Genomic DNA, 57,671 nt, shown 5'->3' with positions numbered 1-57,671 from the left:
GCCGAGGCGGCGACCGCCTACAAGCGGCTCCTGGCCCTCGCGACGCCCGACGACGAGGCCCGCGCCAGGGCGCTCTGGCGGCTCGCCCGCGCCTCCGAGGCGCAGGGGTTCCTCGTCTCGGCCCGCGACGCCCACCTGCGGCTCCAGTCCCGATTCCCCGGGGTGCGGATCGCCGAGGGCACGGGTGCGGCGGCCGTGGAAGGGGACGCGGCCGAGCTGGCCTCGGCCGAGCTGGCGCGCGAGCCCCTGGCCGCGATCGCGGCCGACCGGGCCCGGCCGTCGTCCCCCTCGCCGCTGGCCCGCCGCTGGCGATGGGCGGCGGGCGAGGCCGCGGAGGACGCGCGGCCGCTGACGGCCGCGGGCGTCCCCCCCGCGGTCGAATCGGGCAGGACGTTCCTCGCCGGAGCGAACGCGTTGACGGCCGTCGACCCGGCCGGCGGCGAGGCCCGTTGGACGGCCGAGCTGGGCGCCCGGGCCGTGTGGGTCGGCTACCTGGCGGACAAGCTGGTCGCCGCCACTCCCCGGCGCGTGGTGGGGCTCGACGCGAAGACCGGCGCCGTGCGCTGGCGGTTCGGCCCCGACGCCGAGCCCGCGGCCGCGCCGAGGCTCGACCCGTTCGCCCGCGAGCCGGCCCCCCGGGCCGAGGCGCCCGAGGCCGCGAAGGCCCCCGACGCCCCGCTGCACGGGTTCCAGGCCGTCGGCGGCCGCCTGCTGGTGCTCCGGGGCGACGACGAACTGCTCGCGCTCGACGGCGACTCCGGCCTGATCGACTGGGCCTTCTCGGGCCGCGGCGGCGGCATCAATCCGCTGGTCGGCGTCGGCCCCGACCGGCTCGTGCTCCAGACCGGCAAGCCGCTGGAGATCGTCGTCCTGGAGACGGAGACCGGCCGGGGCGTCTCGCGCCGGCCGCTGGCCGAGGGGGAGTCGCTCCAGCGCGTCCCCGCGGCGCTGGACGAGGACCACGCGATCGTCGTGACCGACCGCCGGACGGTCAAGAACCTGGAGCTGGCGAGCGGCCGGTTCGTCTGGGACTACCGCGAGAGCGCCGAGCTGCCCATCAACGGCGCCCCCCGGGCGCTGGTCGACGCCGAGCGCCTGCTGGTCATCCACGACGGCCGGACCCTGATCCGGCTCGACCCGGCGACCGGCGCGCGGCGATGGTCGGCCCTGCTGGGGGTGGACGACCTGGGCGAGCGGCCGGAGGCCTCCGCCATGGACGAGCGGCGGTTCTACTGGAGCAGCGGCCGGCAACTCCGGGCGCTCTCGCTGGAGGACGGTTCGGCGCTCTGGGCGCGGCCGCTGGCGGGGCCGTCGTCGGCGCGGTGGGCGCTGGCCCTGAGCGACCGGGCGGTGGTGGCCTATCCGGAGGCCTCGACCCCGGTCGACGAGCCCGAGGGCCCGCTCCCGGTGGTGGTCCGCCGCCAGTCCGACGGCGCGCTGGTGCAGCGGTTCATGCTGCCGACGCCGATCGACGCCGTGGCCCTCCGCCTCGACCCCCGGGGCGCGGTGGTCGCTACGTCGCACGGGCTCTGGGCCCTGGGCGACCGCCGGCCGGCCGGGGCCGCCCCCTGACATCCCGCCGCCGACCGCGATAGACTACCCGATCCGGCGACCGACCGGATCGGCCGCCGAAGTCGACCAACCAAGGGAGGACCCCGCGTGAGCGACGCCGACCCGAGAGAGCCCGACGGCCCGACGACCCAGGAGCCGGTCCCGGCCGCTCACGAAGACATCGCGGCCGTGGAGCGGCTCAAGGCCGCCTACGACACCCTCCGCGCCGAGATGGCCAAGGTCATCGTCGGCCAGAACAAGGTGGTCGAGGAGCTGCTGGTCTCGATCTTCGCCCGCGGCCACTGCCTGCTGATCGGCGTCCCCGGCCTGGCCAAGACCCTGATGATCCACACGCTGTCCGACGCCCTGAACCTGAGCTACAACCGGATCCAGTTCACCCCCGACCTGATGCCCTCGGACATCACGGGGACCGAGGTGATCCAGGAGGACAAGGCCACCGGGGTCCGCCAGTTCAAGTTCCTGCGGGGGCCGGTCTTCGCCAACATCGTCCTGGCCGACGAGATCAACCGGACGCCCCCCAAGACCCAGGCCGCGCTGCTGGAGGCCATGCAGGAGCGGCAGGTGACCGTGGGGGGCGAGCGGCACCGGCTCCCCGACCCGTTCTTCGTGCTGGCGACCCAGAACCCGATCGAGCAGGAGGGGACGTACCCGCTCCCCGAGGCCCAGCTCGACCGCTTCATGTTCAACGTGCTGGTCGACTACCCGGACGAGGAGGAGGAGGTCGACATCGTCCGCAAGACGACGAGCATCGCCCGCCCCGGCGTCTCGAAGGTCCTCTCCGCGAACGAGATCCTGGCCCTGCAGGAGATCGTCCGGCGGGTGCCGGCGGCCGACCACGTGGTCAAGTACGCCGTGCGGCTGACCCGGGCGACCCGCCGCGACCGCGACGAGGCGCCGACGTTCGTCCGCGACTACGTGAGCTGGGGCGCCGGCCCCCGGGCCAGCCAGTACCTGGTCTTGGCGGCCAAGGCGCGGGCCGTGCTCCACGGCCGGTTCCACGTCTCGATCGAGGACGTCCGCTCGGTCGCCCAGCCGGTCCTCCGCCACCGGATCATCACCAACTTCAACGCCGAGGCCGAGGGGCTCAAGCCCGACGACGTGGTGGATCGCCTGATCAAGTCCGTCCCGGTCGACGAACGCGAGGCCGAGCAGAGTGGAAAACTACCAAAGCTATTTAGATCCGCAGACGTTGGCTAGCGTCGAGGGCCTGGACCTCCAGGCCCGGCTGCTCGTCGAGGGCTACGTCGCCGGCATGCACCCCAGCCCGTACCACGGCTTCTCGGTGGAGTTCGCCGAGCACCGCGAGTACGTCCCCGGCGACGACGTCCGCCACGTCGACTGGAAGGTCTGGTCCAAGACCGACAAGCTCTATCTGAAGCAGTACGAGGAGGAGACCAACCTCCTCCTCTACCTGCTCCTGGACACGAGCGAGTCGATGTCTTACGCCTCCGAGGGGCGGGTCTCGAAGTTCAAGTACGCGCAGTTCGTCGTCGCGGCGCTCGCGTACCTGATCCTCCAGCAGCAGGACTCGGTGGGCCTGGCCCTGTTCGACGACGCCGTGCGCCGCTACCTCAAGCCGGCGGGCCAGCCGTCGCACCTGAAAGAGGTGATCCACCTCCTGGACGTCACCCCGGCGCGCGACAAATCCGACCTGGGGGCCGTGCTCCACGACCTCTCCGAGCGGTTCAAGAAGCGCGGGGTGGTCGCCATCTTCTCCGACCTGCTGGACGACCCGACGAAGGTGCTGGCCGGGCTCAAGCACTTCCGCCACCGCCGCCACGAGGTCGTCGTCTTCCACGTGCTCGACCCCGACGAGGTCGACTTCCCGTTCCGCGACCCGACCCTGTTCCTGGGCATGGAAGGGCTCCCCGACGTGGCCGCCGACCCGGCCGCCCTGGGCGCCGCCTACCGCAAGGAGGTCGGCGCGTACCTGGACGCCCTGAAAAAGGGCTGCCGGATGATCGACATCGACTACGTGCCGCTCCGCACCGACCAGCCGCTCGACGTCGCCCTGTCCGCCTACCTCGCCTCGCGGGCCGCGCGGAAGCGCTGAGGACGGCCCCGCGGCGCCCGACGGACGACCCGAAGGACCCAACGGAAGCTCGATGGAATCCATGCCGACCTTCGCACCGATCCTGGCCGTCGGGTTCGCCAACGCGGGGCTCCTCTACGGGCTCGCCGCGGCGTCGATCCCGATCCTGATCCACCTGCTCAACCGCCGGAAGCGCCGGGAGGTGCGGTGGGCGGCCATGAGGTTCCTCGCCGCCGCCCTGGCCAAGAACCAGCGCCGGATCCGCATCGAGCAGTGGCTGCTGCTGGCCCTCCGCTGCCTGCTGGTCGCCCTGGTGGTCGGCGCGATGGCGAAGCCGTTCCTGGAGTCGTTCGGCAACGTCATCCCGGGGCGGCGGACCCACCGGGTGGTCGTGCTGGACGCCTCGATGAGCATGGCGGCGAAGGTCGGCGGGACGACCCGGTTCGACCAGGCCAAGGCGGTCGCCTCGCAGTTCGTCAAGGACTCCCGGCGCGGCGACGCGGTGAGCCTCGTGCTGATGGGGGACCCGCCGCGCGTCGTCGTCGGCGACCCGTCGCCCAACCTGGAGGAGGTCCGCAAGGAGGTCGACGAGCTTACGCAAGGGCAGGGGGGCGTGGACCTGGAGGCGACCTTCGAGGCGGTGGACCGCGTGATGGAGGCTTCGTCGATCCCGCAGAAGGAGCTGGTGTTCCTCTCGGACCTGCAGGCCGCCAGCTGGCGGCCCCGGGGGGGCGACGGGGCCTCGGGCGACGAGGGCCTGAAGCGGTCGATCGCCAGGATCGAGGCCCGCCAGCCCCGCTCGGTCGTCGTCGACCTGGGGAAGGCCGGCGCGGGCAATCGGGCCGTCGTGGGCCTGGAGGCCGACGCCCCGGTGATCACCCCGGGGGCGACCGTGGCCGTCACCGCCCTGGTGCGGAACTTCGGCCCCTCGGCCGCCGAGGGGGTCCGCGTCCGGCTCACGACCGACGGCCGCCTCGGCCCCGAGCAGGTGGTCGACCTGCCCGTCGGCGAAGTGGTGCCGGTCGTCTTCAACCAGCAGTTCCCCGCGCCGGGGGACCACGTGGTGGAGGCCTCGATCGACGAGGACGCGCTGCCGCCGGACGACCGCCGCCTGCTGGTGGCCTCCGTCCGCGAGGCCGTCCGCGTCCTGCTGGTCGACGGCGACTTCAAGTCGGAGGCGTTCCTGGCCGAGACCGACTTCCTCTCGCAGGCGCTCGCCCCCGGCGAGTCGGCCGAGGGGGAGCCCGACCCGATCCGGGTGGAGGTCGTCCCGGAGAGCCAGCTCGCCCGCCGCGACCTGGGCTCCTACGACGTGGTGGCGCTCTGCAACGTGGCCCAGTTCAGCCCGGTCGAGGTCAAGGCGCTGGAGGACTTCCTGGAGCAGGGGGGGGGCGTCGTCGTCTTCGGCGGCGACCAGGTCTCGGCCGAGAACTACAACCGGCTCCTGTTCGCCGACGGCCGGGGGATCCTGCCGGCCTCGCTCGGCGAGGTCGTGGGGGACGCCGCCAAGAAGGAGTCCGCCTTCCGGTTCGACCCCCTAGGCTTCCGCCACCCGATCCTGGCCGACTTCCGCAACCAGGCCGACCCCGTGGTCGCCGGGCTCACCCAGACGCAGGTCTGGAGCTACCACAAGCTGACCCTGCCGAAGGACTCGACGGCGCGGGTCGCGCTCGCATTTGACGACGGCGACCCGGCCGTGATCGAGTCGGCGAGGCGGCCGGGCCGGGCCTTCCTGGCCGCGCTCCCGGCCGACGCCGACTGGTCGAACTGGCCCGCGCACCGCAGCTACCCGCCGGTCATGACCGCCCTGATCATGGAGGCCGCCTCGGGCCGCCAGGCCGACCGCACGATCCAGGTGGGCCGGCCGTTCGACCAGACCTTCCCAGGCTCCGCGGCCGGCGCGGCGGCGACCGTCGTAACCCCGAAGGGGGGGGCGGCGACGGCCGTGAAGCTCAAGGCCGAAGGGGGGCTCGCCCGGCTTCACTTCGAACAGACCGACGCCGCCGGGGCGTACCAGGTGAGGCTGGGCCCGCCGGCCCCGACCGAGCTGACCTTCACCGCCAACCCCGACCCGGCCGAGAGCGACCCCGCCAAGCTCGAACGCGCGGGCCTGGCCGAGCGGCTCCCGGGCTGGAAGTTCACGCTCCTGGACAACGGCCGCGAGCTGGCCCGCAGCGCCGCCTCGGTGGGGCGTCGGGGCGAGCTGCACCGGCCGCTCCTGTACGGCGTGCTGGCCCTCCTGATGATCGAGTCGTTCGCCGCCTGGCGGTTCGGCCGGGCCGGCTCGCGGTGACGCCCAGGCCCCCGCACTCTGACCCGAACCGCGAACGCCCGACCGAGGACCGCCTGCGTTGATCGAATCGCTGCTCCAGTACCTGGCCGACCGATTGGGCGTCGCCCCCCCCCGCGCCGGGGAGGCCGTGTCGCCGCACATCCGGTTCGAACAGCCGTGGCCGCAATGGGCGCTCCTGTCCGTCGTGATCGGCGGCTCGGCGTTCGTGATCTGGCTCTATCGCCGGGAGACCCGCGCGCCGGCCGGGATGAAGGCCCTGCTCGCGGGGTTGCGCATCGGCCTCGTCCTGCTGACCGTCTTCCTGCTTTCCGAGGCCGCCCTCTCGGTCGACCGGACCGGGCTGCCGTACCTCGCCGTGCTGGTCGACGACTCGGCGTCCGAGCAGATCGCCGACCAGTACGAGAAGCCCGAGGTGCAGTCCCAGGCCGCCGCGCTCGCCGCCGACGCGGCGAAGGCCTCGCCCGGCGCGCCGGCGGCGGCGAAGCCCGAGGAGGCCCCCCGCGCCCGCGAGGACGAGACGACCCGGCTGGCCGTCGCCAAGGGGCTGCTCCTGCAGAACGACGCCGCGATGCTCCGGACGCTCCAGACGCAGCACCGGGTCCGGCTCTACCTGGTCTCGAACGCCACCCGGCTGCTCGCCGAGATCGACCGCCCCGAGGACGTCGACGCGGCCGTCGCCAAGCTCCGGGCCGTCGAGCCGGTCGGCGCGCAGACCCGGCTGGGCGACGGCCTCCGCCAGGTCCTGACCGAACTGCGAGGCGCGCCGCCGTCGGCCCTGATCCTCGTCAGCGACGGCCAGACCACCGAGGGGGAGCCGCTGACCAAGGCCGCCGAGCTGGCCGCGCGCAAGGGCGTGCCGCTGTTCACCGTCGGCGTCGGCAGCGCCGAGCCGGCGCGGGACCTGGAGCTGACCGACCTGCTGGTCGACGACGTGGTGTTCGTCGACGACGCGGTCCGGTTCCAGGCCAAGCTCGCCGCGCGGGGCTTCGAGGGCCGCAAGCTCACGCTCCGCCTCCGCGAGCGCCCCCCCGGCGCGACGGCCGACGGGCCGGGCGTCGAGATCAAGTCCGTCGAGGTCGACGCGCCCCCCGACGGCAAGCCCGCGCGGGTGGAGATCGTCCACAACCCGAAGGAGACCGGCGAGAAGTCGTTCGTGCTGGAGGTCGACCCCCGCCCCCGCGAGCTGCAGGTCGACAACAACCGCATCGAGCGCACCGTCTCGGTCCGCAAGGAGAAGCTCAAGGTCCTGCTCGTCGAGAGCGAGCCCCGGTACGAGTTCCGCTACCTGAAGAACTACCTGGAGCGCGAGGAGACCATCGACCTGTCGGTCGTCCTGCTCTCGTCCGACCCGGAGTACAGCGAGCAGGACCGCTCGGCGGTGCCGGTCTTCCCGGCGTCGCAGGAGGAGCTGTTCGCGTACGACGTGGTCCTCTTCGGCGACGTCGACCCGGGCTATCTCAGCCAGGCGCAGATGCGGAACCTCTCGGAGTTCGCGACCGAGAAGGGGGGCGGGGTCCTGTTCATCGCCGGCGAGCTGTTCAACCCGCTCTCGTACCGGGGGACGCCGCTGGAGGCCCTGCTGCCGATCGAGCTGGCCGACGCCCGCAACCCCTCGGCCGTGGGGGGGCCCGTCGCGCCGTTCCACCCCGAGCTGACGCTCGAAGGCCGCACCAGTCCGATCTTCCGGTTCGGTGCCGACGAGGCCGAGAGCGGCCGCATCTGGCAGGACCTCCCCGAGTCCTACTGGTACTTCGAGGCGCCCCGCAAGAAGCCCGGCGCGCTGGTGCTCGTCGACCACGCCTCGGCCACCGGCAGCGACGGCAAGATCCCCCTGATCCTCTACCAGTTCGCCGGCTCCGGCCGGACCATGTTCCACGCCTTCGACGACACCTGGCGCTGGCGGTTCCGCGCCGGCGACAAGTACTTCGGCCGGTTCTGGGTCCAGACGATCCGCTTCCTGGCCCGGTCGCGGCTGGCGGGCAAGCGCCAGGCCGAGATCCAGACCGACCGCCGCTCCTACGAGCGCGGCCAGCCGATCCAGATCCGCGCGCGCTTCCCCAACCCGGGCCTGGCGCCGATCGACGACTCGGCCTCGGTCCAGGTCGAACGCCAGGGGGGCGCGTCCCGGACGCTGAAGCTCCAGCGTACGGCGGGCGCTCGCAACGTCTTCGAGGGGGTCCTGGCCCAGGCGGCCGAGGGAGAGTACACCGCCAGGCTGCTCCCGCCCCCGGTCCTGGACGGCCCGATCCCCGCCGCGACCTTCCGGGTCGAGGCCCCCGCGGGCGAGTTCGAGAAGGTGCAGATGAACGAATCCGAGCTGCGCCGGGCGTCGGCCGCCACCGCCGGCGCCTACTACCCCGCCGTCGCCGCCGAGGGCCTCCTGGACGGCCTCCCCAAGCCTTCCAAGGTCCCCCTCGACACCGACCCGCCGATCCCGCTTTGGAATTCCTGGCCGATCCTGGCGCTCTTCCTGCTGCTGCTGGCCTCGGAATGGATTCTCCGGAAACGGGCCCGAATGGTATGATGAAGAGCATGCCACGTCGACTGATTACGGACCCCGATCTTAGCCGTCGCCCTCGCGTCGGCTCGCCCTCGGGAGGGTCTCGATGAGCCGGTCTCGCACGCGACTGGAAACACGCCTGGCCTCGCTCCGCAACCGCGTCCGCCGGCTCCTGCTGGCGTTCGGGGCGAGCCGGGTGCTGGCGGTGGCGGTGCCCTTGATCCTGGCGGCCTGCCTGGCCGACTGGGCGTTCCATCTCGACCCGACGGTCCGGCTGGCCGCCCTCGTCGCGATCGCCGGGGCCGTCGGCTGGACCGCCTGGCTGCGCGTCGTCCGGCCGGCCCTGGTCCCGTTCCAGGACCTCGACGTCGCCATGCGGATCGAGGAGCGCTGGCCGGGCCTGGAAGACCGCCTGGCGAGCACCGTGCAGTTCCTGAGGCTGCCGGCCGACGACCCGGCGTTCGGCTCCCCGGCCTTACGCGAGGCGACGATCCAGAAGGCCATGAAGGAGGTCGAGACGCTCGACTTCCGCGAGGCCGTCGACACCCGGCCGATGGTCCGCGCGGCGACCCTGGCCGCCGCCGCGATCCTGGTGGCGGCGTCGGCCGTCGTGCTCGACCCCGGCTCCGCCCGGATCGCGGCGCGCCGGCTGTTCGCCCCGTTCGGCGGCGACCGCTGGCCCCAGCGCACGCACCTGGCCCTGGACCCGGCGGGGACCACGCTCAAGCTCGCGCGGGGCGACGCCTTCAGCCTGGTCGTCCGCGTCCGGGAGGGGGACCGCGTCCCCGACGTCGTCCAGGCCGTCTACCGCTACCCCGACGGCGAGACCGTCGCCGAGCCCCTGGCCGCCGTCGAGGGGGGCGAGTTCCGGGGCCGGATCGAGACGGTGGACCGGCCGTTCACGTTCTCCGTCGCCGGCGGCGACGACTCCTCGTCGATCCGCGACGTGGCCGTGCGCGTGGTGCCGCCGCCGGCCCTCACCCGGACCACCGTCCGGCTGACCCCGCCGGCGTACACCGGCCAGCCGGCGCAGGCGCTGGCCTCCGGGCTGACCTCGTTCAAGGTGCTGGAGGGGACCCGGGTCGACGTCGAGGCGGCGGCCGACAAGCCGCTCTCCTCGGCGATGGTCCACCGGAGCGACGGACGCGAGCCCGCCCCGGCGACGCTCGACGGCCTCGCCACCGGGATCTCGACCTCGTTCACCCCGGAAGGGGACCTGACCTTCTGGTTCTCCCTCTCGGACGAGGAAGGCTTCACCAGCCGCGAGGCCGTCCGCTACGACGTCCGCCTGGTGAAGGACGAGGCCCCCCGGGTGGCGATCGTCGAGCCCAAGACCGACCGCGACGTCCCGCCCGACGCCCGCGTGCCGGTCTCGATCGACGTGGACGACGACTACGGGATTCACTCGGCCCGGATGCTCTTCCAGGTCGCCAGCGGCGACTCCGAGCCCCACGACGCGGTGGCCCTGCCGCTCTGGTCCGCCCCCTCGCCCGAGGCCGACGCGGCCAGCGTCGGCGCCGGCTCGGCCGGGACCGCCGCGGCCTCGGCCGCAGCCATGGTCAAGCACCAGTCGATCCGCCACGACTGGGACCTCGCCCCGCTGGCCCTGCCGCCGGGCGCGATCGTCACCTACCACGCCGACGCCCGCGACTTCGACGCCATCGGCGGCCCCAACCTGGGCAAGAGCCGCGAGCTTCGCCTGCGGATCGTCGCCAAGGAGGAGGCCTCGCGGCAGTTCGACGAGGCCCGCCGCGCCCTCCGCGAGGAGATCGCCCGAACCCTCGCCATGCAGAAGCAGGCCGCCGCCCCCGTCGCCGACGCCGAACGCGCGCTCGACCAGGCCGGCTCCCTGACGAAGCCCCAGCGCGAGAACCTGGACAACGCCGGCCTCGTCCAGCGCCAGGTCGCCGGCCGCCTCAACAACCGCGAGGACGGCCTGGAACGCAACCTCCGCCGGCTGCTCGACGACCTCCAGAACTTCAAGCTCGATAACGAGCCCGCCAAAGAGCAGATGGAACGCATGCTCGCGCAGCTCGACCAGCTGCGCGAGAAGAACCTCGGCGCCGCCGAGCAGGCCCTCACCCGCGCCCGCAAGCACCTCGACGCCGCCAAGGACCAGGGCCAGGGCGACCCCAAGGGCCAGCCCCAGCCGGCCGACGACGACGCCGCGCAGGCCAAGGCCGGAGACGCCGCCAAGGCGGAGGCCGGCGAGGCCGCCAAGGCCCAAGCCGGTCAAGACGCGCAGGCCAAGGCTGGAGAAGCCGCCAAGGCGCAGGCGGGTCAAGACGCCCAAGCCAAGGCCGGTCAAGACGCCCAGGCCAAGGCCGGAGACGCGGCGAAGGCCCAGGCCGGTCAAGACGCGCAAGCCAAGGCCGGAGACGCGGCGAAGGCCCAGGCCGGTCAAGACGCGCAAGCCAAAGCCGGAGACGCAGCGAAGGCCCAGGCCGGTCAAGACGCGCAAGCCAAGGCCGGCGAGGACGCCGAGCCCAAGGCCGCCGGGGATCAGCCCGCGCGGCAGGCCGCCCGGGAGTCGCTCGCGCAGGCCGGGGAGAACCAGAAGGCCGTCGCCGACGAGCTGCAGAAGATGCTCGACGACCTCGGCGAGTTCGAGACCTACCGCGGGGTCGTCAAGGACGCGCAGGACATCCTGAAGAAGCAGGAGGAGGCGATCAAGCAGGCGGCCGACGCCGCGGCCAAGCCCGACCTGGCCGGCAAGGACCAGGCCGACCTCTCGCCCGAGCAGAAGGCCGACCTGGCGAACCAGGCCTCGCGCCAGCAGGAGCTGGCCAAGGGCCTGCAGGACCTCCAGGAGAAGATGGACCAGATGGCCGCGAGGCTGGACCAGTCCGACCCGCTGGCCGCCTCGGCCTTGCGCGAGGCCGCCCAGGCCAGCCGGGACGCCCAGACGGCCGCCAAGATGGAGGAGGCCGCCAGGGGGGTCGAGAAGAACCAGATGGGCCAGGCGAGGGCCGGCCAGGAGGCCGCCAAGCAGGACCTCAAAGAGCTGGTCGACCTGGTGCAGAACCGCCGCGAGCGTGAGCTGGCCCGCCTGGTGAAGGAACTGAAGAAGGCCGAGTCCGACCTCCGCGACCTCCGCGCCCGCCAGGCCCAGAACCTCAAGGCCACCCGCGACGCCAAGAACATCGCCGACGCGCAGAAGCGCAAGGAGGAGCTGCAGAAGCTGGGCAAGGAGCAGGCGCAGATCCAGGAAGAGCTGAAGAAGCAGCTCCAGAAGCTCGCCAAGCTCAACGCCGACGCCGCCTCGAAGGCCGGCGGCCGCGCCTCCTCGCGCATGAGCAAGGCCCAGGAGCAGATGGACGCCGACGACGCCGAGCAGGCCGGAGGCGAGGAGGAGGAAGCCCTGGCCGACCTCAACGACGCCCAGGACGAGCTGGAACAGACCCGTCGCGACGCCGAGGAGAAGCTCGCCAACGAGCAACTCGCCCGGATGGGCGATCAGCTCAAGTCGCTGGGCGAGCGCCAGGCGAAGCTCGTCGGCGACGCCGAGGGGTTCGACAAGATCCGCCGCGACGCCGGCGACCTGACCCGCGGCCAGCGGGTGGGGGTTCGCAACCTCGGCCAGGTCCAGTCGGGCCTGAAGGACGAGACCGGCGACCTCGTCAAGCGTCTCGACGGGGCCCCCGTCTTCGCCCTGACCCTCCGCCGGGCCTCCGACGACATGGACTCCGCCGCCGCGGGCCTCGGAGCCCTCAAGACCGACCAGGACACCCTCGACGCCGCCCGCGCCGCCGCGAAGCGGTTCGAGCAGCTCATGGACGCCCTCAAGAAGGACGACGGCAAGAACGGCGGTCAGGGGGGCGGCGGCGGTGGAGGGGGCGGTGGCGGAGGCGGCGGGGGCGGAGACGGCATCCCGCCCACGGCCCAGGTCAAGATGATCAAGGCCCTCCAAGAAGAGATCAACGACCGCACCGAGTCCCTCGACGAGCTGAAACGCCGGCGCAAGGAACTCACGCCCGACCAGGCCGCCGAGGCCGACCGACTCGCCGCCGACCAGGGTGCCCTGGCCGACATCGTCCGCGACATGTCCCGACCCCGCCGCGACGACGGAGAGGAATGAACGAATGCGAATCCCACACGCCACCCGAGCCTCTTCGAGCCTCGCCGCGCTGGTCGCGTCGCTCGCCCTGATCGCCGCGGCCCCGACCCCCTCGCGCGCCCAGGACGCCTCCGACGACGCCGCGCTCGACGCCCTCATCAAGGAGGTGGACGACGCCAAGAAGGGGGAGGAGAAGCCCGCCCCGGCGAAGCCCGACGACGCCGAGAAGCCCGCCGACGACGCGGCGTCGAAGCCCCAGGAGCCCTCGGGCGCGAAGAAGCCAGGCGAGGGAGCCAAAGATGACGCGAAGCCCGCCGAGCTGGACTCCAAGGACAAGGACCTCGACGCGCTGCTCGAATCCCTCGGCGAGACCACCGACGAGCCCGCCGCCAAGGACGAGCGCAAGCCCCCCGGCGGCCCCGGCGGCGACGAGAAGGATCAAGACCAGGGGCCCGGCGGCGACGACAAGGACCAGCAAAAAGACCAGGGCCCCGGCGAGGGCCGCGATCGCCAGCCGCGCCTGACCGACAAGGAAAAGGCCCTGGACGAGGAGCTTGAGGAGCTGTCCGGCCGCCGCCGCAAGCGCAATAGCCGCGACCAGGAGCAGGGCGAAGGCTCGGGCCCGATGGGCGAGCTGATCAAGGAGATGCGCGACGTCGAGAAGCGGCTCGGCGAGCCCGACACCGGCGAGGAGACCCGCGGCAAGCAGCAGCAGCTCGTCAAGCGGATGGAGACGCTCATCGAGAAGATCCGCCAGGAGAGCCAGCAGCAGTCGCGGATGATGCAGCGTCAGACCCAGCAGCCGGGGGGCAAGCCGGGCGAGCAGCCGGGCGAGCAGCCGGGGAACAACCCCGACGGGGCCCCCAACCAGCGGCCACGCACGCCCACCGACCGGCGCTCGCTGGCCGGCGGCAAGGACGCCTGGGGCCACCTCCCGCCCGAGCTTCGGCAGGAGATGGAGAACGTCGCCAAGGAAGACTCGCTCCCCATGAGGGAGGAGCTGATCCGACGCTACTACCTGTCGGTCTCGCGCGGCAAGCTCAACCGGGGGGAATGAACCGATGATCCGACGCCTCCGCATCCCGGCCCTCGTCGCCGCCTCGGCCTTCGCCCTCGTCGCCGCCGCGGTCGCGGCCCAGGAGGCCCCGAAGGCCGAGGCGCCCAAGGGCGAAGCCCCGAAAGCCGAGCAGGCCGCCCCGCCCAAGGCCGAGCCGGCGGCCGACGCGCCGAAGCCGGAGAAGGCCAAGTCGGTCGGCGTGTTCGGCGACGCCGTACGCGGCGACGTGCCCGAGGGGACGGGCGAGATGCTGACGCCCGAGGCCGACCGCGCGATCCAGAACGGCCTGGCCTGGCTGGCGCGCTCGCAGCAGCCGGACGGCTCGTTCGGCAGCGGGACCTATCGCGGCAACATCGCCGTCACCAGCCTCGCCGGCCTGGCGTTCATGGCCGGCGGCTCCAGCCCCGGCCGCGGCCCCTACGGCGCGCAGGTGGACAAGGCGCTGGCGTACGTCATGGCGAACACGTCGCCGGCCGGCTTCATCGCCGTGGCCGCGGCGTCGACCCACGGGCCGATGTACTCGCACGGCTTCGGGGCCCTCTTCCTGGCCGAAGCCTACGGCATGACCCGCCGGGCCGAGATCCGCGAGAAGCTCCAGAAGGCCATCCGCCTGATCATCGACACCCAGAACAACGAGGGGGGCTGGCGCTACCAGCCGGTCCGGAACGACGCCGACGTCTCCGTCACCATCTGCGAGATCAACGCCCTCCGCGCCGCGCGGAACGCCGGGCTGTACATCCCCAAGGAGACGGTCGACGCCTGCATCAAGTACGTGAAGCAGGCCCAGAACCCCGACGGCGGCTTCCGCTACATGCTCCAGGGGGGCGCCAGCGCCTTCCCCCGGTCGGCCGCCGGCGTCGTCGCCCTGCAGAGCGCCGGGGTCTACGACGACAAGGAGGTCGCCGAGGGGATCGCTTACCTGAAGCAGTTCATGCGCGAGATCAAGCTGGGGAGCCGCTACAGCCACTACTTCTACGGCCACTACTACGCCGCCCAGGCCATGTGGATCCGCGGCGGCGCCGACTGGAACGAGTGGTTCCCCGCCATCCGCAACGAGCTGGTGCATCGCCAGTCGGCCGCCGGATACTGGAACGACAGCATCTGCAACGAATACGGCACCGCCATGGCGCTCATCATCCTCCAGATGCCCAACAACTTCCTGCCGATCTTCCAGCGCTGAAGGCGCGAGGCCGACCGACCGGGACCGGACCCCATCATGCACCAGCACGAGATCCGCAAATTTCGCCTCGCCGCGGCCCTCGTCGCCGTGGCGGCCCTCGCCGGGGCGGGGGCCGACGTCGCCGAGCCGACGTTCGAGTTTCTGACCACGACCGGCCCCGGCCCCTCCGGCCGGATCACGGCCCTGGCCGTCGACCGCATCGCCGTCGCGCCTGCCGACGGCCCCGCGAAGGAGATGGCGACGACCGAGCTGGTCCGCCTCTCGCGCGAGGCGTCGACGGAGATCGGCGAAGGGGCCTACGTCGTCCTCCCGGACGGCGATCGGATCGCCCGGGCCTTGCTCGGCGCGGCCACCGACGCGACGTTCGAGGTCCAGGCGGCCGCGATCGGCAAGGCGACGCCCCCGCTGGACGCCGCGCTCGGGCTGATCCTGTCGCCGCCGAGCGACCCGGACGCCTTCGACCGCCTCGTCCGGGCGATCCGGACCGAGCCCCGGACCAGCGAGGTCGTCTGGCTCGCCAACGGCGACCGGCTGACCGGCTCGTTCCTCGGCATGGACGATCGCGCGGTGCGGGTTCAGGTCCAGGGGACCCCCCGCGAGCTGCCGCGCGACGGCGTCGCGGCCGTCGGCTTCGACCCGGCCCTGGTCGTCTACCCGAAGCCCGAGGGCCCCTACCTGGAGATCGGCTTGATCGACGGTTCACGCCTCGGGCTGACCGGGGTGAAGCTGGAGCGCGGGCGGGTCTCGGGGACCTCGCGGTTCGGCGCGAGCTTCGACGCCCCGCTGGCGGACGTGGTCTCGATCGCGCCCCGCACGCCGGCCGTCGCCTACCTGTCGGAGCGCCCGGTCGACGGCAAGAGCTACGTCCCGTACTTCGACCTGGTGCGGCCGTTCCAGGCCGACGCCAGCGTCGAGGGCCGGCCCCTCCGCCTGGGAGGCCGCACCTATGAACGGGGCCTCGGGACCCAGAGCCGCACGCTGCTCGCCTACAAGGTGCAGCCCGGCGACCTGCGGTTCCAGGCGTCCGTGGGCGTGGACGAACGCGCCGGCCCGCTGGGGAGCGTGGTCTTCCGGGTCCTGACCGACGGCAAGCCCCGATTCGCGAGCGATCCGCTGACGTTCCGCGACCCCCCCGTCGCGGTCGACGTCGACCTGGAAGGAACGAAACTCTTGATCCTGGCCACCGAGTTCGGCGACCGCGGCGACGTCCGCGACCTCGCCGACTGGGTGGAGGCCCGGATCATCCGCCGTCCCTGACCGAACCGCCCCGCTCCGCCAGGCGGCCCCCGCGACGAACCCTCCCCCAGCCGCGAGCGTCCCGAACCATGCCGGACACGACCTCGAACGCCTCGCGAATCCCGATCGCCCGCGACGCCCCGACCAACATCCTGGGGCACGTGGCGTCGTCGGTGGTCCACAGCGTGATCAACCACTTCAGCGCGATCGTCAGCCAGGCGGAGATGCTGAAGTATCGCAAGCTGCCGCAAGACCAGGTGGCGACCCGCGCCGACGCGATCATCAACGCGGCGCTCGGGGGTTCCGCCCTGGCTCGTCGGCTCGCCGAGTACAGCCGACGGCTGTCGGCGTCCGAGCCCGAGATGGTGGACCTCGACTCCCTGATCGCCGAGCGTCTCGAGGCCCGTCGCGGCGACGCCCCCCGGCGCGTGGCGCTCGTCGGCGACCTCACGGCGCGGGCCGTCTTCTCCGGCGACGCCCCGAGGCTGCTGGTCATGCTCGACTGCCTGATCGACAACGCCTTCGAAGCCCTGGCGGCGGCCGGGCGGGGGGGGGTCGTCACGGTCTCGACCCGGCTCGACAACCGGGGTTGGCTGGAGCTGGACGTCGCCGACGACGGGCCGGGGATGACGGCCGACGTGCTGGAACAGGCGCTGGAGCCCTTCTTCGGCAGCAAGCCCGACCATCCCGGCCTGGGCCTCCCGCTGGCGCGGAGCATCTGGCGGCGGCACCGCGGGGCCTTCTCGATCGACGCCCCCCTCGGCCGGGGGACGCTGGTCCGGCTCACCCGGCCCCCTTCGGAGCCGACCGGGCCGTCCTGACGCGAAGCCTCCGCCGCCGCCGAGGGAGGTCGACGGCGAAGGGCTCCGACTCGCGAGGGGCCGACTCAGCGGGCGCCGAGCAGCTCGACCTCGAACAGCAGGGTGGCGTTGGGAGGGATCACGCCGCCGGCGCCGCGGGCACCGTAGCCGAGCGAGGCCGGGATCAGCAGCTCGCGCTTGGTCCCCACCTTCATCGTCGAGACCCCCTCGTCCCAACCCTTGATGACCTGGCCGACGCCCAGGGTGAACTCGAACGGCTCGCCCCGGTCGACCGAGCTGTCGAACTTCTTCCCCTTCTTGCCGTCCTCCCAGAGCCAACCGGTGTAGTGCATCTGGCAGGACTGGCCCTTCTTGGGCGTCGGGCCGTCGCCTTCCTTGGTGTCGCGATACTCCAGCCCGCTCTCGGTCTTGGTCATCTTCTTCTCCTTGGTCCCGTCCTGAGCCGTCGCCGGGGCCGAAAGGCCCAGCGTCACGAACCCGGCCAGCGCCGCGGAAAGCAACACCCGGGCCAGCATGTCGGCGGTCTTCAAGCGAATCGCTCCTTCCAGGCGGCATCCGATCGCGCGTCCCGCGACGTGCGGAAACGCTTCGAAGGCTGAGGCTACCATATCCCCGGACCCCCGGAAACCACCTCACCCAAGAAGTGTACAAAACGTCATGGACAATGCCGGGGCCGCCGATATACTGCACACCTGAGCCGAGAACCAAGCCGCCGGTCGCACGACGAGACGGGAGGGCGCGAGCCGAATTCCGCCCCGACGGGACGGTTTTCGGCAAGCATCGGGGTCGATCGGCGAATATCCGGGCGAACATTCCGCGTCCCGGGAGCGTCTTGTCGGCATGACCGAATCGCCCCCCATTGGACGGGCCGGGGTTCGCGGCCTAGATGGTAGTAGGGATGATCGCCAGCGACTCCCGGATCGCGGAACGTGAGAAAGGGAAACCGGCGTCGCCCGGGACGACTTCTCGACAACTGCAACCTGCGACGACGACCCTGAAAGCCGCGCACGCGATCACGATCTCTCAACTCAAGGACGTCTCCATGTTGACCCCTGTCCCGACCAGACGCCCCAGGCGGATCGCCGCCGACGGGCCGCACATCCAACCGCAATCGATCCGGCCCACCTTCGTCGACGCCCCCACCGAAGAGTTCGAGCCCGTGGCGTCCCCCTCGGCCGGCGACATCGCGGACTCTCTGCGTCGGTCCACCCTCCGCGCCCACCACGTCCTGAAGCACGCGGGCACGGCTCCGGAGACGCTCCGATCCCTCCGCGCCGAGGTCGCCGATCTCGAGAACGAGATCGACCGCCTGGGACTTCGCAAACTCCGCCCCTTCGTGGGCGCGCTCCGACGCCGGATCGAGGCCTCGCTCTGAGCCGAAATCCTCCCGGCGACTTCTCAAACAAATTTCCAAGAATCGCGCGAACCGACGCTTGATCTCGATCGGGATCGGGGTTATCCTGACCGAAGATTTCACAATACACAGCTTCAGCAGGATGCGCCGCCTGGATGATTCTGGCGCATCTGCAAAGACGACGAGGCGGGCGGCGGCGTCCGCCGGGTGTATCGGGAGGAAGGGGGCCGGACGCGAAGGCGACCGGCCGTCGATCCCTACGGACTGGACCGCGGAAGCCGCGGCAGGGAACCGACACCTCTGGCGGCGCCGCCCTCGCTTCATCTCTCCTCGCCGAGGCGTCGCCCGCCTCGCCCGGTAAGTCAGGGCGAGGGGCGATCGCGTCGGCGTGACGAGGCCGCGGGCTCAGACGCCCCGACGCCCGCCCCCTTGCTGGCGGCCCGCCTGCTGGTTGCCGCGGCCGATCTCGACCATGTGGCCGCGGAAAGACGCCTCGGCGTTCTTGGCCTGGGCGGCTTCGAGGGCCTCGCGCGCCTGCTCGGCGGCGGTGGCCTTGGTCTGGTCCTTCGCCCGGGAACCGGGCTTCACGGACTTCGAGGTCGAGCCCTCGGGCTTGCCGAGGGCGTCGCTGAGCTTGAACTTGCCGATGCCGGCCATGGTCGATCTCCTTGCTTACTGCTTGGGGTTTCAGACGAAGAGGCGTTTGAGGTAGTCGCGGAAGGCCATCGGGTCCAGCGGCCGGGCGCGGAAGCCGATGAAGCCGTCGGGACGCACGAGGTAAAGGCAGGCGCCCTCGGCGCCGAAGCGGCGGTGCAGGGTGTTGGCGGGGTCCGGCAGGCGTTCCCCGATCCAGGCGGGGGAGTCCTCGATGGGGACCCGGGGCTCGACGAGGATCGGCCGGATGCGGCCGGCGAGATGCGGCGTGATGTAGTCCTCGGCCAGGAAGTCCACGCGGAAGGCCCCCGACTCGGGCTTGGTCCCCTGGAAGACCAGCAGGACGTGACGGCCGGCCGCCGCGTCCCGGCCCTCGTCCTGGCGGAAGACGACGTCGGAGAGCCGCATCGGCAGGCCGGTCGTCGGGTCGGACTGGGCGAGCAGGACGTCGGGCATCCGGTCGCCGGCCCTCGGCCCGCGCAGGAACGACTGGCTGGCGTTGTAGCCGGTCGCCCCTTCCTGGGCCGTCGCGATGAACCGGCCGGGGCGGCCTTCGACGACGATCGGGCTGTCCCGATAGGCGACGTTCAACTCGGCCAGCTCGCGGGTGAGCCGCCGGCGGACCGCCTCGACGCGCCCCAGCGAGGCGAGGGCGGCGTCGCGGGCCAGGCGGGCCAGGGGGTTCCTGGCGGCGATCAGCCGCATGAGCCAGTCGGTCCCCCGGAGGACCCGCTCGCCGACCGGGCGGCGTTCGGCGTCAAACGATTCCAGGAGTGATTCCGGCCCTTCCCCGCGGATCGTCATCGCCAGCTTCCAGGCCAGGTTCTCCGCGTCCTGCACCCCGGTGTTCATCCCCTGGCCCCCCGCCGGGCTGTGCAGGTGGGCCGCGTCGCCCACCACGAAGCATCGCCCGGCGCGGTAGCGGTCCACCACGCGGCGGTGGATGACGAACGACGACGTCCACGACGACTCACCCAACTTCCCGCCCAGGCCGGAGACCGGGCCGGCGAGCTCCCCCAGACGTTCGACGATCACCTCGGGCGAATCGGCCTCGGCCCGGCCGGTCGCGTCGATGAGCCGCCAACGTCCCTCCTCGGGGAGCGGGACGGCGACCATCGCTCCCTCGGACGTCAGCACGATCGCCAGCTCGTCGTCCGAGAGCGGCCAATCCAGGGCGACGTCGGCCAGTAGGAAGCGTTCGGGATACTCGCCCCCCCCGAACGTGAGCCCCAGCCCGTGGCGGACCGCGCTGCGGGCGCCGTCGCAGCCGATCAGCCAGCGGGCCCGGACGTGCGTCTCGCGATTCGAGCCGTCCTTCAGGATCGCGGTCGCGCCGTCGAGGTCGGCCTTGAACGACGAGAGCCGCGTCCGCCGCTCCACGCCGCCGCCCAGTTCCTCCAGCCGCTCCAGCAGGATCCGCTCGGTGCGGGATTGGGGCAGGACCAGGACGTACGGGAACCGCGTATCGTCGGGCGAGAACGACAGCCGCAGGTCCACGATCCGCGAGGCCCCCCGGTAGACGGCCATCCCGTGGACCGCCCGCCCCTCGGCGCGAAGGCGATCGGCCAGGCCCATGCGGTGAAAGGTCTCCAGCGTCGCCGCGTAGATCGCCAGCGCGCGCGACTCGCGGAGGGGCGACGGGCCTTCGCCCTCGTCGATCACCAGGCAGGGGACGCCGCGACGCCGCAGCTCGCAGGCCAGCGTCAGGCCCGACGGCCCCGCGCCTGCCACGAGCACCTCAACCTCGCGATCGATCCACCCGGCCATGCTCAACGCCCTCGCCCGTCCATCAGGCTCCCGCGACGGGGCCTCCTTACACTTTGTCATACTCCACGCCCGCACGCCACGGGGCAGACCCCCCTCGTGGAATTCCCGCAAACGCACGCGGCTTAAGAAGACATCCCCCGCATTGGGGACACCCGCGCCCGCCGCCCCCAGTCGAGGCGGCGGGCTGAAAACGGACTCCTTAGGAGAACGCGTTCTAGGCTGCTGGAGGGGGGAGGGGTCTCGGGCTCCCGGCAGGGACGACCGACCCACTCCTCATTCGATCCCGCATCGCGAGAGGGTCCGACGGTCATGGGCGAGCGAGGCAGGCGGAGGGCGTTGAGGCCTCGGGTCGGCGTGCTGGAGCCGAGATGGCTGCCGTCGCTCTCGGCCTTCTGGCTCGGCCAGGACGGCCGCGACTTCGTCGGCACCGAGGGGACCCTAGTCCAGCAGGCTCCCAACGACTACCAGGACATCCACTTCCGACTGGCCGGCCTCACCGGCGCGGCGGTCGCCCGCGTGGACGTCGAACGCTACGGCGGCGGGGCCTGGGGCTGGAGCCCCGCCGGGGCCAAGAACGCCGTCTTCCGGGCCGACCCCGCCGACCCGTCTGCCGGCGACCTGTTCCTGGAGCCCTACTTCGCCGACGCGGCCGGGACCCTGTATCAGGCCGTCCGCGTCACCTACGCCGACGGCTCCGTCGCTCAGACCCAGGTCGTCTCCACCTCCGCCGTCGATCCGAACCTGCGGACGCCGGGCCGGGAGATCGCCGCCGCGTTCCTGGGGCAGGACGGCCGCGACTGGACCGGCGCGACGATCGCCGTGGGGCCGGACGGATTCCAGGACGTCCACATCGCAATCGCCAGCCTCTCGGCCGGGGCCTCCGGCTACGTCCGCGTCACCGCCGCGACCAACCCGCCACGCTCCTGGGAATCGGGGGTGAACGCCGACGGCCGCTGGAACGTCGAGTTGCTCGATCGGACCGGGACGAGTTCGACGCTGGGGACGACGGCCGACCTGTACTTCTCGTCGGACGTGAACCTCGCGAACGTGCCGCTGACGATCCAGGTCTTCTACGACCACTGGAACCCCGACTACCGCTCGTACACCAACCGCAGCGGCAAGAGCGACACGGTGGTGATCCTGGCCGGCGCCGTCAATCCGGCGCTCCGCGCTCCGGCCGTGGCCGAGTCGAACTTGCCGACATTCGGCGCCGCGAGCCGGCCGCAGGACGCCCAGCATCCCGGGCTCTCGCACGTCGCGATCGACGCCGCGAGCCTCGCCGCGCTGGGGGCCCCGCAGGCGTTCGGCTCGATCCGGTCGGCCGTGCTGACCAACCGCCACGGCGCGGCGTGGCTGTTCCTCAAGCCGGGCGCGTCGGCCCCGTACACCGGCCTCTCGAACCCGGCGGCGATGCGGTTCGACGCGATCGCCGGCGTCTTCGACTTCCCCCCGGTCCGCGACGAGTCGGGGTCGACGCTCACGCTGGTCCTGACGTTCGACGACGGCTCCCAGGCCGTCTCGCGGCTCGCGGCGGCCCCATCGGACCTCGGCCGCCTGGCCGTCGACCCTCGCGTCGGGGCGACGGCCCGGGCGGTCGTCGACGCCGCCGGACTGCTCGCGGCGATCGACTCCGGGGCCCCGCTGATCCATCTCCGCGCCGGCGTCTACTCGCTGAACCGCCCACTGAACATCAACAGCCCCGTGCGGATCACGGCCGATCCCGGCGCGGTGCTGGAGTTCGTCCCGTCGGCCGCCGCGGGCTCCCCCTGGGGTTCGGCGACGGGGGCGATCCAGGTCCGGTCGGGCCATGTCGCGCTCGACGGCTTCGCGATCCGATTCGCCGGTACGACGGCCGACTGGAAGTCGTCGTCGCGGAACGTGATCCAGGCGGGGCTGGGGACGGCCGACGTCGACCTGGCGTTCACGAACCTCAGCATCACCGCTCCGGCGGCGGCCGTCGCGGGCGTCTACGAGCTGGCCGTCCCGCTCATGAACTTCGAAGACGGCGACACGGGCCTGATCGCGAACAACGTCCTGCGCGGGGGCTGGATCCACCTCGGCGCCGCCCCCTGGCGGGTCCTCGGCAACGACTACCGCGGCGCGCTCGCGGGAACCATCTCCCCCACCTTCCTGAACGCGCATCGGAGCTTCGACCTGGAGATCCGCGGGAACCACGCCTGGGTGGAAGCCCCGGGGGGGATCACCCAGCGCTTCCTCGTCCTCGGCAACTCGGATTCGGGGCAGGGGATCGGCAACACGATCGAGGGGAACCGGATCGACGGCGGGATCGGCACGCCGACCTCGGGCGTGCCGGACGGGTACGGCAACAACCCGGAGATCATCCTCACCGAGACGTACCAGCCGCGATTCGAGGGCGCGCCGTCGGCGGTCTCGCCCGACCGATGGATCGTGCAGGTCCCCCACCTGCGCGGGCCCGCCCCGCGCGCGGGCGACGTGGTCTCGATCCTGACCGGGCCCTACGCCGGCCAGTGGCGGATGATCGCCCAGGCGCTCGGCACCACGCGATACCTGCTGGACGCGCCGCTCCCGGCGGGTGATTTCGCCATCGCCGTCGGCCGGGGGTTCGTCGACCAGACCTATCGCGGCAACACGATCGACCTCCGCGGCATGAGCGCGGGGAACGTGGCCGTGGTGATCAGCGGCAACCACTGGGGCCAGCGGATCGAGGGGAACACGTTCCTCGGCGGCTCCGCGCTGCGGATCGAGGCCGGCTCCAGCGAGGCGGCCTTCGAGGGCCGCCATCCCGCGCCCTGGGGCTGGTCGCGGCTCCCGGTCTTCGGGCTCATGGTCGTCGGCAACACATTCGTCGATTCGGCCGCGACGCTCTTCGTCGCGCACAACCGATGGGCCGCCAAGGCGAGCGCGGGGCGGACCTACCTGACGGGTGACTTCTCGGACAACGAAATCCTCTGGTCGCACGCCTCCCGCCCCGCCGTGACGATCGGCGCGGCGGGCGACCCCGGCCGCAACGAGCCCGCCTACACGCTCGCAAATTACCCGTGGCTCACGCCGGGCGAGATCGTCCTGAGCGCGCGAAACAACCGGGGCCGGAATCCGGCCGACGGCGCGGCGACCGCCTCGATGCGGGTCCTCGCCGCCGTCCTCAACGGCGCGGCGGCCGACGACCTGCTCCTGAGCCTGCCGACGAACGCGGCCCTCACGGCCGCGTCGAAGGGGCAGGACGGCCGCGACTTCATCGGCTCGGGCCCGAACTCGTCCGGCCCCGATGGCTTCCAGGACGTCCACATCACGCTGGCCGGCCTTCCCGCCGGCAAGACGATCGCCAGGGTCGTCGTCACCGGCGAGGGGGGCGGCGAATGGCGATACCAGGGGGCCCCCGGCACGGATCGCGCCGTGCTCGTGAGGAACGGGGCGAAGGCCGATCTCTACATCCAGCCGTATCAGGACGAGTCGGGCCGCTCGCTCGTCATCGACGTCTACTACACGGACGGGACGTCGTCGCGGGCGGTGATGAGCGGGCTCTACGCCTCGGCCCGACTGGCCGTCCGCGTGGACGTCGCGACGCTGTCGGCGCCGGCCGCGGTCTCGGCGCGGGGCGACAACGCCGGGGCGGGCGAGAGTCGGCTGCACGCGTTCGACGACGACCCCCGGACGAAGTGGCTCGACTTCTCCGGCCAGAGCTGGATCCAGCACGAGTTCGCCGGCGGCGCCGCGCAGGTCGTCGTGCAATACACGATCACCAGCGCCAGCGACACGGCGAGCTTCCCCGGCCGCGCCCCCAGGTCCTGGATCCTCAAGGGCTCCAACGACGGCGTGACGTGGGCCGTCCTCGACGTGCGCACCAATGAGGCCGTGGTCGCGAACCTCGCCAGCCGGACCTACGCGATCGCCGACCCGGCGGCGTTCCGCATCTACCGGCTCGACGCCATCGTCAGCAACGGCGACCCGATCATCCAGATCGCCGAGATCCGCCTCGTGACTTCCCAACTGGAGGACGCCCTGGACCTGGCGAGCGGCCGGCCCGCGACCTCGTCGAGCGACGAGGGGCCGGCCCACGCCCCGGCCGCGGCGGTCGATGGCGATCCGACAACGCGATGGTCGAGCGGCCAGTGGACGCGGCCGGACCAGGTCGCCTGGCTGAGCATCGACCTGGGCTCGGCCCGCGTGATCGACCGCGTCCGGCTGACCTGGGAGGCCGCGTTCGCCGTCGATTACGCCATTCAAACGAGCGACGACGGCGAGACCTGGACGACCGTCCGGTCGGTCCTCGGCGCGACGTCCGGGGGGGCGGCCGATCTGGGGAACCTCCGGGCGCGGGGACGGTTCTTGCGAATCTTCATGACCCGGACCAACGCCACGAAGAATTATTCCCTGTACAGCGTGAACATCTACGGATCTTGAATCCGGGGGGCCGCGCCAGGGCTCGCGACGCGACTTGTCGGATCGGCCGGTTTCGGTTAGTTTGAGAGGAGATCGACGGGTGCCGCCCCCGGCTTCGCGCCGCGGGGGGGAGAATAGGGAAGCCGGTGCGAATCCGGCGCGGGGCCGCCGCTGTGATCGGCCAGGCTTCGGACGCTGCGACCACTGCCACCAGGCGGGAAGGTCGTCCGAGGGCCGCTACGAGCCGAGAGCCAGAAGACCTGCCCGTCGAAGCGACGTCGAGACGCCCCGGCCGCGAGCGTCCGCGCGTGCCCCGACGTCAGGTCCCCGCCTGCATCGAGCCCGCCGGAACGCGGCCCCCGCGCCGACCCACCCAGCCCGAACCGGCTCGCTCCAAAGGTCTCTCCGATGTCTCCCCTCCGATTCCCGCGCCCCTCGCGCCGGGGGTTCACGCTGATCGAACTCCTCGTCGTGATCGCTGTCATCGCCGTCCTGATCGCGCTTCTGCTGCCGGCCGTGCAATCGGCCCGCGAGGCCGCGAGGCGCGTCCAGTGCCGCAACAATCTGAAGCAGTTGGGCCTGGCGATGCACAACTACATCGGCGTCTCCAACGTCTTGCCGAAGGGGGGGCCCGGCGGCCTCGTCTCGGCGGCCGTGATCAACTTTCCCGCCGGCCATGAGCAGCGGATCCTGAGCTGGGGGGCGGCGATCCTCCCCTACATGGAGCAGGCGCCGCTCTTCAACGCGATCAATCAGACGAAGTGGTACGTGCAGGACGAGAACCTGACCGCCAGCCAGGTGCGGCTGGCGACGTTCCTCTGCCCGTCGAATCCCGCCGGCGACGTGGGGAAGCCCAACGGCGACAACGTCAACTCGCCGCTCATGGGGCGCAACGATTACGGCGGCAACTGGGGCGAACGCGCCCTGCGTTGCTATCCCGCGTCCAATTGTCAGAATAATTACGGGTCGTCGACCGGCGAGGGTCGGGGCGTGATCATGCATCGCACCGAGCCGAACGTCACCCTGGTCGACATCCCCGACGGTACGACGTACACCGCCGTACTCGGCGAGGCGCCCAACGCCTTGCACGGCCTCTGGATGGGCCACAAGAACTTCTTCGACCAGAGCGCCCCGCTCAACGCCCGCTACAGCTCGTCGCCCTCCGGGACGTTCGCCTCTTGCCTGGTCCTGGGCAACAGCGACCGCCGGGGCCAGCTCGGCTGCGACTACGGCCAGGAGTTCCACTCCTACCATGCCGGCGGGGCGAACTTCCTGATGGTCGACGGCTCGGTCCGCTTCCTGAAGGAGACCATGGACCTCCGCGTCTTCGCGGCCTACCTCTCCCGCAAGGGGGCCGAGATCATCAGCGCCGACGCCGAGTAATCCGACCCGGCCGACCCCGATTCAGCCCCGCTCGCGCTTCCAGGACGTCTTGCGGGCGGCGTAGTCGGGGTCGGCCTCGGCCGCCTTCCAGGCCTCGTGGAAGACGGCCGCGCTTTCCGCCTTGATCGGGTCGCCGGTGCCGCGTTCGAGCGGATGGCCGTCGCCCTTGTCGTACTTGCGGCCCCCCCGATAGTTGGCGTAGCGCCGGGCGCGGGTGTAGCCCATCTGGAGGAACTTGCGGGCCATGTCGGCGCCGACGAAGTCGCCGCGATCGAGATAGTCGCGGAACATCGTGGTGATCGCCCGGCTGCTCTCGCGGGCCTCGTCGGGCGTCTTGAAGCGCCAGTGGGCGACGATCTCGGACTTGTAAGGCTCGCAGATGAGCACGCCTTGCTCCCCCTTGCCGACGCGGTAGGCCTCTGGGGTCTCGCGGTAGTCGACGCCGGGCTTCCAGGGGTAGGAGTCGTGATCGAAGCTCTCGCGGGGCTTGGGCATCGGCCGGGTCCACGGGTCGTGCGGGCGGGCCTGCGCAAACTGCGTCGACCTGACCGCCCGACGGCAAGATAGCAATCCCCGCGCCGGGAGTCGAAATCCGCACGCTCCCCCTGTTCCGCTCGACCAGGACGACCCACCCCGCCGATACCTGACGAGGGGCCTGGATTCTCCGGCAGTAGGAAGGGGCCAGATGTCGCAAACGACGACCGGCACGCGAAGGGCGGGCGACACGCTCTGGCGGCTCGCGCGGCACCTGGGTGCCCTCGTGCTGATTCTCGCCGCCTCGGCCGCGGACGGCCTCGCCCAAAGCATGGATTCCGGCGGCACGCCGTCCACGGGGGGCGTCGAGGAAGGCTCGCGCGGCTCCACGCTGGAGCCCCTGGACGGCGGCGAGCCGGGCGAACCGGAGAAGTTCGGCGGGATGGAGGGGGGAGCGGGACGGTCCGCCGGCACCGCGGGGGGGTTCCGGAGCGACCTGACCCGGGGGAGCCCCGGCGACCCGAACGAATCGCTCCTGCCGCCGCCGATCGGGGCCTCGGGCGCCAACCTGGGCGACGCCTCGCCCGGCGACCAGGCTCCCGGCGTGCTCGGAGGCCGGATCGGCCGGGCGGCCGTGCCGGACGTCCGTCCCGGCGGCTCGTCGGCCGGGCGGCCGCGCGACCCGACGGAGAACCGGCTCGTGCGCGACCGTTCGGACGTCCGTCCGCCCGAGTTCGACGAGCGGACGCTCGCCAGGCATCCCAGGCTCGACATCCCCGCCCAGCCCGACGACCCAGGTCCCGAGGACGGCCTGACCCTCGACGCCGCAGTGGACCGCCTGTTGAAGGGCAACCTCAACGTCGCCGCCCTACGCTACGAGATCCCCAAAGCCGACGCCGACGTGCTCACCGCCGGCCTGCGCAGCAACCCGATCCTCTACGCCGACGCGCAAGGGGTCCCCTACGGCAAGTACACCCAGGAGCGTCCCGGCGGCGGCGGGCTGCCGCAGTACGACGTCAACGTGTCGGTCCCGATCGACGTCAGCCGCAAACGCCTCGCTCGCCTCGACGTGGCGACGAAGGCCCGGAAGGTCACGGAGGCGCAGCTCCAGGACGAGCTGCGCCGCCTGGTCGACCAGCTCTACGCGGCCTACGTCAACGCGCTCGCGGCGCGCGAGACGGTCCGCTACAGCGAGGCCTACCGCGCCGGCGTCGCCGCGATCCTGGCCGCCGCCGAGGCCCGCCGCGACGCCGCCGAGGGGGAGGATCGCGAGGCTCTCGACGAGGCCGTCGCCGAGTTGAAGAGCCGCCGCAGCCAGGCCGACTTCCAGCTCAAGCAATCGGAACGGGCGTCGACCCGGACGCACCGGACGCTCGCGCAGCTCCTCTTCCTGTCGGGCGAGGAGGCCCGCGGCCTCAAGCTCCGGGGTCGGCTCCGCGAGGTCGCCCCGGTCCCCGAAGACGCCTGGCTCGTCCGCACGGCCCTGGAGAACCGTCCCGACCTGGCCGCCTATCGCCTGGGACTCCAGCGCGCGCAGGCCGACGTCCGGCTGGCGCGGGCCAACCGCTATTCCGACGTCTACGCGGTCTATCAGCCCTACACCTTCCAGAACGGGTCCTACGAAGGGGTCAAGAGCGCCACGTCGTACGGCTTCGGCGTGAACGTCGCGCTGCCGCTGTTCAACCGCAACCAGGGGAACATCAAGCGGGCGGAATGGAACGTGGCGCAGACGCAGACCGAGGCGCAGGCCCTCGAATACCAGGTCACCCGCGAGGTGGAGGACCAGGCCCAGGACCTGCGCGACACCATCGACGCGGTGCGGGAGTTGGAGCGTAACGGCCTCCCCGCCGCCCGGAAGGCCCGCGACGCCGCCTTCCGCTCGTTCCAGGCCGACCCCTCCAAGGCCGGCGACTTCCTCGGCGAGCAGCAGGATTTCGACGACGTGGTGCAGCAGTATCGGAACGCGCTGATCGAGCTGCGGCAGGACATGCTCGACCTCAACACGTCGACGGGCGTCCGGGTCTTCCCGTAGCGACTCCCTGGCGGCCCCCCTTCGATCGGGATAAGCTCGGCGGCGTGCGAGGCGGATTCCGATCCGGAGCAGGAGCCGAGCGATGGCGAACGAGGTGGGGGGGCGGGACGACGGGTGCCGGCCCGATTCCGGGTGCTGCGGGCCGAGCCGACGGCGGTTCATCCAGGTCGTGGGGCTGGGGGCGGGGGCGATGCTCGCCGGCGGGAGGCCCGAACGGGCCATGGCCGGCCCGTTCGAAGGCGAGGAGTTCCGACGGCTCGTCCCGGCCGACAAGAAGCTCGACCCGCGATGGGTCCGCTCCCTGTTCGAACGCGGCCGGCCGACCGTCTACCGGGGGCCCGACCTCGACCTCATCGGCATGCCGATCGGCGGCCTCTGCGCGGGCCAGGTCTACCTGGGGGGCGACGGCGCGCTATGGCACTGGGACGTCTTCAACGAGACGATCCGCACGAACGAGGCCCACTACGCGAAGCCCATGCGGCCGGCGTCGCCCGTGGATCAGGGCTTCGCGATCGGCGTCAAGAAGGGCGGTGCGGTGCAGGTCCATACGCTGGACCGCAAGGGCTTCGCCGACGTCCGATTCCGGGGCGAGTACCCCATCGGAGTCGTCACCTATGAGGACCCCGGCGTCCCCGTACACGTGACGCTCGAAGCCTTCTCGCCGTTCATCCCGCTCGACGCGGACGCCTCCAGCTTGCCGGCGACCACGCTGACGTACACCGTCAGGAATACGTCCTCCGAGGTCGTCGAGATCGAGCTGGGCGGCTGGCTCCAGAACGCCGTCTGCCACGCGACGGGCGAACCCGGCGAGGGGACGCTCGTCAACGAGGCCGTCCGCGAGCCCGGGCTCCTGGCCGTCGTCTGCAGGGCCGAGGCCGCGCCCGAGAAGCCCCCCGCGGACCGGCCGCCGATCCTGATCGCCGACTTCGAGGGGCCCGATTACGGCGGCTGGACCGCCGAGGGCGAGGCCTTCGGCGACCGCCCGAGCGCGGGGCAGGGGCCCGGCCAGTTCCTCAAGGGGTACGAGGGGAAGGGACTCGTCAACACCTGGACGGGGACCGACGCCCTGACCGGCCGGCTGACCTCGCCGCCCTTCCCGATCGAGCGCGACTACGTCAACTTCCTGATCGGCGGCGGGGATGACCGCGATCGGACGTGCGTGAACCTGAAGGTGGACGGCCGCGTCGTCCATTCCGCGACCGGAACCCGGTCGGACGGGATGACTTGGCGGTCGTTCGACGTCCGCCGATACGCCGGCAAGGCCGCGCGCATCGAGATCGTGGACGCCCATTCCGGCGACTGGGGGCACGTCGACGCCGACCAGTTCGTCCAGGAGGACGCCCCCCGCGCCGGCCACGGCCCCGTCGCGAAGCGTCGCGACTTCGGCACGATGGCGCTCGCGCTGCTGGGGCCGACGGACGGCGATCGGGCCCAGCCCGCGACCCCCTCGGGAAGCCCCGCGGACGGCCTGTTCGGGCCCCCGCCCGAGCCCCGCGCGCCGTTCGGCTCGAAGCTCGCGGGGGCGATCGTCCGGGCGATGACCTTGCAGCCTGGCGAGGAGCGTTCGGCCACCTTCGTCGTCTCGTGGCACTTCGGCAACCTCTCGCTCCCCGACACCCGGCTGCCGAAGGACCTGGGGCGGCATTACGCGAGCCGGTTCCCCGACACCCTCGCCGTCGCTCGGGCCGTCGCCGGGGACTGGGAGCGCCTGGACCGCGTCACGCGGCTGTGGCGAGACGTCTGGTACGACTCGACCCTGCCGTACTGGTTCCTCGACCGCACGTTTGCGAATACGTCGATCCTGGCCAGCTCGACCTGCCATCGCTTCGGCGACGGCCGCTTCTACGGCTGGGAGGGCGTGGGCTGCTGCGCCGGGACGTGCACCCACGTCTGGCACTATGCGCAGGCCGTCGGCCGGCTTTTCCCCGAGCTGGAGCGGATCCTCCGCGAGCGCGTCGACTACGCCGAGGGGGTCGGCTTCAACCCGGAGACCGGCGCGATCAGCCATCGCGGCGAGGAGCCCGTCGGCCCGGCGATCGACGGCCAGGCGGGGAACATCCTGCGGGCCTACCGCGAGCACCAAACCTCGGCCGATGGGGCCTTCCTGGCCCGGCTCTGGCCCCGGATCAAGCGGTCGCTCATGTTCCTGATCGAGCACGACTCCGACGGCGACGGCGTCCTCGATGGCGGCCAGCACAACACGCTCGACGCCTCGTGGTACGGCGAGGTCCCCTGGCTCTCCTCGCTCTACCTCGCGGCGCTCAGGGCCGGCGAAGCGATGGCCCGCGAGCGGGGCGACGCGGCCTTCGCGGACCGCTGCCGGGCCCTCGCCGAGAAGGGCGCCGCGAACCTCGCGAGGCTCCTCTGGAACGAGGACTTCGGCTACTTCGTCCAGCGACCGGACCCGGCCCACGCGAAGGCCGTCGGCTCCTACGACGGCTGCGAGATCGACCAGGTCTTCGGCCAGCACTGGGCCTTCCAGGTCGGCCTGGGTCGGATCCTCGACGAGTCCCGCGTGAGGCGGGCGCTCGCCTCGCTCTGGGAGTACAACTTCACGCCCGACGTGGGCCCGTACCGCGAGGCCTACAAGGCGGGCCGATGGTACGCCATGCCCGGCGAGGCGGGGCTCCTGATGGTCACCTTCCCGAAAAGCCCCCGGCCGCCGATCGACGACCCGTCCGGCGGGTGGTCGGCCATGTATTTCAACGAGTGCATGAACGGCTTCGAGTACCAGGTCGCCGGGCACATGATCTGGGAAGGGATGACGGAGCAGGGCCTGGCGATCGCCCGGGCGGTGCACGACCGCTACGACGCCTCGCGCCGCAACCCCTGGAACGAGGTGGAATGCGGCGACCATTACGCGCGGTCGATGGCGAGCTACGGCGTCTTCCTGGCGGCGTGCGGCTTCGAGTACCACGGGCCGGGCCGCCGCCTGGCCTTCGCCCCGCGCCTCTCCCCGGACGACTTCCGGGCCCCGTTCACGGCGGCCGAAGGCTGGGGGACGTTCTCGCAGCGTCGGGAAGGCGAGGCGCTCGCCGCCACGGTCGACGTGCGTCACGGCCGGCTCGCGATCCGGACCCTGGGCCTGGCGGTCGGCCGTCCGGCGAGGGATTTGCAAGTGGAGGCGACCCTGGGGGGCGAGCCGCTGGCGGGCGTGGTCGCCGGGCCGAGCGCGACCGCGGGGATGGTCGACCTGACGCTCCCGGCCGAGGTCGTCCTCGAACCGGGGCGGAAGCTCGCGATCCGCGTCGCCTGATCCACCCCTCTCCCGCGAGCCAAAGATCGGCGGCCAGCATGCCTGCGAAGGGATTGGAGATCGACGACGACCCCGCGTTCCAGCGGCGGCTCTGGGCCTGGCAGCGCCGATCCTGGGCCCTGATCGCGGCCGTGCTGGCGTTCGCGGCCGTCGGCGGCTTCGGGAAGGGGCCGCTGTCGAACGCCGAGGCCCGCGACGAGGAAGGGCGGCTCCACGTCTCCTACGAGCGGTTCGGCCGGATGGAGTCGCCGACCGAGGTCGAGATCGCGGCGGCGCCGGGGACCGACGGCCGGCTGCGGCTCCGGCTCGGGGAAGACTTCCTCCGGGCCTACGACGTCGAGGGACTCGACCCCTACCGCGCGTCCACGCGGCTCGACCCCGACGGGGCGACCTTCACGTTCGACGCGGTCGGCGGCGCGGCCCCGGTCGTCCTGACCCTGGAGATCCGGCCGAAGGCGCCGGGCCTCGCGAGGATCCAGCTCGGCGTGGAGGGGGGGCCGATGCTCTCGCTCGCGCAGTTCGTCTACCCCTGAGCCTCCCGGCCCGCGAACCGACCCCACCCACGCCCCCCCGAGCCCTCGACATGAACTCGATCCTCCGCGCGGCCGCGACCTACCTGTTCCTACTGTTCGTGGTGCGGGCCGCGGGCCGGCGGACGCTCGGGGAGATGCGGCCGTTCGACTTCGTCCTGCTGCTGATCATGAGCGAGGTCACCCAGAACGCCATGGTCGGGGACGACACCTCGCTGACCACGGCCGCGATCGTCGTGTTGACGCTGCTGGGCATGGACCTGTCGCTGGCCGCCGCCAAGCGGATCTGGAAGCCGCTCGACCGCCTGGTCGACGGCCTGCCCACGATCCTCGTGGAGTCGGGCCGCCCGGTGGAGGATCACATGGCCTGGGCCCGGGTCGACCTGGAGGATATCCTGGACGCGGCCCGGCGCCATCAGGGGCTGGAGTCGCTCGACCGGATCAAGTACGCGATCCTGGAGCGGAACGGCGAGATCTCGATCATCCCCGCCGATTCCTGAGCCCGCGTCCCGACTACCGGCCGCCGCGCGGCGGCCTGGGTATCGCCCGGTTCTCGGCCAGCATGTTGCAGAACAGGGCGCCCTGCTCAATGGCGTCGTCCAGCGCCTTGTGGGTGTGGGGCAGGGGGTCGAACCAGGCCTTCGGCATGGTCCGCTTGGCCGTGGCGCGGAACTCGGTCCCCAGCGTGGCCATGGCGAACGTCTTGACGTCGAGCGCCGCGAACGAGAACGGCGACGAGCCGGCGAATCGGTGCAGGTACCACGTCATGAACAGGAAGTCGAAGCCCGCCGGATAGCCGACGAAGACCGGCTTGCCGGGCAGGGCCTTCACCCAGGCCAGGTACTCGGGCATCGCCTCGGCGGGGGGGCGGAGGTCGCGGCGGCACTCGGCCCAGGCCTCGGGCTGGGTCTCCCACCATCGCATCGTGTCGGGGTGACCCTCGGCCCCGAGGAGCGTCTCCAGGTTCGCCTCGAAGGTGGCGAGCAGCCGCTTGTCCGCCGTGTAGGCCGCCGAGCCGAACGAGAGCATCGAGTGCGGCCCCGGGATCGGCCCGTCCGTCTCGACGTCGGTGCTGACGTAGATTTCGATCATCTCAGCACGTCCTCCTGGCGCCCCGAAGGCCTCCCCGAGCGAAGTCCGGTACGATGGAGTTCTTGACGACGCGAAGGCCCGTCCGGTTCGGACCTGGGAGGGTGGCCATGAGAATCGACGGCATCCTGGAAACCGCCCTCTACGTCGCCGATCCTGCGCGGTCGGCGGATTTCTACCGTCGCGTCTTCGGATTCCTCCCATTGCTGCAATCCGAACGTCTGGTCGCGTTGGAAATCGCGGGGAAGGGCGTCCTCCTGCTCTTCCGTCGAGGCGACACGGATCGCCCCTTCGAGACGCCGGGAGGGACGATCCCGGCCCACGGCGGTTCCGGGCGCTGCCATTTCGCCTTCTCGATCGCCGCCGAGGAAGTCGAGGCCTGGCGCGGGCGGCTGGAATCCGAGGCGATCCTGGAGGGGGCGGTCGACTGGCCCGGAGGTGCAGTCAGTCTGTACTTCCGCGACCTCGATGGGAATCTCGGGGAATTGATGACGCCGGGATTCTGGGCCTGGAGCCGAGGGATCGCGGAGCCTCCTCCCGCCCCGGTGTGAAGCCTTCCGGGCCTGCGCGGCCCGAGAAGGCCGGCGGGCCCGCGGGGAACTCGGCGTCGCGGCCCGCGAGATGCATGAGTATCGGGATGGAACGTGACGACCGAACGGAGAACATCCGGCGAGGGCGAGGGGGGGCGGGGCCATGGAACGCGATGAAGCGGGGCGGAAGCGGACCAGCTGGACGGCCGACGAGGCGATCCCCGTGCGGAAGCCGCTCGGCGAGGACTTGGAGGTCGACGTCTGCGTCGTCGGCGCGGGCATCGCGGGCATGTCGACCGCTTACATGCTGGCCCGCGAGGGCAAGTCGGTGGTCGTGCTGGACGACGGGCCGATCGGCGGCGGGGAGACCCAGCGGACCACCGCGCACCTCTCGAACGCGATCGACGACCGCTACGTCGAGATCGAGCGGATCCACGGCGTCGAGGGTGCCCGGCTGGCGGCCGAGAGCCACACCGCGGCCATCGAGAGGATCGCTCAGATCGTCCGCGACGAGGCGATCGACTGCGAGTTCGCCCGACTGGACGGCTACCTGCTCCTGGCCCCGGACGACCCCGGCGACCTGCTGGCGAAGGAAGAGGCCGCGGCCCATCGGGCCGGGCTCTCGCGGGTGGAGCGGCTCCCGGACGTCCCGTCGGCGCCGTTCGACTCCGGTCCCTGCCTCCGCTTCCCGGATCAGGGGCAGTTCCACCCGCTCAAGTACCTGGACGGCCTGGCCCGGGCCTTCGAGAAGCTCGGCGGGCGGATCTTCAACGGCACCCACGTCACCGCCGTCGACGGGGGGCCTCCGACCAGGGTGGAGACCAAGGACGGCCGGGCCGTCGCCGCCGCGGCGGTCGTGGTCGCGACCAACTCGCCCATCAACGACCGCTACGCCATCCACACCAAGCAGGCGCCGTATCTCTCGTACGTGATCGCCGCGAAGGTGCCCCGGGGGGTGATCCCCAAGGCCCTCTACTGGGACACGATGGACCCGTACCACTACGTCCGCATCCAGGACCTGGGCGACGACCCGGCCCACGTCGACGACGACCTCCTGATCGTCGGGGGCGAGGATCACAAGACCGGCCAGGCCGACGACTACGAGGCGCGGTACGCCCGGCTGGAGGCCTGGGCCCGCGAGCGGTTCCCGATGATGCGGGACGTGGAGTTCCGCTGGACGGGGCAGGTCCAGGAGACGATCGACGGCCTGGGCTTCCTGGGGAAGAACCCGCTGGACGAGGACCAGGTCTACATCGCCACCGGCGACTCGGGCATGGGGATGACCCACGGCACGATCGCCGGCCTGATCATTACGGACCTGATCCTGGGCCGGGAGAACCCCTGGGCGAAGCTCTACGACCCCTCGCGCAAGCCCCTCGGCAGCGCCAGCGACTTCCTCAAGGAGAATGCGAACGTCGCCCGGCAGTACGCCGACTGGCTGACCGGCGGCGACGTGTCCGACGCGGGAGAGATCCCGTTCGGTGGCGGCGCCGTCATCCGCCGCGGGGCCTCCAAGGTCGCCGCCTATCGCGACGAGAAGGGGACGCTCCACGAGATGTCGGCCGTCTGCCCGCACCTGGGCTGCCTCGTCGCCTGGAACGACGACGACAAGACCTGGGACTGCCCATGCCACGGATCGCGATTCGACCGACTCGGCCGCGTGGTCGACGGCCCCTCGCCTGTCGACCTCCCTTCCGCCGAGTGATCGGCCCACCCGGAACGAGTCAAGTCGAGCCCGCCTGTCGGCCGAAAAGTCGGACGACGCGGGTCCTCGGATTTCGAGAGCTGTCGCCCGAACGGGAGAGTCCATGCCGGCGTTCGCCTTGCGAGATCCCATCAGCACCTGGACCCACCTGCTGGGCCTGGCCGCGGCCTTGCCGACGACCTGGCTCCTGATCCGCAAGGCGCTGGGGACGCCCGCGTACACCCCGGCCGAGCGATCCTTCCGGGACGGGAAGGCGGCCTCGCTGGCGGTTTTCGGATTCGGGATGGCCGTCTGCTACGCGGCAAGCGCGGCGTACCACGGCCCGCCCGCGACCGAGTTCACGATCGAACTGCTGCGCAGGCTCGACCTGGTGGGGATCTTCCTGCTGATCGCGGGGACGTTCACGCCGGCCGCCTGGGCGCTGATGCGTCCGATGCCCCGGCGGATCGCCATGGTCCTGGTGTGGGGGGTCTCGATCGCCTGCGGGACGACCATCGCCCTGGGGCGGCCGTTCCCGACTTGGCTGGCGACGAGCATTTACCTGGGCCTGGGGTGGGGGATGGCCATCTGCTACGTGGACATCCGCCGTCGGCACAGCGCGCGGACGCTCCGCATGCTGCCGGTCGGCGGGGCCCTGTACAGCGTGGGGGCGGTCGTGAACCTGACCAGGGCCCCGGAGATCGTCCCCGGACTCGGCTCGCACGAGGTTTTCCACCTGTTCGTGCTGGCCGGCACCGCCGCTCACGTCGCGTTCTTGTTCCGCGTCGTCGCCCCGGCGACGCCCCCCGATCCCGACTTCCGGGATCGCGAGCGCGTCTCGATCCGGCGGACGGTCTCGGCCGAGGCCTGAGCCGCCCCCCGGTCGCAAGGGGGCTCGGGCGGCGGCTCTCGGATCGGTCGGTCAGTTCAGCAGGGCGGACAGGCGCTCGACGGTGGCCTCCTTGTCGAGTTCGGCCTTGCCGAAGCCGGGCTCGGCACCGGCCTCGACGGCGGCCTGCTGGGCGTCGGCGAAGTTGCTGACCATCATGATCGGCACGCCCGAGACGCCCGGGTCGGAGTGGTCCTTGAGGGAACGGATCACGTCCACGCCCGGGAACTGGTCGGCGTCGAGCAGGCGGTTGACGAGGACGAGCCCGTACCGTTCCTTCTCCAGGAGCCCGCGCGCGTCGTCGAGCCCGTGGGCCCGGTCGACCTTCGCGCCGAAGCGGTCGGCCAGGAAGCCGGCGATCCGGCGGTGATCGTAATCGCACTGGCCCACGTCCAGGATCTTCGGGGGTTCGCCGCCCGTCTTCGCCATATCCTCGGTCCTCCGTCGCGTGATGAATCTGGGGCTGCGTCGGCCCCTCGGCGGGGTCGCACGGTGCCATTCTTCGCGGCGGCGGCCTCGCCTTCAAGGGACGAGCCCTCGCGCGGGCGCGATCGGTTTTCGGCTTGCCCGACTTGAGGGGATCGTGCTAGAACGCCCCGCGAACGCTACGCCCACGTCGACGTCACCTGTCCGATCCCCCTCTCGAACGGCCCCTCGACGCCTCGACTCATCGCCGACTCGCCATGGATTTGGCTCCTCGTCCCCCGGGGCGGGAGGAAGGACGGATCTCGTGATCAACGCACGCAATCGCCGCCGCGCGGCCTGGAAGACGTCGACGAGGGCGGTCCTTTTGGGGATGGGCGTCGGACTCTGCGGCCCCGCCGCCCCGACCACCGCCGCCCCGGTGCGGCCCGGCGCGGGCTACACCCTGAGCGCCGACGCCCGGCGGGCCGTCGTGCTCGATCAGGAGGGCCGCCGGATCGCCATCCCGCGTTCGGGGGGCGGCTTCCCCGAGAGAACGACGCCGACCTACGTCGCCTATCGCCTGCCCGGCCGATCCCAGGTCCCCGAAGGGGTGCCGACCGTCGCCGTGACCCCCGGCCCGGGCGGGGCGGGTCCGCTCCGGCTGGACGCCCTGGCGCTCCGCGCCCTCGACGCCCAGCTCGCCGCATCCGACCGCGTGGCCGTCCTCGGGCCCCGCCAGTCGTTCCTCGTCAGCGCCGCCGCGGCCTCCAGCTTCGCCGGCGACGGCTCGACCCAGTACTGGCGGCCCGGCGTCCAGGGAGGCCCCGGCGGCAAGTCGTTCGGCGACACCGTCGGCGGCTGGTACGACTCCAGCGCCGACGCCGTGAAGAAGATCAACGACCAGATCGCCGACGCCTTCAAGAAGGCCTTCAACCCCGACCCGCCGAAGCCAGTCATCATCCCCCCGACCCGGGTCGCCGCGCAGGTGCTCGAAGGCCCCATGCGAGACGAGCCAGTGCACAGCGCCCAGGGCCTCGCCGACGACGCCCAGCCGGCCCCCGTCCCCGAGCCCGCCGCCTGGCTCGTCTTCGCCGCCGCCTCGGCCCTGGGGCTCCGCCTGCGTCCCCGCAAGGCCGCCGGGACCGCCGATCCCGCCTGAGGTCGGTCGACGGGCGGCCGGGACCTCCCCCTTGCCGCCCGGAGATGAATCGACTCTCATCGTCCGCACGGCTGTTCCTCGCCCGCGACCACGACGCGAACCACCCCATGAATCCCAGGCCCAGCGACGCGAAGATCCTGGAAGACTACCTGCGGTTCCTCGAATCTACCGCGTTCAAGCCGACGCTCCGGAAGCTCGCCGGGCGGCCCTGGTACCACATCGTGATGGGGGTGATCAGCGCCGCGACGACCATCGGCATCCCGATCGCGCTGTACCACCTCTACCGGATCCTGACCCACAAGAAGCGGGTGCGCAAGGGCTTGATCGCCGTCGCGAAGGCCGCCAGGCCGATCACGACCCACCCGCTGATGGTCAACAGCGCCCTGACCTCGGTCCCCGGCACGGTCGCGCCGGGGATGGTGATCGGGTCGTTCCAGCCCCGGGCCCGCCAGGACGCCGAATATTGGCTGGATCTGGCGGTCAAGCTCTCGTTCCTCTCGCCCGAGGTCGTCGAGACGCCCGAGGAGAAGGCCGCGGCGCGCTGGCTCTCCGACGAAGGCTACGTCGAATCTCGGCGCCTATGCCTCCCCATGAGCCTGACCGACGGCTGCGAGGTCTTCGCCTTCCACGTCATGATCCCCGGCGACTACTTCACCGGCGGCCTATTCAAGGCGGGCGAGCTGCCCTGCGTCGCGGTCCCGGGGCCCGTCGGGGCGATCCAGGCCATTCCCTGGTGGATCGCCCGGGGCGAGCGGCCGCCGGCCTGACCTCGACCCGGACCTCCGGAGCCCGGCGTCAGCCCTCCGGATCCCACCAGGCGTCGAGCAGGCGGCGGATCTCGGCGACCTTCCCGGGCTCGCTCTCGGCCAGGTTCCGGCGCTCGTACGGGTCCTTCGCCACGTCGTAAAGCTCGACCACGCCGTCGGGCGAATTGCGGGGGTCGGGGACGATCAGCTTCCAGTCGCCGGCCTCGGCCCAGCGCTGGCAGAGGCTGGCGGCCGGCCGGTCGAGGTCGACGGCATCGTGGAGGAAGATCTCGCCGAAGACGGCCTCCCGCTTCGCGACGGCCTCGGCGTCGAGCAGGTTCACGCCCTGCATCTCGGGCGTCGGCTCGGCGCCCAGGGCCTTGAGGATCGTGGGGGCGACGTCGATCGAGCTGACCGGCGTGTCGACCATCCCCAGGCGGGCCTTGCCGGGCCACCGCACGATGATCGGCGTCCGCAGGCCGCCGTCGTACTGCGAGCGCTTGGAGCGAGGGGCGAAGCCGGGGGAGTCAGGCTCCTGGATCCAGCCGTTGTCGGCCAGGTAGACGACGATCGTGTCGTCGGCGATCTTCCGCGCGTCGAGGTGGTCCAGCAACTGGCCGCAGGTCTCGTCGAACCACTCGATCATCGCCCAGTACCTGGCGACGTGGAGGCTCGGCGTCTTGTCGCGATACTTCGCCAGCAGCCGCTCGGGCGGGTCGTGCGGCTGGTGGGGCATCATCGGGGCGTACCAGAGCAGGAACGGGCGGTCGGCGTCGACGGAGCGGTCGACGAAGTCGAGGACGGGCTTCATGGTCTTGCGGCCGATGGAAAGGCCCTCGTCGCCGTGCCGGCCTCCGTGGGCCGGGTCGCCCAGGGTCATCCCCTCGGTGAAGCCGCCGGAGCGGAAGTTCCCGCCCCACCACTTCCCCGCCTGGAACGAGTCGTACCCGCGCGCGGCGAGCAGCTTCGGCAGCGTCGGGGCGTCCTCGATGAAGCCGACCATCCGCCGCCGGCCTTCCCGAAGGACCGGATCTTTGGGGATCTGGGCGTGGCGGCCCGCCGTGCCGGGGGGGTCGTTGCTGGTCAGCTTGTGCTGATGGGCGTAGAGCCCAGTCAGGATCGACGCCAGGCTCGGCGAGCAGAGGCTGGACGGCACATACCCGCGACGGAACGTCGTCCCCTCCGCCGCCAGCCGGTCGATCCGGGGCGTGCGGATGTGCGGATGCCCCATGAACGAGTAGTCGCCCCAGGCGTGGTCGTCCGAGATGATCAGCACCACGTTCGGCGGCTTGGCCGTCACCGACGAGGCCCCCGCCACCATCACCACGGCCGCCAGCATCGCCCGACGCGACATATCCACCCCCTCCATCGACAAGAGCCGGCCGCCCGTCAGGCGAACCGCATCAGCAACACGAGCGAGGCCAGGGCGAGCACCAGCCCGACGACCTCCGGGACGCTCGGGATCTCGCGGAAGCCCACGATCCCGACCGCCGTGAGCATCACGATCATCGACACCGAATACACCGCGCCGATCGTCGCCAGCTTCAGCCGGCCCATCGCGAAGACCCAGCCGAAGGCCGTCGAGGCGTAAAGCGCGAAGCCGAGCAGGAACCATCGCGACCGCAGGGGGCGTTCCTCCTGGCTCGCCAGCTTCAGAAAGTAGTCGCCCACGATCCCGACGAGGCTGAACGCCAGCGTGAGGAGCAAGGCCGCCGCGCGAGGTTTCATCGCTGTTCGAAGCCCAAGGTGCCGAGGACTCGTCGACGACCGCCGCGCGACGCGAGGGCCATCGTAACCGTCCGGCCGGGCCCGCGATACCGGGCCGCAGCCCCCGCCGCGCGGCCGTCGCCGGGGCGGCCACGGTGTCCACCGTCCCCGGGCCCTTCCTGCTCCTGGGGAACGACGACGGGACGAGTCCATATCCCCCGATCTCTCCACCCCTTTGATCCGATCTTCCCGGAGACAACCATGGACAAACCGGAGAAATCAATCGCAAACCCTTGAACCACAAAGCTTAGAAGCGTCCACAGCTGCCGACCGACGCGGTGGACGGACCGTGGACGGCGGCCGAAGCGCGTGATCGATACGACCCCCGCAGGCCGCGTCGTCGCGAGAAATCGACCGTCTGCTGGACAGGCCGAAGCGGACGCGTGTATAGTACCTTCCTTGAGATGGGTTCAGGATTCCGGGAGGCGGGGCAGGGGGGCTTTCCAGGGATGGCGGCATCGGACGTGGTGATCCGGGGGGCTCGCGAGCACAACCTCCGGGACGTGTCGCTGACCCTGCCGCGAGGTCGGCTGATCTGCCTGACGGGGGTGTCCGGCTCGGGCAAGAGCTCGCTGGCGTTCGACACGCTCTACGCCGAGGGCCAGCGGCGGTACGTCGAGAGCCTCTCCAGCTACGCCCGCCAGTTCCTCGGCCAGATGCCCAAGCCCGACGTCGATCGGATCGAGGGGCTCTCGCCGTCGATCTCGATCCAGCAGAAGACCGGCGGCCGCAACCCGCGGTCGACCGTCGGCACCATCACCGAAATCAACGACTACCTGCGCGTCCTGTTCGCCAGGGTCGGCCAGGGCCACTGCCCCCGCTGCGACCGGCCGGTCGCCGCCCAGACCCGCGAGCAGATCGTCGCCCGCATCCTGGACCTCCCGACCGGGACGGCGTTCAGCGTGCTGGCCCCCGTGGTGCGGGGCCAGAAGGGGGAGTACAAGGACCTGTTCGTGGACCTCGCCAAGGCCGGCTACGTCCGCGCCCGGGTCGACGGCCAGGTCTACGCGCTCTCCGACGACCTCCGGCTCGACCGCCAGATCAAGCACGACATCGAGGTCGTGGTCGACCGCCTCAAGGCGACCGCGGCCGAGAACGCCCGAGGCCGGCTGGCCGAGGCGGTCGAGCAGGCCCTCAAGATGGGGGAGGGGACCCTGGTGGTGGCGATCGAGGGCCGCCCCGACCTGGTCCTCTCGGCGCATTACGCGTGCGTCCACTGCGGGATCGGGTTCGATCCGCCCAGCCCCCAGCTCTTCAGCTTCAACAGCCCCCAGGGGATGTGCCCGGCCTGCGACGGCCTGGGCGTCCGCCACGACTTCGACCCCGAGCTGCTGATCCCCGACCACTCGCTCTCGGTCTGGGACGGGGCCATCGCCCCGCTCGGCCCGGTGAAGGAGGTCGGCAAGTGGCGCAAGCACCTGTTCGAGGCCGTTGCCAAGAATTTCGAGGCCGACCCCGACGGCCCGGCCGCCGGGACGATGCTCAAGGGCCCCTGGAGCAAGCTCGACGAGAAGTGGCGGCAGGTCTGGCTCCACGGCGCCGGCGACCGCACCATCGTCTGCCACTGGAAGACCAAGGGGAAGACCTGGGCCCACCCCGAGAAGTGGCCGGGCGTGGCCGCCGAGCTGCTCGATCGCTACAAGAATTCGGGAGGCGCGCCCACCCGCGCCCTGCTCGAACCTTACATGCGGAGCATGGCCTGCCCGGAGTGCAAGGGCGCCCGGCTCAACGCCCGCGCGCGGGCCGTGCGGGTCGGCGGGGCGACGCTCGTCGAGCTCTCGTCCCGGCCCATCGGCCGCATCAAGGGCTTCTTCGACGCCCTGGCCGACCCCTCGGCCGCGAGGGAAGGCGACGGCCCGACGCCGACCGCCCTGGACCCGATCTCGCGGACGATCGCCGAGGAGCTGCTCAAGGAGATCCGGGGCCGGCTCGGCTTCCTGCTCGACGTCGGCCTCCACTACCTCAGCCTCGACCGCTCGGCCCCGACCCTCTCCGGCGGCGAGGCCCAGCGCATCCGGCTGGCGAGCCAGGTGGGCGCGGGGCTGGTGGGGGTGCTCTACATCCTCGACGAGCCCTCGATCGGCCTCCACGCCCGCGACAACGACAGCCTGATCTCGGCGCTCCAGAAGCTCCGGGACGTGGGCAACACCGTCATCGTCGTCGAGCACGACGAGGACACCATGCGCGCGGCCGACTGGCTCGTCGACTTCGGCCCCGGCCCCGGCGTGAAGGGGGGCGAGGTCGTCGCCCAGGGGGACCTCAAGGCCCTGGAGAAGGCCAAGGACAGCCTGACCGGGGCCTACCTTTCGGGCAAGGCGCGGATCGAGATCCCCAAGGAGCGGAAGGCGCCCGACGGCCGCGAGCTGGTGATCCGCGGGGCGAGGCAGAACAACCTGCGGGGGATCGACGTCGCCTTCCCGCTCGGCCTGTTCGTCTGCGTCACCGGCGTGTCGGGCTCGGGCAAGAGCTCGCTCGTCAGCGACATCCTGCGAGACGCCCTCGCCCGCGACCTGAACGGAGCGCAGTCCGTCCCCGGCGAGCACGACGCGATCGAGGGGATGGACCAGCTCGACAAGGTCATCGACATCGACCAGTCCCCCATCGGCCGCACGCCCCGCTCCAACGCCGCTACCTACATCAAGCTTTGGGACCTGATCCGCGACCTCTACACGAAGCTGCCCGACTCCCGGGCGCGGGGCTACCAGCCCGGCCGGTTCAGCTTCAACGTCTCGGGCGGGCGCTGCGAGGCCTGCGAGGGGAACGGCTCGAACAAGCTGGAGATGGACTTCCTGGCCGACGTCTGGGTCGTCTGCCCGGTCTGCGAAGGCCGCCGGTTCACCCGCGAGACGCTCCACGTCCGCTACAAGGGCAAGAGCATCAGCGACGTGCTGGACATGGACGTGCAGGAGGCCCTGGAACACTTCGCGAACGTCCCCAAGATCGCGGCCATGCTCCAGACCCTGCACGACGTCGGGCTCGACTATCTGAAGCTCGGCCAGGCCTCGCCGACCCTCTCGGGCGGCGAGGCCCAGCGCATCAAGCTGGCCCGCGAGCTGGTCCGGCGGGGGACGGGCAAGACCCTCTACATCCTCGACGAGCCGACCACCGGGCTCCACTTCGAGGACGTCCGCAAGCTCCTGAACGTCCTGCACGGCTTCAAGGCTCGCGGCAACACCGTCGTGGTCGTCGAGCACAACTTGGACGTCGTCAAGACGGCCGACTGGCTCATCGACCTCGGCCCCGAGGGGGGCTCCGGCGGCGGCGTGGTCGTGGCCGAAGGGCCGCCCGAGGCCGTCGCCCGGGTCGCCGAGAGCCACACCGGCCGCGCCTTGGAGCGAGTCCTCAAGCCCGACCCGAAGCGACGCGTCGGCCGGCCGAAGGCCGCGAAGGGGGCGAAGGGGAAGGGGAAGGCCCGGTCGTCCGAGGAGGGGCTGGACCTGATCTCGGTGCGGGGCGCCCGCCAGCACAACCTGAAGGGCGTGGACCTGGACATCCCGCGCAACAAGATGACGGTCTGCAGCGGGCCCAGCGGCTCGGGCAAGAGCTCGCTGGCGATCGACACGCTCTACGCCGAGGGCCAGCGGCGGTACGTCGAGAGCCTCTCCAGCTACGCCCGCCAGTTCCTGGCCCCGCTCCCCAAGCCCCGGGTCGACAAGATCACCGGCCTCTCGCCGGCCGTGAGCATCGAGCAGAAGACCACCAGCAAGAGCCCGCGGTCGACCGTCGGCACCGTCACAGAGATCCACGACTACCTCCGCATCCTGGTCGCGCGGCTGGGCCATCCGTATTGCCCCTCGTGCGGGATCATCATCGGCTCGCAGACGTCCGACGAGATCATCGAGAAGATCCTCCAGCTCCCCGAAGGCTCGCGCGTCCACGTCATGGCGCCGGTCGACCGCCGCGACAACGAGTCGTACGACGACCTGTGGCTCACCCTGAAGGCCTCCGGCTTCGCCCGGGCCCGGGTCGACGGCCGGACGATCGAGCTGGACGCCCCCCCCAAGCTGAGCCGCCGCCGCAAGCATCAGGTCGAGGTCGTCGTCGACCGCGCCGTCGTCCGCCGCTCGACGCGCGCCCGGCTGGCCGACGCGGTGGAGTCGGCCCTCGACCTGGGCAAGGGGGTGGTGCTGGTCGCCCGGGTCGTCGACGACCTCGTCGAGGCGAAATGGCCCGTCGACCGCTTCAGCCAGCATCGTTCCTGCGACCAGTGCGGGCGGAGCTTCGAGGAGCTGTCGCCGCACCACTTCTCGTTCAACAGCCCGCTCGGCTGGTGCCCGGTCTGCGAAGGCCTGGGCGTCCAGCAGGGGGCGAACCCGGCGGTCCTCATCCCCGACCCGTCGCGGTCGCTGCGGGACAAGGCGGTCGCCGTCTGGCCCGACGTCCGCGAGAATCGGGCCTTCGGGCGGATGATCGAAGCGGTCGCCCGGGCCGAGGGGATCGACCTCGACGCGCCCTTCGACGGCCTGGAGGCCCGCCACCGCCGGACGATCCTCCACGGCCGGACCGACGTCTGGTACGAGCTGCCCGGCGAGGGCGACGCCCCCGGCTTCTCGTTCCAGTTCAAGGGCCTCTTCCCGGCGATCGAGGAGGCCGGCCGCGTCTCGTTCCAGTATCGCTGGAAGCTCCAGGGGCTCGTCGACGACGTCCCGTGCGCGGCGTGCGTGGGGGCCAGGCTTCGCGACGACGCCGCGGCCGTCCGGTTCGAGGGCCAGACGCTCGACCAGATCAGCCGGATGCCCCTGGGCCTGGCCCTCGACTTCTTCGAGAAGCTCGACCTGAACGACGAGAAGCGCCACATCGCCGGCGACCTCGTCCGCGAGGTCCGCGAGCGGCTCTCGTTCCTGGTCGAGGTCGGGCTCGACTACCTCTCGCTGGGGCGGAGCACGCCGACCCTCTCGGGCGGCGAGAGCCAGCGCATCCGGCTGGCCAGCCAGATCGGCAGCGGCCTGACGGGGGTCCTGTACGTCCTGGACGAGCCGACGATCGGCCTCCACCCCCGCGACAACGGCCGCCTGCTGGGCGCGCTTCGGCGGCTCCGCGACCTGGGGAACACCGTCGTCCTGGTCGAGCACGACCGCGAGATCATCGAGGCGGCCGACGCCCTCGTCGACTTCGGCCCCGGCTCCGGGCGGTTCGGCGGCGAGGTCACCGCCAGCGGCCCCCCCGCCCAGGTCGCCGCCGACCCGAAGTCGCTCACGGGCGCGTATCTCGGCGGGACGAAGGCGATCCCGATCCCGACCAACCGCCGCCCGGCGGGCTCCGATTCCGGCGTCCCCGCGCTCCTGATCAAGGGGGCCCGGCACAACAACCTGAAGGACCTGGACGTCCGGATCCCGCTCGGCGTGGTGACGGTGGTGACGGGCGTCTCGGGCTCCGGCAAGAGCACGCTGGTGGAAGACGTGCTGTGGAAGACGGCCGCCCGGACCCTCCACCGCGCGCAGGTCTCGCCCGGGGCCGTCGAGGCGATCCTCGGCCTGGAGCAGATCGACAAGGTCATCCGCGTGGACCAGTCCCCGCTCGGCGGCACCCCGAACTCCACGGCCGCCACCTACTCGGGGACGTTCGACCTGATCCGCGAGCTGTTCGCGAAGCTCCCCGAGGCCAAGGTCCGCGGCTACACCGCCCGCCGGTTCAGCTTCAACATGCCGGGCGGGCGCTGCGAGGCCTGCGAGGGGGCCGGCCAGAAGCGCATCGAGATGCACTTCCTCCCCGACGTCTGGGTCGTCTGCGACTCGTGCAAGGGCCGCCGCTTCACGCCCGAGGTCCTCGCCGTGACCTTCCGCGGAAAGACGATCGCCGACGTGCTCGACATGTCGGTCGACGAGGCCCTGGAGCTGTTCGACAAGGTCCCCAGGATCAAGCGGATCCTCCGGACGCTGCACGACGTCGGCCTGGGCTACCTGCCGCTCGGCCAGTCCGCCCCGACCCTCTCCGGCGGCGAGGCCCAGCGCGTCAAGCTGGCTTCGGAGCTGTCCCGGCCCGACACCGGCAAGACGCTCTACATCCTCGACGAGCCGACCACCGGCCTGCACGTCGACGACGTCCGCAAGCTGCTCGACGTCGTCCACCGCCTGGCCGACCTGGGGAACACCGTGGTCGTGATCGAGCACAACCTGGACGTGATCAAGACGTCCGATTGGGTGATCGACCTGGGCCCCGAGGCGGGCCGGGGGGGCGGCGAGATCGTCGTCGAAGGTCCGCCGGAATCGATCGCCGCCTGCGATCGCGGCCACACCCCCCGCTTCCTCCGCAGCTTGCTCGCCGACGGCCCGTTCGCCGAGCGTCCCCGCTTCGACCCCAAGGAGGCCGCCAAGAAGGCCGCCGCCGAGGCCAAGGCCGCCCGCCTCGCCGAGCCCGGGAAGGGGAAGGCCCCGAAACCCAAGTCCGGCGGCCGCGCGACGGCGACGGCCGAGGTCGGCGCGGCCCTCGCCCCCTGGGAGCGCGACGGCCGGAAGTGGCACCTGGAGGATCGGACCTCGCGCAACGGCCGTCCCGTGCGCTGGGACGGCCGGATCCTGGGGCACGTCGTCGACCGCCTGGAGGCGCTCGGCGGCGAATCTCTCGGGCCGACCGATTGGAACCAGCGCGGGGCGGTCCGCATCGGCGTCGTCGGGCCCGACGGCGAATCCGAAGTCGCCTTCTTCCAGGCGACGACCGGCAGCGAGTGGGTCGTCACCCTGCGATTCCGGGTCCCGCGCAACACGTTCCAGGAGAAGTCGCTGGCCGCCAGGCTCGGCCTCATCCCGTTCCACGACGGCCCGACCCCCGTCCTCTCCGACGCCCCCCGGCTCAAGGTCTCCGGGGCGTCCGGGCTCCAGGAAGTCACCATCACGGGCCACTCCCTGGCCGACTTCCAGACGCCGGCCTTCGAGGAGTTCCTCGCCCAGGCCGCGGCCTCACTGGCCCGCTGGGCCCGGCTCCCCCGCCTGAAGACGGCCGCCGAGCTCTGAGCCGACCCCGGCCGCGCCGACGACGCGGCCTCGCGCCGCGCTTGCGTTCCTGACAAAAATCCTGACGACGTTCGCGAGGTCGAGCGAGGGCCGGGCGGGCGTCTTCGTGTCGATCTCGTCCATTCGGGGGGATTCGAGCCTCGAAACCCCCGCGTTCCACATCCTCATTGTGCATCCGACTCCCCACGCACCGCCTCAAGTTTCCCAGACTGGACATTTTCCCGGATCGTTAAGCTCGGTCTCACAGAGACTTGCGCAATTCTCCCGAATTCGTCGGTCGAGTTGCCTTTCCGCATTTCGTTTTGTATAGCACAACTTAGGTAGACGTCGACCGAGGGCCGGGCGGGCCGGGAGATGACGTCATGGGAAACGCGACGAGAAAGAGACGGGTCAACGGGGTGGCCCGCGAGGTCCGCGACCAGGAGTGGCTTCGGCTCCACCAGGAAGGGAAATCGACCTCGGCGATCGCCGGGGGAGCCGGCGTGAGCGTCCAACTCGTGAGGCGGGCGTTGGCCAGGCTTCGCGAGCAGGAAGCCTCCCACCCTCAGGAAGAGACCGCCGCGGACATCCTGCCGATGCGGGACGGCGACGGCCTCGAAGGGTCTTCGCCGGGATCGGCCGGCATCAGGACGCCCTGGTGGCTGGAGCTCGTCCCCTTGTTCCCGATCGGCGCGTTCACGCCGGCCTCGGAATGCCCGCATCGCGGGCCGATCCGCCCCGGTTCCCTCTTCTGCTGCATGGTCTGCTCGCAATCGGGCGTCGACGGCCACCCGGCCATGAAACGCGACCCGGCGACCGACCCAGCCCCCGAGCCCGAGTCGGCCGCGCCGACGCCCGCCGGCCGGGGCCTCCGCGAGGAGGTCGCGGCCTCGCCCGCATCCGAGACGAGGCGTGAGCGGCGGGCCCGGCGGTTCGCCTCGCTCCGCCCCTGACGGTCCCTTTCCGCTCCGGCACGCCCGGCGCCGACGACGGCGACGCCGGCCCCCCCTTCGTGCGTCCGTCGTGAGACTCGCCAAAGCAATCGGGGTGATCCGCCATGTCGCTGCAGGGAATCCGCATGCCCTTCGAAGCCGCCCTCTCGACGACGGCCCTCCTCGCGAGGCGTTGGGGGCCGACGCTCGTCGTCGCCGCGGTCTCCGCCGCGGCGGGCGTCGCCTGGACGAACCGCCGCGACGCGTCGACCGGGCCGGAGTCGGCCCATGCCATGGAGTCGATCGGCCGGGCCTATCCGAAGGCCCTCGGGGCCGTCTACGCCGAGGCCTGGCGACAAGGGGCCGACGCGTTGGAGTCCGGACGGGGCGTCAACGAGTCGCTCTCGCTGGTGGCCGAGACTTGGGCCGCGGGCCGCACCGCCCTGTTCGATCGCGTCGTCGCCCGGTCCTTCGCCGCCGCGGTCCCCGAGGGGAAGCCCGACGCCGAGGTCTCGCGGGCCGACAAGGTGGCCCTCGCCGCCATCTGGCGGGCGTTCGCGGCCGGCCTCTCCGAGGCCGAGTGAGCCCGACCCCCGCGGCCCCCATCCCCCCCCCCCGCGAGAGATCCAATGAGCGAATCGACGCATGATCACGCCGTCGACGGATGGCTGGGCGCCGACGAGGTCCAGCGGAGCTTCGCCGCCCGGCGCCCCACCTTCTCGTCGGCCGCCCCCGGCCTGATGGCCGGGGACCGGGGCGGCGCCCCCATCCTCCTGTACAGGGCCTTCCGGGACGTCCTCGGCCGCTATCCGGCCTATCCGGCGCAACAGATCGGCGACTGCGTGGGCCACGGCCACGGCCACGGGCTCGACTTGCTCCAGTGCGTCGAGATCGCCCTGGGCGAGGCCTCGGAGTACCGCGAAACGTCGACCGAGTTCATCTACGCGGCGTCCCGCGAAGTGGCGGGGATCCTCGGCCGCGGCGACGGCTCCTACGGCTCGGCGGCGATCTCGGCGATGTCCACCATCGGCGTCGTCAGCCGCGAGATGCTGGGCGGCGGCGGCGACTACAGCGGCGATCGGGCCAGGTCCTGGGGCCACCACGGCGCCCCCGCCGAGCTCAAGGCCAAGGCCGCCTCGCTGCGGCTCGGCTCGGCCGCCCGGGCCTCGACCTGGGGCGAGCTGGTCGCGGCCATGCGGAACGGCTACCCGGTCTCCATCTGCTCGAACCAGGGGTTCACGACCGCCAGGGACCGCGACGGCTTCTGCGCGGCCCAGGGGACGTGGGGCCACTGCATGCTGATCGGTGGGGTCCGGTTCGACCGCCCCGGCGCCTGCATCCTGCAGAGTTGGGGCCCCGACCAGCCGACCGGCCCGCTCGCCCTGGATCAGCCGAGCTACAGCTTCTGGGCCGACCGGGCGACGGTCGAGAGGATCCTCGCTCAGGGGGATTCCTGGGCGATGGCCAGGGCCCCCGAGTTCGTCACCCGAGCGCTCCCGGAGTACTGGAGCTACCATCGCGCCGCCTGACCGCCACCCGCCCCGGCCGCGACTCCGCCGCGACCCGCCGCACCCTCCGCCGGCGGCGATCGCGGCGAGGGCCGCGGCGATCGGCCCCGAGGACCGCATCCTGCTGGCGGCCCTGGCCGTCGCCGCCGCCTGGCTGGTGGCGTCCGAATCGATCTGGGAATGCCTCCCCCCCTACTGACCGCGACGAAAGGCCGACGAAGATGAACACGACGATTGTGCTTATCCTCAAAGTTTTGCGCAACTACAAGACGTATGCGTCGGTGGCCGCCGCCGTCGCCTCCGGGATCGGAATGATCCTATCGAAGCACTACGACCAGGGGCTGGAGACGATCTTCGAGGCGATGCTGGTGCTCTTCAGCGGCGCCAGCGCGGTCGGGCTGCACGCGGCTTCCGCCGCCAAGCCCGAACGCGATTGACCGCCTCGCCCGGGATCTCCCGCCCATCGAGCGGGCGCCCCCCCGAGAAGGATGGGTTTACGTCATGAGCTACTTCCCGTACGTCTCCCAGAATCTCGCCTACGCCGGGGGGCTCCTGGCGACGAGCACGGCCCTGGTCGCGGAGTCCGTCTCGGCGGACCCGACGGTCGGGGCCGGCTCGTTCCTCCTGGGGGGCGCCGGCCTGATCGCCGCGATCTCGGCGTTCACGAAGGACTTCTGGCAGGACCGGCAGAAGCAGCGCGAGCACGAACTGGCGAAGCTTCGGATCCAGGCCCGGACCGACCACGCGGCTGAGGTCGTCGAGGCGGTGCTGGGCTGGATCAGGGCCGCCCGCGCGGCGGACGGCGCCCTTCCCCCCGCCCCCGACATCAGACCATTCCCGGATCCACGCAATGACGATTAAGAATGTCTTGGAACCGTTCGGAGAGTGGGCGACGAGTCGGTGGAGCCGGCTCCCGGCCCTGATCGCCACGCTCTGCCTCGCAGGTGCGGTGATCCTGGCGCTCTCCCAGTCGCAGCGACGCGAGCTCCTGGCGTTCGACCGGCGGCAGGCCGAGCCCGGCCCCCTCGCGGCCGAGATGGAGCGCGACCGCGAGCGGCGGGACGCCGAGCGTCGCCTCCACGGCGAACTCCTGGACAAGCTGGAACAGATCCTGACCCGGCTGCCCGCGGTCCGCTGAGCGGCCGTGACGGCCCTCCTCCTCCTCGGGAAACCTCGATCATGGGCGACGGCGTCGCGACCAAATCCCTCGGCCCTCATCCCCCGGTCGAGGCCGACGACCCCCCGGCCCCGGGGCTGGACCAGCGGCTCCGAGAGCGGCTGGCCGCCCCCAGCGACGACCCCTCCCGGACCTGGGCCGAACGCGCGGCCGAGGCCCTGATCGCAGCGGCCGTCAGGGGAGACCTCCGCGCCTGGGCCGTGCTGTCCCGCCGCCTCGCCCCGGCCGCCCCCGCGGCCGAGGAGGCGGCGACGCCGATCGACGACGAGACCGCCCGCAGGGTTTTGGAGGCCGTCCGTGGACCCGTCAAGGATCGCTCGAGTGCTCAAGGCCGTTCGTGACCGCAGGCCCAAGACCAGGGCCGAGCTGCGGGACTGGGTGCGCGGCTTCGCCGGCGTCCGGATCCCGGCGCGTCCCGTCTGCCAGGGGCATTCGGCCCCGTTCGACATGTTCGCCGACCAGGTCCTGGACCGCCCCTCGCTCGCCCTCTGGCACGGGCCTCGGGGCAGCGGCAAGTCGTTCCTCTCGGCGCTCGACACGCACCTGGCCAGCCGGTTCCACCCCCGCCACGAGACCCACGTCCTCGGGGGCTCGCGGGCCCAGTCCGAGCAGATCTACCGGGCCCTGCAGGCCACCGTCTTCGAGGGCGCGGGCGTCCTGGGGGGCGACCGGGACTCGGTCCGGAGGCTGCTGAAGACCGAGGCGACCTACGTCAACGGCTCGCGGGTGGCGATCCTCGCCGCCAGTCCCACCAGCGTCCGCGGCCCCCACGTCGCCAGCCTCAAGCTCGACGAGGTGGACGAGATCGACCCGGAGATCCGCGAGTCGGCCCTCGGCATGGCGATGGACCTCCGGGGGGTGAAGGCGAGCGTGCTGATGACGTCAACCTGGCACCGCCCCGCCGGCCCGATGGCCGGCCTTGTGGAGCAGGCCCACGCCGGCGCCTTCCCCATCCACACCTACTGCATCTTCGAAGTGCTCGAGCGCTGCCCCCCCGAGCGGAGCGGCCGGCGGCTGGAGAAGTGCCCCGAATGTCCGCTGATGCCGTGGTGCCACGAGGACCGCGACGCCGACCCGAAGGGCCGCCCCAAGGCCAAGCGGAGCGACGGGCACTACGGGATCGACGCCCTGATCCAGAAGGTCCGGGGGGTCTCCCCCCGCGTCTTCGCGAGCGACTACCTCTGCCGGGGCCCCAAGGCCGACGGCGTCTGGTTCAAGGACTTCGACGAGTCGGAGAACGTCCGCGACGACGCCGACTTCGACCCGTCGCTGCCGGTGCACGTCGCGATCGACTCGGGCGTCTTCACCGGTGCCGTCTTCTTCCAGGTCCGGCCCGGCTGGGCCTGGGCGCCCGTCCCCGAGCCGGCCCGGATCCACGTCTTCGCCGACTACCTGGCGGAGGGCCGCTCGGCCGAGGCGTGCGCCCTGGAGGTCGTGGCGATGCTCGACCGGATGTGCGGCTCGGCGCTCCGCCACGTCTCGACCGACTCGGCGGGGGGAGCCCGCAACCCGGTCGGGCCGACGGTCGTCTCGGAATACCGCCGCTGCGGCCTGGTCGGCGAGACGGGCCTCGAGCCCTGGCCGCGCTACCCCGGCTGCGTGCTGGAGGGGCTGAACCTGATCGAGAGCCTCGTGAGGTCGGCCGACGGCTCGGCCCGGATGGCGATCCATCCGCGATGCACGCGACTGATCGCGGCCTTCCAGAGCTACGCCCGGGCGCGGCGCTCGGGACAGTGGATGGACTACCCGGCCGACCCGCAGCATCCGTGGGAAGACCTGATCGACGCGCTCCGCGGCGGGCTGAGCGTGGCCCTCCCCGACGGGGCGTCGCCCGAGGAGCCCCCGCTCCGCCGGGCGAAGGCCGGCCGCGTGTTCTGAGCGTCCCCGGCCCCCCTTTCCCCCCTCCTTCATACCAGCGGAAGACACCACCAAGATGCTGACATCGAACACGATCGGAGCGTCGGTCTTCCCGATGCCGGGCGCCGGCATGCCGCGGCTCGCCCTGCCGGACGGCCGGCGGCTCGACCACCCCCATCCCGAGTGGCTCGCGAATCAGCTCCCCTGGCGATGGCTGCTCGACTCCTGGGAGGGGGGCGAGGCCTACCGGACGGCCGTGTACGGGTACGACCCGCACGGGATGCCGGTCCGGAACCTCGTCCGCCACAAGCGGGAGTATCCCTCGGCCCTCGAATCCGGCTCTTATCCCGCGAACGGGAGGCCGATCGGGACCGATCCCGCCCACCAGGCGACCGACGACGACTACGAGCTGCGGCGGGCGCGGACCCCCGTGCCGACCTTCGTCTCCGAGGCCGTCGAGGCCCACCTGGCCCGCATCTACAGCCGCGAGGTCAAGCGGAGCGGGCCCGAGCGGCTGACGGCCTGGTGGCGAGACGTCGACGGCCGGGGCTCCTCGATCGACGACTTCATGTCCAACTCGGTAGCCCCGCTGCTGCTGGTCCTGGGCCAGCTCGACCTCATGGTCGATCGGCCGGCGGCCCCCGACGACGAGCCGGTCCGCACGCGGGCCGACGAGATCCGCCTGGGGCTCGACGCCTGCGTCGCCTCGTACATCCTGCCGGAGAACATGGTCTGGTGGCGGCTCGACCGCTCCGGCCGCTACCTGGAGTGCCTCGTCCGCGAGGTCCACGACGAGGGCCGCTCGTCGTGGCGGCACTGGGACGAGCGGTCGTGGACGCTCTTCGACGAGAAGGGCGAGGTCGTCAAGGGCCCCGTGGACCACGGCTACGGCAGGGTCCCGATCGTCCGCGTGTTCGACCGCCGCCGGCCCCGATGCCGCAACATCGGCCTCCCCCGATACGAGAGCATCGCCGAGATCCAGCGCGAGTTCTACAACCGGGACAGCGAGCTGATCCTGAGCGACACCACCCAGGCCCACCCGCTCCTGCAGGGCCCGGAGGACTACGTCAAGGCGGACGGCGCCGTGCCCATCGGCCCGAACTGGCTGCTGCCGAAGAAGAAGAACACCCAGGGGGGCGCCGCGACCTACGAGGGGTTCGACGTCGTCCAGTTCCCGAAGGAGGGTGCCGACTCGCTGCGGCTGAACAAGGCCGACCTACGCGACGCCGCCGACCGCGCCGCCCTGCTGCTCAAGCCGGCGGGCTCCGCCGGGACGGGCGGCTCGACGGTCGCCCAGAGCGGCGTGTCGAAGCGGATCGACTAGGCGGCGGGGAACGACCTTCTGAGCAAGGTCGCCTCGACGCTCGGCCAGGCTGAGCGTCGCCTCGCGGACCTGGCCCTCCTGGTCCAGGGCGGGGGCGAGACTTCGCCCGAGGATCGGGAAGCGGTCCGGATCCAGTATCCCAGCTCGTTCGACCTGTTCACCGGCGAGGAGCTGGCCCGCACGATGGGCCAGTTCCAGGCCATCCTGGCGGCGGCCGGCAACGCGCCGCTGACCGAGAGCGAGATGCTCGGCAAGCTCGTCCGAGTCATGCTGCCGGGCCTTGACGACGGCGACTACGGCGTCTTCGACGCCGAGATCGACGTTTACCTCGGGCTCGGCGTCGCGGGGGGCCGGGGCGAGCCCTGAGGGGCCCCCCGTACCGCCCCCCCGCGACGCCGGCCCATCCCGTCCCCGTGCGAGGTCATTCCGTGAACGATCACACGAACGTCGAAGTGAAGCCCGGCGCCGGCGCGGCGGCCGAATCGTCGGCGCCGTTGACGGCCGAGGAGCACCAGCGCCTGCGGGCCCTGGAGTCCCAGCTGAAGGAGTACCAGCGCCTGCAGGAGGCGACGCTGGAGATGAAGGAGAAGGAACGGCTGCGGGCGCTGGCCGAGAAGGGGCAGATCGAGGAGGCCCTCGAACAGCAGCGGAAGGCCTGGGAGCAGAAGCACGCCGAGGCCGTCTCGCGATACACCCTGCTGGAGCAGCAGGTGTACGGCGAGCGGAAGTCGGCGGCCATCGCCGAGGCCTGCCAGGGGCGGACGTTCGTCGGGGAGACGGCCGAGCAGCGTTCGGCCGCCGCCGCGATGGTCCGTCGGCTCCTGCAGGACGAGTTCGAGACGGTCCGCGAGGCTTCCGGCGCCCTGACGGTGCGCGAGCGGGCCTCCGGCCGGCCGGCCTCCGAGGCCCTCCGCGAGCGGCTGGAATCGCCGCAGTTCGCGATCTTCTTCGCCCCGACGTCTCGCGGGGGGGCCGGCGGCGACGCCAGCCGCCCCTACACGGCGCCCCGGGGCGCGCAGCCGGGATCGCTGGAGGCGATCGTCAACCAGTGGAAAGACCGGCAGAACCAGTACCAGTCGTTCGGCCTGCACCCGCTGGCCTGAGCCGAACCGAACCGCGCCGAGCCGGGGCGAGCCCCGCCTCGAATCGCCCCTCCCCCCCGGACGCCCGGCCGCGTCGGCCGCCGCTCCATCCCGACGGATCCCAACCGGAGTCGACCTAAATGCCCCTGTACGAGAACGGCCCGCTGACCCAGTTCTCCGCGCTCAACGCCGGCGTCCTCCCGAACGACGTGTTCGGCGTGGCGATCAACTGGTTCGTCAACCGCACCCCGCTGACCTCGCGGCTGCCGAAGCTGCCGGTCGGCTCGCCCCACTTCCTGATCGTCAACGACAACTACCGCCCGCGGTCGATCGCCCTGAACAACGGCGGGGCCCTCTCGGCCGGCGCGACCACGCTGATCGCGGCCGACGCCTCGGTCTTCGACTCTGGCGACGTCGTCCAGATCGAGCAGGAGTACCTGCTGGTGACGGCCGTCGACGCGGCCGCCAACACCCTGACGGTCGCCCGCGGCTACGCCGGCACCACGGCCGCCGGCCACGCCGACGCCCAGCCGATCTTCCTGGTCAGCAACACGCGGACCGGCGCCGAGACCAACGTCTCGGGCCTCAGCCGCATCCCGCAGGCCACCACCCAGTACTGCCAGACCGTGCAGCACGCCTACCAGGTGGGCGGCGCCCTGCAGGCCGACTCGGGCTACGGCTCGGCCTTCGCCACGCCGCTCGACCGCGACCGCATGCTGGCGATGCAGCACGTGATGGACGACTTCGAGTCGGCCGTCTACTACGGCAAGGGCGTGGGCCTGACCTCGCCGACGAGCCGCCCGCTCATGAAGGGCATCCAGTCGATCCTGGCCACCAACAAGGTGACGGCGCCCACGAACGCCGCCGCCTACAAGCCCTCCGACCTGATCCGCGACACGATCCAGGCGTGCTTCAACGGCGGCGGCAACCCGAGCCTCCTGCTGGTCAGCACCGACTTCCTCTCGGCGTTCGCCGTCTGGGGCCACGCGGCGATGCGGGTCAACGCCGGCAGCAACGTCTTCGGCACGCCCATCGACCTGTTCGAGGCCCCGTTCCTCTCCGGCATCTCGATCGTGCCGGCCCCGCTGCTCCGGCCCGGCACCGCGGTCTGCCTGTCGGCCCAGGAGTCCCGCATCCGGCTCAAGCGGTCGATGATCGACAAGCCGCGCGGCTCGCGGGGCGACGCCTTCGAGGGCGACATCATCCTGGAAGGCGCCGTCGAGATCGACAACGAGGCCCATCACGCCTGGGTCTCCGGCATCACGGCCTTCTCGGCCGCCTGACCGCCGATCGGTCGCCCGGAGCCCCCGAGCCCCCCCCGGGGGCCGCCCCGAGCCGCCGGCCGTGAGCCGGCGCCGGGGCGGCCCCGCCCGACCCTCGACGCGAGCCGTTATGAACATGCGATCGACCTTCACGTTCCCCGGCCTGTGGCCCTACATCGAGCGCGCGGCCGAGGGCCGGGGCCTCCGGCACCTCGGCCAGGGCCGGGGCCTCTGGCATTACAAGCAGGTGCAGGACGCCCTGGGGCAGTACCCCGCCCTGGAGGCCGGGAGCCGTCGCGAGCTCCTGGAGCACGTCCGGGCGGTCCGCGACGCCCTGGCCGCGGCCGTCGAGGGGATCGACCTGGCCGTCCGCGAGGCGGTCGAGTCGGTGGAGGGGCCCCCCGAGGCCGCCTCTGCCCCCGAGCCGCCCCCGTCGTACCCCCTCCAGCCCCAGACGGCCGCGGCCTCGCGGCGCAAGCGGGCTTGAGGACCCTGGCCCCTGTCCGGCTATACGTCCAGCCCCATATCGGGCACCTTCGCCGGCATCCCCTCGGGGCAGGGGAGCTCGCCTTACGCCCAGGCGGCCGACCTCAACGGCCTGCGGGCCGCCTACGAAAACCTCCGGAACCTTTCCGAGAACACGACCCAGCTCCTCAACGGGCTGATCAACGACCTGAAGGCGATGGGCCTGCTGGGTTGATCCGCGCGGTCGGGTCGAGCGGTCGCGACGGTCGATCTTCGCCACGAGAGGACGTCTCGCATGCCTGGGAG

At 71.8% G+C, this 57,671-nt stretch carries 44 protein-coding genes and 1 riboswitch (1 of these 45 running past the window's edge); of the genes, 36 read left to right on the top strand and 8 right to left on the bottom strand.

Annotated elements, in window-relative coordinates:
* The 10 genes from G6O68_RS00220 to G6O68_RS00175 all read left to right on the top strand — a co-directional run.
* On the top strand, positions 1–1,572 hold the final stretch of the coding sequence (locus G6O68_RS00220; protein WP_165243569.1) for an outer membrane protein assembly factor BamB family protein. Its footprint begins 2,949 nt before the window's first position; 1,572 of the gene's 4,521 nt are visible here — the last part of the coding sequence; its start codon lies off the left edge, out of view; it ends in the stop codon at positions 1,570–1,572.
* Between the two features lie 87 nt (positions 1,573–1,659).
* A complete protein-coding gene (locus G6O68_RS00215; RefSeq protein ID WP_390625339.1) occupies positions 1,660–2,769 on the top strand; it encodes an AAA family ATPase in 1,110 nt (369 codons plus the stop codon).
* Complete coding sequence (locus G6O68_RS00210; protein WP_390625338.1) at positions 2,726–3,625, top strand: DUF58 domain-containing protein; 900 nt, start codon at positions 2,726–2,728, stop codon at positions 3,623–3,625. Before G6O68_RS00215 ends, G6O68_RS00210 begins: the two co-directional genes overlap by 44 nt.
* Before the next feature lie 52 nt (positions 3,626–3,677).
* Entirely contained in the window at positions 3,678–5,897 is a 2,220-nt protein-coding gene (locus G6O68_RS00205) for a BatA domain-containing protein (RefSeq protein ID WP_240910873.1), read from the top strand.
* 58 nt (positions 5,898–5,955) lie between these two features.
* Positions 5,956–8,421 carry a VWA domain-containing protein gene (locus G6O68_RS00200; RefSeq protein WP_240910872.1) on the top strand — a complete coding sequence of 822 codons (2,466 nt, stop codon included), beginning with the start codon at positions 5,956–5,958 and terminating at the stop codon, positions 8,419–8,421.
* 82 nt (positions 8,422–8,503) lie between these two features.
* Entirely contained in the window at positions 8,504–12,475 is a 3,972-nt protein-coding gene (locus tag G6O68_RS00195) for a DUF4175 family protein (protein WP_165243566.1), read from the top strand.
* Positions 12,476–12,479: 4 nt separating this feature from the next.
* On the top strand, positions 12,480–13,511 hold the full coding sequence (locus G6O68_RS00190) for a hypothetical protein (RefSeq protein ID WP_165243563.1): 1,032 nt from the start codon (positions 12,480–12,482) through the stop codon (positions 13,509–13,511).
* A 4-nt stretch (positions 13,512–13,515) separates the two neighbouring features.
* Positions 13,516–14,691, top strand: a complete 1,176-nt coding sequence (locus G6O68_RS00185) for a terpene cyclase/mutase family protein (protein ID WP_240910871.1) — start codon at positions 13,516–13,518, stop codon at positions 14,689–14,691.
* A gap of 36 nt (positions 14,692–14,727) precedes the next feature.
* Complete coding sequence (locus G6O68_RS00180) at positions 14,728–15,948, top strand: NPCBM/NEW2 domain-containing protein (protein WP_165243560.1); 1,221 nt, start codon at positions 14,728–14,730, stop codon at positions 15,946–15,948.
* A 68-nt stretch (positions 15,949–16,016) separates the two neighbouring features.
* On the top strand, positions 16,017–16,748 hold the full coding sequence (locus tag G6O68_RS00175) for a sensor histidine kinase (RefSeq protein WP_165243557.1): 732 nt from the start codon (positions 16,017–16,019) through the stop codon (positions 16,746–16,748).
* 65 nt (positions 16,749–16,813) lie between these two features.
* Here the strand turns inward: G6O68_RS00175 and G6O68_RS00170 are convergent, their stop codons facing one another.
* Positions 16,814–17,263 carry an FKBP-type peptidyl-prolyl cis-trans isomerase gene (locus tag G6O68_RS00170; protein ID WP_165244554.1) on the bottom strand — a complete coding sequence of 150 codons (450 nt, stop codon included), beginning with the start codon at positions 17,261–17,263 and terminating at the stop codon, positions 16,814–16,816.
* A gap of 527 nt (positions 17,264–17,790) precedes the next feature.
* Here G6O68_RS00170 and G6O68_RS00165 point away from each other — a divergent pair.
* Complete coding sequence (locus G6O68_RS00165; RefSeq protein ID WP_165243554.1) at positions 17,791–18,123, top strand: hypothetical protein; 333 nt, start codon at positions 17,791–17,793, stop codon at positions 18,121–18,123.
* A gap of 384 nt (positions 18,124–18,507) precedes the next feature.
* Here the strand turns inward: G6O68_RS00165 and G6O68_RS00160 are convergent, their stop codons facing one another.
* Positions 18,508–18,759, bottom strand: a complete 252-nt coding sequence (locus tag G6O68_RS00160) for a hypothetical protein (protein WP_165243551.1) — start codon at positions 18,757–18,759, stop codon at positions 18,508–18,510.
* A gap of 30 nt (positions 18,760–18,789) precedes the next feature.
* Complete coding sequence (locus G6O68_RS00155) at positions 18,790–20,523, bottom strand: FAD-dependent monooxygenase (RefSeq protein ID WP_165243548.1); 1,734 nt, start codon at positions 20,521–20,523, stop codon at positions 18,790–18,792.
* A 309-nt stretch (positions 20,524–20,832) separates the two neighbouring features.
* Here G6O68_RS00155 and G6O68_RS00150 point away from each other — a divergent pair, with 309 nt between their 5' ends.
* Positions 20,833–24,906 (top strand): discoidin domain-containing protein, encoded by a 4,074-nt coding sequence (locus G6O68_RS00150; RefSeq protein ID WP_165243545.1) that lies wholly within the window; start codon positions 20,833–20,835, stop codon positions 24,904–24,906.
* A 60-nt stretch (positions 24,907–24,966) separates the two neighbouring features.
* A riboswitch (cobalamin riboswitch) is annotated at positions 24,967–25,167 on the top strand.
* Positions 25,168–25,293: 126 nt separating this feature from the next.
* The gene (locus G6O68_RS00145; protein ID WP_165243542.1) at positions 25,294–26,268 is read left to right on the top strand and encodes a DUF1559 domain-containing protein; all 975 of its coding nucleotides are present in this window, start codon (positions 25,294–25,296) and stop codon (positions 26,266–26,268) included.
* A gap of 21 nt (positions 26,269–26,289) precedes the next feature.
* Here the strand turns inward: G6O68_RS00145 and G6O68_RS00140 are convergent, their stop codons facing one another.
* On the bottom strand, positions 26,290–26,763 hold the full coding sequence (locus G6O68_RS00140) for a DUF4385 domain-containing protein (RefSeq protein WP_165243539.1): 474 nt from the start codon (positions 26,761–26,763) through the stop codon (positions 26,290–26,292).
* A 190-nt stretch (positions 26,764–26,953) separates the two neighbouring features.
* Here G6O68_RS00140 and G6O68_RS00135 point away from each other — a divergent pair, with 190 nt between their 5' ends.
* The 4 genes from G6O68_RS00135 (at position 26,954) to G6O68_RS00120 (ending at position 33,060) form a co-directional block, all read left to right on the top strand.
* On the top strand, positions 26,954–28,774 hold the full coding sequence (locus tag G6O68_RS00135) for a TolC family protein (protein ID WP_165243536.1): 1,821 nt from the start codon (positions 26,954–26,956) through the stop codon (positions 28,772–28,774).
* A gap of 82 nt (positions 28,775–28,856) precedes the next feature.
* Complete coding sequence (locus G6O68_RS00130; RefSeq protein ID WP_165243533.1) at positions 28,857–32,030, top strand: GH116 family glycosyl-hydrolase; 3,174 nt, start codon at positions 28,857–28,859, stop codon at positions 32,028–32,030.
* Positions 32,031–32,068: 38 nt separating this feature from the next.
* Positions 32,069–32,563, top strand: a complete 495-nt coding sequence (locus tag G6O68_RS00125) for a hypothetical protein (protein ID WP_165243530.1) — start codon at positions 32,069–32,071, stop codon at positions 32,561–32,563.
* Between the two features lie 50 nt (positions 32,564–32,613).
* Complete coding sequence (locus G6O68_RS00120) at positions 32,614–33,060, top strand: DUF421 domain-containing protein (protein ID WP_165243527.1); 447 nt, start codon at positions 32,614–32,616, stop codon at positions 33,058–33,060.
* 13 nt (positions 33,061–33,073) lie between these two features.
* On the opposite strand, the gene G6O68_RS00115 is transcribed toward G6O68_RS00120, so the two are convergent.
* Positions 33,074–33,652, bottom strand: a complete 579-nt coding sequence (locus G6O68_RS00115) for a 3'-5' exoribonuclease domain-containing protein (protein WP_165243524.1) — start codon at positions 33,650–33,652, stop codon at positions 33,074–33,076.
* A 107-nt stretch (positions 33,653–33,759) separates the two neighbouring features.
* Here G6O68_RS00115 and G6O68_RS00110 point away from each other — a divergent pair, with 107 nt between their 5' ends.
* The 3 genes from G6O68_RS00110 (at position 33,760) to trhA (ending at position 36,734) form a co-directional block, all read left to right on the top strand.
* Positions 33,760–34,200, top strand: coding sequence for a VOC family protein (locus tag G6O68_RS00110; protein ID WP_165243521.1), 441 nt, complete (start codon positions 33,760–33,762; stop codon positions 34,198–34,200).
* A 142-nt stretch (positions 34,201–34,342) separates the two neighbouring features.
* The gene (locus G6O68_RS00105) at positions 34,343–35,884 is read left to right on the top strand and encodes an FAD-dependent oxidoreductase (RefSeq protein WP_165243517.1); all 1,542 of its coding nucleotides are present in this window, start codon (positions 34,343–34,345) and stop codon (positions 35,882–35,884) included.
* Between the two features lie 103 nt (positions 35,885–35,987).
* Complete coding sequence (gene trhA, locus G6O68_RS00100) at positions 35,988–36,734, top strand: PAQR family membrane homeostasis protein TrhA (protein ID WP_165243514.1); 747 nt, start codon at positions 35,988–35,990, stop codon at positions 36,732–36,734.
* A 51-nt stretch (positions 36,735–36,785) separates the two neighbouring features.
* Here trhA and G6O68_RS00095 read toward each other — a convergent pair whose 3' ends face one another.
* The gene (locus tag G6O68_RS00095) at positions 36,786–37,181 is read right to left on the bottom strand and encodes a response regulator transcription factor (RefSeq protein ID WP_165243511.1); all 396 of its coding nucleotides are present in this window, start codon (positions 37,179–37,181) and stop codon (positions 36,786–36,788) included.
* Positions 37,182–37,482: 301 nt separating this feature from the next.
* Between G6O68_RS00095 and G6O68_RS00090 the strand changes: the two genes are divergently transcribed.
* A complete protein-coding gene (locus G6O68_RS00090) occupies positions 37,483–38,316 on the top strand; it encodes a hypothetical protein (RefSeq protein WP_165243508.1) in 834 nt (277 codons plus the stop codon).
* A 44-nt stretch (positions 38,317–38,360) separates the two neighbouring features.
* Positions 38,361–39,083 carry a hypothetical protein gene (locus tag G6O68_RS00085; protein ID WP_165243504.1) on the top strand — a complete coding sequence of 241 codons (723 nt, stop codon included), beginning with the start codon at positions 38,361–38,363 and terminating at the stop codon, positions 39,081–39,083.
* A 28-nt stretch (positions 39,084–39,111) separates the two neighbouring features.
* Here G6O68_RS00085 and G6O68_RS00080 read toward each other — a convergent pair whose 3' ends face one another.
* Together G6O68_RS00080 and G6O68_RS00075 are read right to left on the bottom strand one after the other, a co-directional pair.
* Positions 39,112–40,416: a sulfatase family protein gene (locus G6O68_RS00080; protein ID WP_165243501.1), complete on the bottom strand. Its 1,305-nt coding sequence runs from the start codon at positions 40,414–40,416 to the stop codon at positions 39,112–39,114.
* Between the two features lie 35 nt (positions 40,417–40,451).
* Positions 40,452–40,790: a transporter gene (locus tag G6O68_RS00075; RefSeq protein WP_165243498.1), complete on the bottom strand. Its 339-nt coding sequence runs from the start codon at positions 40,788–40,790 to the stop codon at positions 40,452–40,454.
* A 488-nt stretch (positions 40,791–41,278) separates the two neighbouring features.
* Between G6O68_RS00075 and uvrA the strand changes: the two genes are divergently transcribed.
* The 14 genes from uvrA (at position 41,279) to G6O68_RS00005 (ending at position 57,387) form a co-directional block, all read left to right on the top strand.
* The gene (gene uvrA, locus G6O68_RS00070; protein WP_165243495.1) at positions 41,279–47,779 is read left to right on the top strand and encodes an excinuclease ABC subunit UvrA; all 6,501 of its coding nucleotides are present in this window, start codon (positions 41,279–41,281) and stop codon (positions 47,777–47,779) included.
* Between the two features lie 362 nt (positions 47,780–48,141).
* Positions 48,142–48,711, top strand: a complete 570-nt coding sequence (locus G6O68_RS00065) for a hypothetical protein (RefSeq protein WP_165243492.1) — start codon at positions 48,142–48,144, stop codon at positions 48,709–48,711.
* A gap of 125 nt (positions 48,712–48,836) precedes the next feature.
* Positions 48,837–49,274 (top strand): hypothetical protein, encoded by a 438-nt coding sequence (locus G6O68_RS00060; RefSeq protein WP_165243489.1) that lies wholly within the window; start codon positions 48,837–48,839, stop codon positions 49,272–49,274.
* 45 nt (positions 49,275–49,319) lie between these two features.
* Complete coding sequence (locus G6O68_RS00055; protein ID WP_165243486.1) at positions 49,320–50,219, top strand: hypothetical protein; 900 nt, start codon at positions 49,320–49,322, stop codon at positions 50,217–50,219.
* A gap of 200 nt (positions 50,220–50,419) precedes the next feature.
* Complete coding sequence (locus G6O68_RS00050) at positions 50,420–50,635, top strand: hypothetical protein (protein WP_165243483.1); 216 nt, start codon at positions 50,420–50,422, stop codon at positions 50,633–50,635.
* A 64-nt stretch (positions 50,636–50,699) separates the two neighbouring features.
* On the top strand, positions 50,700–51,059 hold the full coding sequence (locus G6O68_RS00045; protein ID WP_165243480.1) for a hypothetical protein: 360 nt from the start codon (positions 50,700–50,702) through the stop codon (positions 51,057–51,059).
* A gap of 7 nt (positions 51,060–51,066) precedes the next feature.
* A complete protein-coding gene (locus tag G6O68_RS00040) occupies positions 51,067–51,336 on the top strand; it encodes a hypothetical protein (protein WP_165243477.1) in 270 nt (89 codons plus the stop codon).
* Between the two features lie 41 nt (positions 51,337–51,377).
* Positions 51,378–51,716 (top strand): hypothetical protein, encoded by a 339-nt coding sequence (locus G6O68_RS00035; protein ID WP_165243474.1) that lies wholly within the window; start codon positions 51,378–51,380, stop codon positions 51,714–51,716.
* Positions 51,697–53,253: a hypothetical protein gene (locus G6O68_RS00030; RefSeq protein WP_165243471.1), complete on the top strand. Its 1,557-nt coding sequence runs from the start codon at positions 51,697–51,699 to the stop codon at positions 53,251–53,253. Before G6O68_RS00035 ends, G6O68_RS00030 begins: the two co-directional genes overlap by 20 nt.
* 55 nt (positions 53,254–53,308) lie before the next feature.
* Positions 53,309–54,556, top strand: a complete 1,248-nt coding sequence (locus G6O68_RS00025; protein WP_165243468.1) for a hypothetical protein — start codon at positions 53,309–53,311, stop codon at positions 54,554–54,556.
* Between the two features lie 183 nt (positions 54,557–54,739).
* Positions 54,740–54,922, top strand: a complete 183-nt coding sequence (locus G6O68_RS00020) for a hypothetical protein (protein WP_165243465.1) — start codon at positions 54,740–54,742, stop codon at positions 54,920–54,922.
* Between the two features lie 62 nt (positions 54,923–54,984).
* Positions 54,985–55,659, top strand: a complete 675-nt coding sequence (locus G6O68_RS00015) for a hypothetical protein (RefSeq protein ID WP_165243462.1) — start codon at positions 54,985–54,987, stop codon at positions 55,657–55,659.
* Between the two features lie 119 nt (positions 55,660–55,778).
* Positions 55,779–56,921 carry an SU10 major capsid protein gene (locus G6O68_RS00010; protein WP_165243459.1) on the top strand — a complete coding sequence of 381 codons (1,143 nt, stop codon included), beginning with the start codon at positions 55,779–55,781 and terminating at the stop codon, positions 56,919–56,921.
* Positions 56,922–57,030: 109 nt separating this feature from the next.
* Positions 57,031–57,387: a hypothetical protein gene (locus tag G6O68_RS00005; RefSeq protein WP_165243456.1), complete on the top strand. Its 357-nt coding sequence runs from the start codon at positions 57,031–57,033 to the stop codon at positions 57,385–57,387.
* Positions 57,388–57,671 lie beyond the last annotated feature (284 nt).

This window comes from Paludisphaera soli (genome assembly GCF_011064595.1).
Taxonomy (GTDB): Bacteria; Planctomycetota; Planctomycetia; order Isosphaerales; family Isosphaeraceae; genus Paludisphaera; species Paludisphaera soli.
The sequence above is the reverse complement of the archived record's forward strand: the minus strand, read 5'-3'. Positions and strand labels throughout refer to the sequence as shown.

Excerpts from the sequence above, each read along its gene's own strand:
- G6O68_RS00050 (WP_165243483.1), top strand. The coding sequence starts at position 50,420 with ATGAACACGACGATTGTGCTTATCCTCAAAGTTTTGCGCAACTACAAG.
- G6O68_RS00150 (WP_165243545.1), top strand. The coding sequence starts at position 20,833 with ATGGGCGAGCGAGGCAGGCGGAGGGCGTTGAGGCCTCGGGTCGGCGTG.
- G6O68_RS00075 (WP_165243498.1), bottom strand. The coding sequence starts at position 40,790 with ATGAAACCTCGCGCGGCGGCCTTGCTCCTCACGCTGGCGTTCAGCCTC.
- G6O68_RS00080 (WP_165243501.1), bottom strand. The coding sequence starts at position 40,416 with ATGTCGCGTCGGGCGATGCTGGCGGCCGTGGTGATGGTGGCGGGGGCC.
- G6O68_RS00145 (WP_165243542.1), top strand. The coding sequence starts at position 25,294 with ATGTCTCCCCTCCGATTCCCGCGCCCCTCGCGCCGGGGGTTCACGCTG.
- G6O68_RS00130 (WP_165243533.1), top strand. The coding sequence starts at position 28,857 with ATGGCGAACGAGGTGGGGGGGCGGGACGACGGGTGCCGGCCCGATTCC.
- G6O68_RS00190 (WP_165243563.1), top strand. The coding sequence starts at position 12,480 with ATGCGAATCCCACACGCCACCCGAGCCTCTTCGAGCCTCGCCGCGCTG.
- G6O68_RS00135 (WP_165243536.1), top strand. The coding sequence starts at position 26,954 with ATGTCGCAAACGACGACCGGCACGCGAAGGGCGGGCGACACGCTCTGG.
- G6O68_RS00095 (WP_165243511.1), bottom strand. The coding sequence starts at position 37,181 with ATGGCGAAGACGGGCGGCGAACCCCCGAAGATCCTGGACGTGGGCCAG.
- G6O68_RS00110 (WP_165243521.1), top strand. The coding sequence starts at position 33,760 with ATGAGAATCGACGGCATCCTGGAAACCGCCCTCTACGTCGCCGATCCT.
- G6O68_RS00155 (WP_165243548.1), bottom strand. The coding sequence starts at position 20,523 with ATGGCCGGGTGGATCGATCGCGAGGTTGAGGTGCTCGTGGCAGGCGCG.
- G6O68_RS00085 (WP_165243504.1), top strand. The coding sequence starts at position 38,361 with ATGAATCGACTCTCATCGTCCGCACGGCTGTTCCTCGCCCGCGACCAC.
- uvrA (WP_165243495.1), top strand. The coding sequence starts at position 41,279 with ATGGCGGCATCGGACGTGGTGATCCGGGGGGCTCGCGAGCACAACCTC.
- G6O68_RS00185 (WP_240910871.1), top strand. The coding sequence starts at position 13,516 with ATGATCCGACGCCTCCGCATCCCGGCCCTCGTCGCCGCCTCGGCCTTC.
- G6O68_RS00160 (WP_165243551.1), bottom strand. The coding sequence starts at position 18,759 with ATGGCCGGCATCGGCAAGTTCAAGCTCAGCGACGCCCTCGGCAAGCCC.
- G6O68_RS00005 (WP_165243456.1), top strand. The coding sequence starts at position 57,031 with ATGAACATGCGATCGACCTTCACGTTCCCCGGCCTGTGGCCCTACATC.
- G6O68_RS00195 (WP_165243566.1), top strand. The coding sequence starts at position 8,504 with ATGAGCCGGTCTCGCACGCGACTGGAAACACGCCTGGCCTCGCTCCGC.
- G6O68_RS00105 (WP_165243517.1), top strand. The coding sequence starts at position 34,343 with ATGGAACGCGATGAAGCGGGGCGGAAGCGGACCAGCTGGACGGCCGAC.
- G6O68_RS00165 (WP_165243554.1), top strand. The coding sequence starts at position 17,791 with ATGTTGACCCCTGTCCCGACCAGACGCCCCAGGCGGATCGCCGCCGAC.
- G6O68_RS00140 (WP_165243539.1), bottom strand. The coding sequence starts at position 26,763 with ATGCCCAAGCCCCGCGAGAGCTTCGATCACGACTCCTACCCCTGGAAG.
- G6O68_RS00175 (WP_165243557.1), top strand. The coding sequence starts at position 16,017 with ATGCCGGACACGACCTCGAACGCCTCGCGAATCCCGATCGCCCGCGAC.
- G6O68_RS00025 (WP_165243468.1), top strand. The coding sequence starts at position 53,309 with ATGCTGACATCGAACACGATCGGAGCGTCGGTCTTCCCGATGCCGGGC.
- G6O68_RS00060 (WP_165243489.1), top strand. The coding sequence starts at position 48,837 with ATGCCCTTCGAAGCCGCCCTCTCGACGACGGCCCTCCTCGCGAGGCGT.
- G6O68_RS00045 (WP_165243480.1), top strand. The coding sequence starts at position 50,700 with ATGAGCTACTTCCCGTACGTCTCCCAGAATCTCGCCTACGCCGGGGGG.
- G6O68_RS00035 (WP_165243474.1), top strand. The coding sequence starts at position 51,378 with ATGGGCGACGGCGTCGCGACCAAATCCCTCGGCCCTCATCCCCCGGTC.
- G6O68_RS00120 (WP_165243527.1), top strand. The coding sequence starts at position 32,614 with ATGAACTCGATCCTCCGCGCGGCCGCGACCTACCTGTTCCTACTGTTC.
- G6O68_RS00125 (WP_165243530.1), top strand. The coding sequence starts at position 32,069 with ATGCCTGCGAAGGGATTGGAGATCGACGACGACCCCGCGTTCCAGCGG.
- G6O68_RS00065 (WP_165243492.1), top strand. The coding sequence starts at position 48,142 with ATGGGAAACGCGACGAGAAAGAGACGGGTCAACGGGGTGGCCCGCGAG.
- G6O68_RS00020 (WP_165243465.1), top strand. The coding sequence starts at position 54,740 with ATGGGCCAGTTCCAGGCCATCCTGGCGGCGGCCGGCAACGCGCCGCTG.
- G6O68_RS00205 (WP_240910873.1), top strand. The coding sequence starts at position 3,678 with ATGGAATCCATGCCGACCTTCGCACCGATCCTGGCCGTCGGGTTCGCC.
- G6O68_RS00180 (WP_165243560.1), top strand. The coding sequence starts at position 14,728 with ATGCACCAGCACGAGATCCGCAAATTTCGCCTCGCCGCGGCCCTCGTC.
- G6O68_RS00010 (WP_165243459.1), top strand. The coding sequence starts at position 55,779 with ATGCCCCTGTACGAGAACGGCCCGCTGACCCAGTTCTCCGCGCTCAAC.
- G6O68_RS00115 (WP_165243524.1), bottom strand. The coding sequence starts at position 33,652 with ATGATCGAAATCTACGTCAGCACCGACGTCGAGACGGACGGGCCGATC.
- G6O68_RS00170 (WP_165244554.1), bottom strand. The coding sequence starts at position 17,263 with ATGCTGGCCCGGGTGTTGCTTTCCGCGGCGCTGGCCGGGTTCGTGACG.
- G6O68_RS00055 (WP_165243486.1), top strand. The coding sequence starts at position 49,320 with ATGAGCGAATCGACGCATGATCACGCCGTCGACGGATGGCTGGGCGCC.
- trhA (WP_165243514.1), top strand. The coding sequence starts at position 35,988 with ATGCCGGCGTTCGCCTTGCGAGATCCCATCAGCACCTGGACCCACCTG.